43 protein-coding genes, 2 tRNA genes and 1 pseudogene (1 of these 46 running past the window's edge) are annotated in these 57,671 nt (G+C 67.3%); 18 read left to right on the top strand and 28 right to left on the bottom strand.

Annotation, left to right across the window (positions count from 1 at the left end; genetic code table 11):
• From E6J58_05855 to E6J58_05845, 3 genes are all read right to left on the bottom strand, one after another.
• Window positions 1-638: the 5' portion of an acyltransferase family protein gene (locus tag E6J58_05855; protein ID TMB40309.1), read on the bottom strand. The gene continues 181 nt to the left of window position 1, outside the view; only the first 638 of its 819 coding nucleotides appear in the window; it begins with the start codon at window positions 636-638; its stop codon lies off the left edge, out of view.
• Window positions 639-733: 95 nt separating this feature from the next.
• Window positions 734-1,597: a polysaccharide deacetylase gene (locus E6J58_05850; protein ID TMB40296.1), complete on the bottom strand. Its 864-nt coding sequence runs from the start codon at window positions 1,595-1,597 to the stop codon at window positions 734-736.
• Complete coding sequence (locus E6J58_05845) at window positions 1,594-5,085, bottom strand: tetratricopeptide repeat protein (GenBank protein TMB40295.1); 3,492 nt, start codon at window positions 5,083-5,085, stop codon at window positions 1,594-1,596. Before E6J58_05845 ends, E6J58_05850 begins: the two co-directional genes overlap by 4 nt.
• Here E6J58_05845 and E6J58_05840 point away from each other — a divergent pair.
• Together E6J58_05840 and E6J58_05835 are read left to right on the top strand one after the other, a co-directional pair.
• Window positions 4,901-6,364 (top strand): amine oxidase, encoded by a 1,464-nt coding sequence (locus E6J58_05840; protein ID TMB40294.1) that lies wholly within the window; start codon window positions 4,901-4,903, stop codon window positions 6,362-6,364. The genes E6J58_05845 and E6J58_05840 overlap by 185 nt on opposite strands.
• Complete coding sequence (locus E6J58_05835; protein TMB40293.1) at window positions 6,361-7,059, top strand: glycosyltransferase family 2 protein; 699 nt, start codon at window positions 6,361-6,363, stop codon at window positions 7,057-7,059. Before E6J58_05840 ends, E6J58_05835 begins: the two co-directional genes overlap by 4 nt.
• Before the next feature lie 4 nt (window positions 7,060-7,063).
• Here the strand turns inward: E6J58_05835 and E6J58_05830 are convergent, their stop codons facing one another.
• The 3 genes from E6J58_05830 to E6J58_05820 form a co-directional block, all read right to left on the bottom strand.
• The gene (locus E6J58_05830; GenBank protein TMB40292.1) at window positions 7,064-11,659 is read right to left on the bottom strand and encodes a hypothetical protein; all 4,596 of its coding nucleotides are present in this window, start codon (window positions 11,657-11,659) and stop codon (window positions 7,064-7,066) included.
• A gap of 225 nt (window positions 11,660-11,884) precedes the next feature.
• A complete protein-coding gene (locus E6J58_05825; protein ID TMB40291.1) occupies window positions 11,885-13,984 on the bottom strand; it encodes a hypothetical protein in 2,100 nt (699 codons plus the stop codon).
• A 33-nt stretch (window positions 13,985-14,017) separates the two neighbouring features.
• Window positions 14,018-14,803, bottom strand: coding sequence for a hypothetical protein (locus tag E6J58_05820; protein TMB40290.1), 786 nt, complete (start codon window positions 14,801-14,803; stop codon window positions 14,018-14,020).
• A gap of 288 nt (window positions 14,804-15,091) precedes the next feature.
• Between E6J58_05820 and E6J58_05815 the strand changes: the two genes are divergently transcribed.
• Both E6J58_05815 and E6J58_05810 read left to right on the top strand, forming a co-directional pair.
• A complete protein-coding gene (locus E6J58_05815; GenBank protein TMB40289.1) occupies window positions 15,092-16,480 on the top strand; it encodes a DUF814 domain-containing protein in 1,389 nt (462 codons plus the stop codon).
• A gap of 19 nt (window positions 16,481-16,499) precedes the next feature.
• Window positions 16,500-17,645 (top strand): metallophosphoesterase, encoded by a 1,146-nt coding sequence (locus E6J58_05810; GenBank protein TMB40288.1) that lies wholly within the window; start codon window positions 16,500-16,502, stop codon window positions 17,643-17,645.
• A 1-nt stretch (window position 17,646) separates the two neighbouring features.
• Here the strand turns inward: E6J58_05810 and E6J58_05805 are convergent, their stop codons facing one another.
• Together E6J58_05805 and E6J58_05800 are read right to left on the bottom strand one after the other, a co-directional pair.
• The gene (locus E6J58_05805) at window positions 17,647-18,123 is read right to left on the bottom strand and encodes a hypothetical protein (GenBank protein ID TMB40287.1); all 477 of its coding nucleotides are present in this window, start codon (window positions 18,121-18,123) and stop codon (window positions 17,647-17,649) included.
• A gap of 90 nt (window positions 18,124-18,213) precedes the next feature.
• Complete coding sequence (locus E6J58_05800; protein TMB40286.1) at window positions 18,214-19,425, bottom strand: hypothetical protein; 1,212 nt, start codon at window positions 19,423-19,425, stop codon at window positions 18,214-18,216.
• A gap of 223 nt (window positions 19,426-19,648) precedes the next feature.
• Here E6J58_05800 and E6J58_05795 point away from each other — a divergent pair, with 223 nt between their 5' ends.
• The 4 genes from E6J58_05795 (at window position 19,649) to E6J58_05780 (ending at window position 25,177) form a co-directional block, all read left to right on the top strand.
• Window positions 19,649-20,320, top strand: a complete 672-nt coding sequence (locus E6J58_05795) for a TVP38/TMEM64 family protein (protein TMB40285.1) — start codon at window positions 19,649-19,651, stop codon at window positions 20,318-20,320.
• Window positions 20,321-20,530: 210 nt separating this feature from the next.
• Window positions 20,531-22,174: a radical SAM protein gene (locus E6J58_05790; GenBank protein ID TMB40284.1), complete on the top strand. Its 1,644-nt coding sequence runs from the start codon at window positions 20,531-20,533 to the stop codon at window positions 22,172-22,174.
• A 292-nt stretch (window positions 22,175-22,466) separates the two neighbouring features.
• Entirely contained in the window at window positions 22,467-23,597 is a 1,131-nt protein-coding gene (locus tag E6J58_05785; GenBank protein ID TMB40283.1) for a hypothetical protein, read from the top strand.
• Window positions 23,492-25,177, top strand: coding sequence for a sensor histidine kinase (locus E6J58_05780; GenBank protein TMB40282.1), 1,686 nt, complete (start codon window positions 23,492-23,494; stop codon window positions 25,175-25,177). Before E6J58_05785 ends, E6J58_05780 begins: the two co-directional genes overlap by 106 nt.
• On the opposite strand, the gene E6J58_05775 is transcribed toward E6J58_05780, so the two are convergent.
• From E6J58_05775 to E6J58_05745, 7 genes are all read right to left on the bottom strand, one after another.
• Window positions 25,138-26,526 carry a sigma-54-dependent Fis family transcriptional regulator gene (locus E6J58_05775; protein TMB40281.1) on the bottom strand — a complete coding sequence of 463 codons (1,389 nt, stop codon included), beginning with the start codon at window positions 26,524-26,526 and terminating at the stop codon, window positions 25,138-25,140. The genes E6J58_05780 and E6J58_05775 overlap by 40 nt on opposite strands.
• Window position 26,527: 1 nt before the next feature.
• The gene (locus tag E6J58_05770; GenBank protein ID TMB40308.1) at window positions 26,528-27,244 is read right to left on the bottom strand and encodes a sulfoxide reductase heme-binding subunit YedZ; all 717 of its coding nucleotides are present in this window, start codon (window positions 27,242-27,244) and stop codon (window positions 26,528-26,530) included.
• Window positions 27,124-28,050 (bottom strand): protein-methionine-sulfoxide reductase catalytic subunit MsrP, encoded by a 927-nt coding sequence (gene msrP, locus E6J58_05765; protein TMB40280.1) that lies wholly within the window; start codon window positions 28,048-28,050, stop codon window positions 27,124-27,126. The genes E6J58_05770 and msrP overlap by 121 nt, the downstream gene beginning before the upstream one ends.
• Window positions 28,051-28,099: 49 nt before the next feature.
• Window positions 28,100-28,717, bottom strand: a complete 618-nt coding sequence (locus tag E6J58_05760; protein TMB40279.1) for a hypothetical protein — start codon at window positions 28,715-28,717, stop codon at window positions 28,100-28,102.
• Between the two features lie 93 nt (window positions 28,718-28,810).
• A complete protein-coding gene (locus E6J58_05755) occupies window positions 28,811-31,411 on the bottom strand; it encodes an AsmA family protein (GenBank protein TMB40278.1) in 2,601 nt (866 codons plus the stop codon).
• Window positions 31,412-31,445: 34 nt separating this feature from the next.
• Complete coding sequence (locus E6J58_05750) at window positions 31,446-32,483, bottom strand: 23S rRNA (adenine(2503)-C(2))-methyltransferase RlmN (protein TMB40277.1); 1,038 nt, start codon at window positions 32,481-32,483, stop codon at window positions 31,446-31,448.
• An 18-nt stretch (window positions 32,484-32,501) separates the two neighbouring features.
• Complete coding sequence (locus E6J58_05745) at window positions 32,502-33,155, bottom strand: hypothetical protein (protein ID TMB40276.1); 654 nt, start codon at window positions 33,153-33,155, stop codon at window positions 32,502-32,504.
• Here E6J58_05745 and speA point away from each other — a divergent pair.
• Window positions 33,064-35,145 carry a biosynthetic arginine decarboxylase gene (speA, locus tag E6J58_05740; GenBank protein ID TMB40275.1) on the top strand — a complete coding sequence of 694 codons (2,082 nt, stop codon included), beginning with the start codon at window positions 33,064-33,066 and terminating at the stop codon, window positions 35,143-35,145. The genes E6J58_05745 and speA overlap by 92 nt on opposite strands.
• Here the strand turns inward: speA and E6J58_05735 are convergent, their stop codons facing one another.
• Complete coding sequence (locus E6J58_05735; protein TMB40274.1) at window positions 35,146-36,450, bottom strand: FHA domain-containing protein; 1,305 nt, start codon at window positions 36,448-36,450, stop codon at window positions 35,146-35,148. It abuts the gene before it with no gap.
• Window positions 36,451-36,545: 95 nt separating this feature from the next.
• On the opposite strand from E6J58_05735, the gene E6J58_05730 reads away from it, so the two are divergent.
• Entirely contained in the window at window positions 36,546-37,808 is a 1,263-nt protein-coding gene (locus tag E6J58_05730) for an ATP-grasp domain-containing protein (GenBank protein TMB40273.1), read from the top strand.
• Window positions 37,809-37,840: 32 nt separating this feature from the next.
• On the opposite strand, the gene E6J58_05725 is transcribed toward E6J58_05730, so the two are convergent.
• The gene (locus E6J58_05725; protein TMB40272.1) at window positions 37,841-39,148 is read right to left on the bottom strand and encodes a radical SAM protein; all 1,308 of its coding nucleotides are present in this window, start codon (window positions 39,146-39,148) and stop codon (window positions 37,841-37,843) included.
• 3 nt (window positions 39,149-39,151) lie between these two features.
• Complete coding sequence (locus E6J58_05720; protein ID TMB40271.1) at window positions 39,152-39,430, bottom strand: oxidative damage protection protein; 279 nt, start codon at window positions 39,428-39,430, stop codon at window positions 39,152-39,154.
• 124 nt (window positions 39,431-39,554) lie between these two features.
• Here E6J58_05720 and E6J58_05715 point away from each other — a divergent pair, with 124 nt between their 5' ends.
• The 3 genes from E6J58_05715 (at window position 39,555) to pal (ending at window position 41,074) form a co-directional block, all read left to right on the top strand.
• Window positions 39,555-40,088, top strand: a complete 534-nt coding sequence (locus E6J58_05715; GenBank protein ID TMB40270.1) for a phosphatase PAP2 family protein — start codon at window positions 39,555-39,557, stop codon at window positions 40,086-40,088.
• 49 nt (window positions 40,089-40,137) lie between these two features.
• Window positions 40,138-40,416: a GlsB/YeaQ/YmgE family stress response membrane protein gene (locus E6J58_05710; GenBank protein TMB40269.1), complete on the top strand. Its 279-nt coding sequence runs from the start codon at window positions 40,138-40,140 to the stop codon at window positions 40,414-40,416.
• Between the two features lie 124 nt (window positions 40,417-40,540).
• On the top strand, window positions 40,541-41,074 hold the full coding sequence (pal, locus tag E6J58_05705; protein ID TMB40268.1) for a peptidoglycan-associated lipoprotein Pal: 534 nt from the start codon (window positions 40,541-40,543) through the stop codon (window positions 41,072-41,074).
• Here pal and E6J58_05700 read toward each other — a convergent pair.
• The 3 genes from E6J58_05700 to E6J58_05690 are packed head-to-tail and all read right to left on the bottom strand — an operon-like array spanning window position 41,058 to window position 44,180.
• Window positions 41,058-41,852, bottom strand: coding sequence for an inositol monophosphatase (locus E6J58_05700; GenBank protein TMB40267.1), 795 nt, complete (start codon window positions 41,850-41,852; stop codon window positions 41,058-41,060). The genes pal and E6J58_05700 overlap by 17 nt on opposite strands.
• Window positions 41,849-43,255 (bottom strand): UDP-N-acetylmuramate dehydrogenase, encoded by a 1,407-nt coding sequence (locus E6J58_05695; GenBank protein ID TMB40266.1) that lies wholly within the window; start codon window positions 43,253-43,255, stop codon window positions 41,849-41,851. Before E6J58_05695 ends, E6J58_05700 begins: the two co-directional genes overlap by 4 nt.
• A gap of 16 nt (window positions 43,256-43,271) precedes the next feature.
• Entirely contained in the window at window positions 43,272-44,180 is a 909-nt protein-coding gene (locus tag E6J58_05690; protein TMB40265.1) for an LD-carboxypeptidase, read from the bottom strand.
• Window positions 44,181-44,215: 35 nt separating this feature from the next.
• Here E6J58_05690 and E6J58_05685 point away from each other — a divergent pair.
• Window positions 44,216-44,291: transfer RNA gene (locus E6J58_05685), tRNA-Asn, on the top strand.
• On the opposite strand, the gene E6J58_05680 is transcribed toward E6J58_05685, so the two are convergent.
• Together E6J58_05680 and E6J58_05675 are read right to left on the bottom strand one after the other, a co-directional pair.
• The gene (locus tag E6J58_05680) at window positions 44,250-44,564 is read right to left on the bottom strand and encodes a hypothetical protein (protein ID TMB40307.1); all 315 of its coding nucleotides are present in this window, start codon (window positions 44,562-44,564) and stop codon (window positions 44,250-44,252) included. The two genes, E6J58_05685 and E6J58_05680, sit on opposite strands and share 42 nt — an antisense overlap.
• Window positions 44,565-44,573: 9 nt before the next feature.
• The gene (locus tag E6J58_05675) at window positions 44,574-46,568 is read right to left on the bottom strand and encodes a hypothetical protein (GenBank protein TMB40264.1); all 1,995 of its coding nucleotides are present in this window, start codon (window positions 46,566-46,568) and stop codon (window positions 44,574-44,576) included.
• A gap of 733 nt (window positions 46,569-47,301) precedes the next feature.
• Here E6J58_05675 and E6J58_05670 point away from each other — a divergent pair.
• Both E6J58_05670 and E6J58_05665 read left to right on the top strand, forming a co-directional pair.
• The gene (locus E6J58_05670; GenBank protein ID TMB40263.1) at window positions 47,302-48,450 is read left to right on the top strand and encodes a right-handed parallel beta-helix repeat-containing protein; all 1,149 of its coding nucleotides are present in this window, start codon (window positions 47,302-47,304) and stop codon (window positions 48,448-48,450) included.
• Between the two features lie 245 nt (window positions 48,451-48,695).
• Window positions 48,696-49,193, top strand: coding sequence for a deaminase (locus tag E6J58_05665; GenBank protein ID TMB40262.1), 498 nt, complete (start codon window positions 48,696-48,698; stop codon window positions 49,191-49,193).
• Window positions 49,194-50,216: 1,023 nt separating this feature from the next.
• Here the strand turns inward: E6J58_05665 and E6J58_05660 are convergent.
• Window positions 50,217-50,366: a lmo0937 family membrane protein gene (locus E6J58_05660; GenBank protein ID TMB40261.1), complete on the bottom strand. Its 150-nt coding sequence runs from the start codon at window positions 50,364-50,366 to the stop codon at window positions 50,217-50,219.
• A gap of 800 nt (window positions 50,367-51,166) precedes the next feature.
• Window positions 51,167-53,131, bottom strand: coding sequence for a hypothetical protein (locus tag E6J58_05655; GenBank protein TMB40260.1), 1,965 nt, complete (start codon window positions 53,129-53,131; stop codon window positions 51,167-51,169).
• A 918-nt stretch (window positions 53,132-54,049) separates the two neighbouring features.
• On the opposite strand from E6J58_05655, the gene E6J58_05650 reads away from it, so the two are divergent.
• Both E6J58_05650 and E6J58_05645 read left to right on the top strand, forming a co-directional pair.
• Entirely contained in the window at window positions 54,050-54,430 is a 381-nt protein-coding gene (locus E6J58_05650; protein TMB40259.1) for a hypothetical protein, read from the top strand.
• Window positions 54,431-54,625: 195 nt separating this feature from the next.
• Window positions 54,626-54,704 (top strand) — tRNA-Asn (locus tag E6J58_05645).
• Between the two features lie 110 nt (window positions 54,705-54,814).
• On the opposite strand, the pseudogene E6J58_05640 reads toward E6J58_05645, so the two are convergent.
• From E6J58_05640 to E6J58_05630, 3 genes and pseudogenes are all read right to left on the bottom strand, one after another.
• Window positions 54,815-54,919 (bottom strand): annotated as a pseudogene (locus E6J58_05640) (transposase).
• A gap of 752 nt (window positions 54,920-55,671) precedes the next feature.
• Window positions 55,672-56,274, bottom strand: coding sequence for a hypothetical protein (locus E6J58_05635; GenBank protein TMB40258.1), 603 nt, complete (start codon window positions 56,272-56,274; stop codon window positions 55,672-55,674).
• An 812-nt stretch (window positions 56,275-57,086) separates the two neighbouring features.
• Entirely contained in the window at window positions 57,087-57,422 is a 336-nt protein-coding gene (locus E6J58_05630) for a hypothetical protein (protein TMB40257.1), read from the bottom strand.
• Window positions 57,423-57,671 lie beyond the last annotated feature (249 nt).

Here is a 57,671-nt window from a genome sequence, read left to right as displayed (position 1 = left end):
GGGGTGATGGGAAGCGCCGGAAAGCCGATCGCCTTGGCGACCGACTTGAAATCGAAGAACGCGGGCGCCTGCTCTTCGGCGCCTACCACCGCCACGGGAAGGATGGGCGTTCGGGTCTCCAGCGCGATGCGCATGAAGCCCGTGCCGAACTCCTGCAAGCGATAGCGCTTGTCGTACGTCTTGTTCAATCCCCTCGTGCCCTCCGGGAACACCATGATGGTCTCGCCGGCCGCCAGCAGGCGGCGGCAGTTCTCCGGCGTCCCGACGACCTGGCCGATGCGAGCGAAGAACGGCGCCACGAAGGGAAGCGTCGGCGCCCACTTCTCGACCATCGCTCGCACCACCCGCGGGGGCTCCGCCTCCACCAGGAGCGATAGGGCGATCATCGCGGCGTCGAGGGGCAGCTGGCCGGAGTGGTTGGAGATGAGCATCACCCGGTCGGGGGGGACCTGGTCGATGCCATGCGTCTGGACGCGGAAGTAGCTGCGATAGAGCCAGAGCACCGGCGCGATCGCGGCCTTGGTGAAGTCCAGCTCCAGGCCGAACGGGTCGACCCCGTACTCGTTCTGCGGGGCGACCAGCCGCGCGAGCCTCGCCTCCAGCTCCGGCCCACCCTGGGAGAGCGTCCACTTCTCCATCGCCCCCCGCAGCCGCCCGAACAGCCCCCGGGGACGATCCCGATCGAAACGAACGAGCGCGGTGGACACGTAGGCGTGGTAACGCCCCTGCGCGCTCAGGGCAAGAGGCGGATTGCGGCCTCGACGAGCGTGCAGTGCTCGCCCGGGAGCGTTTCGAGCAGCCCGCGCAGCCGCCGCAACTTGTCCGCCGCGGGCATGCGCAGCCCGGGCTGGACGGCGGCGATCCCGGCGGGCACGTCGCTCTCGTCTAGTACATCGATGCCGTGAAATTCCAGGTTCAGGTGCCCGCGCGCGAACGCCCGGTGCGCGAGCCACGGGAAGGGCAGGATGGTGGTGCCGATCACCGGCGCTCGGAGACCGGGCAGCGTCGCGATGGGGAGCTCGCGAACGCCTCGCCTGCGGTGCGCCCTTCGCGGCGCGAAGAGCTGCCGCATCCCACCAAGGATGCTCTGGCTGGTCCGGCCGCGCAGCGCGTAGTAGCCGAGAGCCGCCGCTTTCGCCGCGTAATAGGGAAGGCTGGGCAAGAGCGAGGAGTCATAGGCGTACCCGCGCTCGCGGACGGCGTCGAGCAGTCGCGCCGAGAGCGTGTAGCCCGGAGCGCGAAAGCCTCGCGGTCTTTGCCCGCAAGCATCCTCGATGGCGCGCTCGGCGAGCCCGAGATCCTGCGCGATCTCTTCCCGAGTCCTGCGCGAGAGCGCGTAGTCGTGTCCGTAGGAATGCGAGCCGATCTCGTGTCCCGCCGCAGCCGCGGCCTTCAGCGCCCCAGGTGCGATTGCCGCCTCCCGGCCGATGACGAAGAACGTGGCGCGCACTCCCGCCGCGGCGAACAGCTCGCAGAAGCGCTGGACGCCGACGGCCGGGACGGCGCGCTGCGCCCGCTCGTCGAGGCGCAGCGGCAGACCGTGGATGGCGGCGTAGCAGCCGAGCCCGTCCAGATCGACGGAGACCGACCAGATCACGGCGTGCGCCGCGATTCCTCCTGCAGGTAATAGATGTCGTCCTGCACGGTCGACAGGTCGCCGGCGTCGGGACGGAGATCGAGGTACCGGCGGAACTCCGCGACCGCTTCCCGGCGGCGGCCGTCGTCCTTGAACATGTACCCGAGCTCGTGGTGCGCGAGCGCATCGCCGGGATCGACGCGCGTTGCGCGCTGCAGGGCATCGACGGCCTTCGTCCGGCAGCCCCGGCAGTCCTTGTCCTTGTAGGCGATGCCGAGCTTCGTCCACACCGAAGGCAGGTTCGGATCCTGCGCGAGCGCCCGCTGGAAATCGCGGATGGCGCTGTCGATGTCGCCCGACTGCTGTTCGGCGTCGCCGACCAGCGCCCAGAGGCGCGGGCGCTTCGGATCCAGCTCGGCCGCCTTGCGGAAGGAGTTGACCGCATCGCGGAACCGGTTCTCGATCATGAGATTCACGCCCAGGTGCTCGTAGGTGTCGGCGTTCTTGCTGCCCTTGTCGAGGGCGCGGGTGTAGGCGTCGATCGCGTCGCGGACCTGCAGGCCCCTCTCGTAGATGAGGCCGAGGTGGTAGAGGAACTCCGGGTTGTCTGGCTCGATCTCGACCGCCTTCTTCACCAGATCCTGCGCCTCCCCCAGGTTCTTGCGGCCGGCGAGCGCGCGACCGAGGAAATAGAGCGCTTCGGGGAGGCGGTCGTTCATCGCCACGGCCTGCCGGAGCTGCGCCTCGGCCTCCTCCAGATCGCCTCTCTCGACCAAGATGCCGCCGAGACGCGTGCGATAGAGCGCCTCCTTGGAGTCCAGCTTCACGGCCTTGCGGAACGACTGCAGCGCCCCGTCCGACTGTCCCATGCGGCGGAGCAGCGAGCCGTACTCGTACTGCAGCGCCGCGTCGGTTTCGAGCTGGGTGAGCGCCATCTCCATCTGCTTGCGGGCCGCGGCGAGATCGCCTTGCGCCGCCAAAGCCTTGCCCATGCCCGCATGCGCGATCGGGTCGTTGGGATCCTTCTGCAGCGCACGCGCAAACGCGTCGCGCGCCTTGTCCCGGTGGCCCATCGACAGGGCAAGATCACCGATGGCTTCATCCTCCACCGCCGTCAGCGAATCGGTGGGCACCTTGAGAGCCACGTCGAGCCGTTCCTGCGCGCGGGCCTTGTCGTTGCGTGACACCCACACCAGGCCCTCCGCCGCCAGGGCCTCCACCAGATCGGGCTTGGCCTTCAGCGCGGCCTCGTACTTGCGGTACGCCTCTTCCGCCTTGCCGATGGCGTCGGCAACGCGACCCTGGAGGTAGAGATAGCGGGCATTCCCCGAATCGCGCGTTGCCGCCTCGTTGATGGCCTTGTCGGCCTCGAGCAGCCGGTTCTGCCCGAGGTATGCACGCGCCGCTCCTCCATACGCGACCGCCGAGCCTCCGTTCTGGATGGCTGCCTCGAAGTGTCGCGCCGCCTTGTCCCACTCCAGCCGCTGCAGGCGGAACTCGCCGTATGCCTCGTGGACGCGCGGGGAGTTCGGGTCGAGTGACACCGCTCTTTCGTACGCCGCTTCCGCGCCCCTCAGATCGTGGGAAGCGGTGGCGAGGCTTCCGCGGAGCATGTTCGCGCGTGCCTCTTCCGCGGCGTCGAGCGTCTTGCGGCCGTCGGTGTCGAGGGCCTTGGCCAGCATCTCGCCGGCTCCCTTGGTGTCGTTCTGCCGCAGCCGCACCGAGGCGAGCTCGACCATCGCCCTGGCGTTGTCCGGAGCGGCCTTGAGCGCCCGGTCGTAGAACTCGGCCGCTTCCGGAAGCTGGCCCCGGTCGCGCGCGACCGCTGCGCGCAGCAGCAGCAGGCGGGTCGAGGAGCCGCGCTTGAACGCGTTGTCGATGACCTGCGCCGCGCGACCGAACTCGTTCCCGTTGATCAGCGCGACGGCGTAGAGCCACGTCGATTCCAGGTCGGCGTTCGGCGCGTCGCCGAGGGCGGCGAGAAATTGCTTCGCCTTGGGCAGATCGTTGCTCGCCAGCGCGAACGCGCCGCGGGCGCGATTCTGGATAGGCCGCGTCTTCTTTATCTTCTCCACGATCCGCTTCGCCTGATCCCAGTCGGCTCCGACCTGGCCGTACTCGATCTTCAGCTCGGAGGCGGCCAGCACGAAAAACGCCATCACTTCCTCGTCGTCCGGAACGGCAGCGATGAGCTCGGCCGCCGCGGCGACCGCCTCGCGCGAGCCGGCGAAGTCGCCGCGGTTCAGCTTCGCGAGGCCTTGCTCGATCACCTTGGTTTCCGTCGCGGTCGCCGCCTTCTTGGAGGGAAGGAACTCGTTCACCAAATCCAGGACCGCTGGGTTCTTCCGTTCGCGATACCCGAAGACGCCGGCCGCGCCGAGCCCGGCGACGAGCACGAGCGCGATCAACGGGCCAGGCCGGAAGAGCGAACGCAGCGCGCTCGGTCCGCGCTCCTGCTTGCGCCGCTCGCGCTCCTCCCGATCTCGCGCGGCCTTTTCCTTCCGCTCCCTCCACTTGCGCTCGTTCTCCTCCTTCTTCGAGAGCGGGGGAGCGGCGGCAACCTCCTCTCCAAGACCGAGCGTCGGTTCCTCGGCAGCGTCGGCGGACTTGCCGATCATCGGGGGAGGCGGCCTCTTCTTCGTGTCGGGGTCTTTTGGCGCGTCCTCGACGAAATCGAGCATGTCGGGCGGCGCGCCGGTCTTGGGCGCATTGTCGACGAAGTCGAAGTTCATCGGCTCTTCGTTCGCCTTCGGCGCCGTCTGCAGCGTGCGCGGCTCGACGGCGAACTCGTCCCTGCGCTGCGGCTCGACGGCAAACTCGTCGTCGTCCGGCGGCGGGGCCGCTTCCAGCGGCGGAGCGGGGGGCGCCGGGGTTCCGGCATCGATGGCGGCGAACGGGTCGTCCGGAGGAGGGGGCGGCGGTGGCACGGCCGCGTCGTCGAATCCGGGCAGCGGCACTGCATCGCCGTCGGGCGCAGGATTCGACCGGCGCAGCGGCGGACGGAAATCCATCGCCGTGCGGCCCGATGCTTCTCCTCCCTCGAGGCCCGGAAGGGCAACGGCGCCGGGTGCGACGGGAGGATCCAGATCGGGCAGGCCGGACGACGAGTCCGGCTCCGGCGCATCGCCAAATCCCGGCAGCGGCACCGCTCCGCTGCCTGGCGATTTGCCGCCCATGGCGGGTCGCGGCGGAGTCGCTTTCGGTGTCGCTTTCGGTGCCGCGGGCTTCGCTGCGGGCTGGGGCGCAGCAGGCTTGGCCGCGCTCTTCGGTGCATCGCCTTTCGGGCGGTGCACGGTGAAGGGATTCTTGCACTTCGGGCACTTGATGGAGAGGCCGGCCGGCGGCACGCGCGAATCGTCCAGCTCGTACGCCGCGGCGCAGTTTGGACAGGAGATCTTCACGCGGCGTCGCCCCGAAGTCACGCTAGCATCGGCCTGCTGCGTCGCCAACGAAACGGCGGGACTTTCATGGTACAGGCGGGTGCTTATGCGCCGGGGTGGGAGAGCCATCGTGATCGGCGGCGGCCTCGCCGGCCTCGCGTGCGCGCGGGAGCTCGGCAGCGCGTGCACGCTGCTCGAGGCCGAAGACCGGGTGGGCGGGCTCTGCCGCACCGAAGTGATCGAAGGCTTCTCGTTCGATTGGACCGGCCACTGGCTGCACGCGCGCGATCCGGAGATGCGCGATCTGATCGCCGGGCGCTGGCTGCGCGGAAACCTGCTCGACGTGCAGCGGCGCGCGCGGATCTACAGTGAAGGCGTTTGGACCACGTTTCCTTACCAGTTCCATCTGCACGGTCTGCCGTCGCGGACGATCTCCGACTGCGTGCTCGGTTTCATCGACGCCACGCTCGGCCCCGGCGGCGAGGCGCTCCGTGCGCGCCCTCTGAAGAATGCGGCGGAGTACATCCTCCGGCATCTCGGCGAGGGGTTCGCGCGCCACTTCATGTTTCCCTACAACGAAAAGCTCTACACCGTGCCGTGCGAGGAGCTCTCGCCGGAATGGGGAGGCCGGTTCATCCCCAGGCCGTCGCTCGAGGAGGTGGTGAACGGAGCTGCGGGACCGGCCCCGGAAGACGTGGGATACAACGCCTCGTTCTGGTATCCGCGGCAGGGCGGAATCGAGGCGCTGCCTCGCGCGATCGCCGCGGAGCTGCGCGCGGACGTCCGGCTCGCCGCGCGCGTACAGCAGCTCGATCTGGCCGGGCGCCGCGTGCGGCTCGCCTCCGGCGAGGAGCTCGCGTATGACGCCCTGGTGCTGACGGCGCCCCTGCCCGTCTGCGTCCGCCTGCTCGCCGAAGCGCCACCTCCCGTGCGGGAAGCAGCATCCCGCCTGCGCGCCGTCTCCGTGACGGTGGTGGAGGTCGGCGCGCGCGATTGCGGCGGCGAGCGCTTCCACTGGGCGTACTTTCCCGGGAAGGAATTCGCCTTCTACCGGATCGGCTCGCCCTCGCAGGTCAACCCGGCGCTCGCCCCTGCGGGCTTTCGCAGCTTTGCCGTCGAGTTCGCTCATCGCGGCGCCCCGGACACCGCCCGGCTCATCGAGCAGGCGATCGAAGCGCTCTCGCGCTGCGGACTCGTCCAGCGCGACCAGGTCGTGCTCTCGCGCGCGCGGACGATTCCGACGGCCTACGTGCTCTTCGATCGTCATCACGCGCAGGCGCGCGCTACCGTGCAGGGCCACTTCGAGCAGCACGGCGTCGAGCTGGCAGGCCGTTACGGGAAGTGGGAGTACAGCTCGATGGAGGATGCCCTCCTCTCCGGCCGCGACGCCGCGCGCAATCTCGCATGATTTCGATCGTCATCCCCGTCTACAACGAGGCGAGCATCGTGCGGGAAGCCGCCGCCGAGCTCTGCCGCAAGCTCGACGCGCTCCGCTGGGAGTACGAGCTGATCCTCTCCGAGAACGGCTCGCGCGACGGCACGCTGCAGATCCTCGAGGCGTTGCCGGCGCAGCTTCCGCGGACGCGCTGGCTGCACGAAGACGACGCCAACTACGGGCGTGCGCTGAAGATCGGGATCCTGCAGGCGCGCGGCGAGGTGGTGATCTGCGACGAGATCGATCTCTGCGACGTGGAGTTCTACCAACGCGCGCTCCCGATCCTCGAGCAGGGCGCCGACATGGTCGTCGGGTCCAAGGCGATGAAAGGCGCGAACGACGGTAGACCGCTGGTGCGCCGGCTGGCCACGCGCACCATCACCCTGCTCTTGCGGGTCGTCACCGGATTTCGCGGCACCGATACGCACGGGCTCAAGGCCTTCAAGCGCGAGCGCCTCGTCGACGTGGCGCGGGCCTGCGTCGTCGACCGCGACCTGTTCGCGAGCGAGTTCGTCATTCGCGCGCAGCGGATGGGCCGCGACGTGCGGGAGATCCCCATCGCGCTGCAAGAGAAGCGGCCGCCTTCGACGCATCTCTTGCGGCGGGTGCCGCGCGTGCTGAAGGGACTCTTCAAGCTGGGCTGGACGATTCGCGTCCGCCACCGCTGAGCGATCAGAACTCCTTGGTATACAGCACCGAGAAGTTGCTGGTGCGATCTCCGTACGTGACTTCCGCGGAGACGGCGCGGCTGATCTCGTACTCGAGATGTCCTTCGATGTTGTTCTCGTAAGGGGTCTCGGTGAAGCGCTGCCGGTACCCGATGAAGACGCGGTCGCCGATGTACTTGCCGACGCTGGCGCCCGATACACCCTGCGCGCTGGTATCGATGGTGATCACGTCGACCGGGAGGACATCGGCGAGCTCCTTGCGCACCTGGCCGAAGAGAAGCCCTCCCACCACGCTGGTCGCGGCGCCGGAGAGATCGACGCCGCCGCCCTGTTGCGTGGCGCGGCCCTGGATCCTGCCGGTGGCGAGGAAGAAGGCGATCTGGTCCTGATCCATCGCCGGGTTCGAGCTCATGTCCAGCTGCGGATCCTTGGCGGTGCCGGTGACGGTGATGGTGACCTTTGCCTGCGGGTTGTCGTACAGCGCCTTGATCTCCAGCTCCGGATCCGACAGGTCGCCGCCCGTCTCGATGATCTTCGCGTCGTCGATGATGAAGCGGCGCCCCAGCGCAGTGAACGAGCCCTGGGGCACGTGGATGGTGCCGTCCGCCGTCGGGCCCTCCTGGTGGCGGGCGTCGTAGACGAAGTTCATCTTGCTCTGGACGGGAAACTCGAAGTCCGCCGCCTTCACGTAGAGATGGTCGAGATCGAGATGCGCATTCATGCGGAAGGTGGCCTTGCTGCGCGCTTCCGCCTCCGCCTCGACGTCTTCGGGTTCGCGTCCCGGCGGGTGCGGCCGCTCGCCGGGATGCACGAGGATGACGTCGGGGTTCTCCTTCAACCGCGGCAGCTTCTTGTCGGGTAGCTGTTTGATCACGATCCGGGCATCGGGAATCCGGGCATTCAGGGTGAGGATGTCGTCGGTGTAGTCACCGAAGATGTCCAGCTCGCCGGAGATGTCGGCGCGCTGCTCGCCGGCCTGGCGCACGGGGACCGCTCCTGCGGAGAGCGAACGGTCGGTGCCGGGGACCTTCCGGTCACGTACCGACTCCGAGTCGCCGAGGTGGACCTCGCCGGTGAATTCGATCCGGTCCGCATTCGGGGCAGAAGGCAGCGGACGCCGGGAGGCCACGAGGATCGCGCTGAACGTGCCGGTGCCGACCGTGCCGGTGATCCGATCGACGAGTGCTTCCTTGGGAGAGAACTTGGCGTCGAGCCCCACGTCTTCGTAGACGCCCTGCCCCACGACGTCGAACATGCCGCGCCGCAGGTGGGCGTCGCCCTCGGCGACCGGTTTGGACAGCGTGCCTCCCATCTTCACCACCCCGTCGAGCGTGCCGCCGGCGCGCCGGAGCCTTGGGATGAGGCCGGAGAGGAACGCGAGATCGAGCTGGCGCGAGCTGACGTCGCCCGAGATGCGGCCCTCGAGGGCCGGCGCCGCGCCGCGCGCGAGCAGGGTGCGCCCTCCCAGGTCCGCGTCGAGCTTCACATGGCCGAGGAACCGTCCGCCACCCGGGGGATCGATGCCGACGTGCAGCAGGGCGCCGCCCGAGTTGCCTTCGAGGTAGAGGTCGGCTGCGCCGAGCTTGTTCTGCTGCGCGGTCAGATCGCGCAGCGTGAGCTGACCGTTGACCTGCGGCCGCGCTGGAGTTCCCGAGAGCGCGACGCGCCCCGCGAGCCGCCCTTCGGCGACAGCGCTGCGGCCGGCGAGTTGCGAAGCGCGCGCGATCGGGAGGCCGGGAATCTCCAGATTGAACGAGAGGGCCCGGTCGAGCAGCGGAGCGATGGCCTGGCGATCGTTACGGCGCTCGAGCAGCTCCACCAACTCCGCCCCGGACACGGACGCCGAAGCATCCATCCGCGCAACCACGTCTCCCTGCGACTGCGCGCCGACGGTCGCCTTCAGCTTCTCTCCGATGCCCAGGGTGCCCTGGAAAGCGAGACGATGGAGGCGGCCGACGGTCACGTCCTCGCCAGCCGTGTTCAGCTCGACGATCGGGTCGACGACGGTGCCGGTGAGGCGCGCCGACAGGCTCACGGTTCCGCTGCTGCCCGCCGGGAGCAGGCCGGATCGCGCGAGCCGGTCCAATGGAAGCTTCGTCACCGCCAGATCGCCCTTTACCGGCCGCTGCAGCGCGCCGCGCAGATAGCCACGATCGCGAAGGGCGCGGATCAGATCGAACGGCGCCTGCGCGGTGACCGCGAGCGCCGGATCTCCGCCGAGGAGGACGGCGCCGTCGAGCGCGGCGGTGCCTTTCTCGACCAGAAGGCCCAGGTGCGCGTCCACCTGCTGGATCTTCTCGGTCCCGAAATCGCTCGCTTCGAGGGAAACCGTGGCCCGCGGAGCCGCCAGGGTGCCGACGGCGACGATCCGCGCATCGATGATGCCCCTGACATGCTGGCGCTGGAGGGAATCGATCTTCGCCGTCTCCGCAAGCCGCGCGAGGTCCAGCCTGGCGAGACGGACGTCGAAGCGGACGGGCGCGGTGGCAGGCTGCGTGGCGATGGCCTGCACCGGAAGCTCGCCCTGAAAATCGAGCCGGACGAGGCCGCCTCCTGCCAGCCAGCCCTCCGTCTGCAGCACGCCGGCGCGGACGTGAGCGTGCGTCTGCGCGTCGAGGGACAGATCGCCTGCGGGACGCGCCCCCGCTCCCCGCAGCTCCACGCGCACGTCGACGTCGGGCCGGGCACGCGGTCCCTGGACGACCGCGTTGGCGTCGAGCACGCCGTGCAGCCCGAGGTCCTTCGGCATTGCGAACCGGGGAAGGCGGTCCAGCTCGAACCTGGTGACCACGAGGGCCGCGTCAATCCGTCCCGGCGGCGGCTGCACCTGCGCCTGGAGGCGGATGCTTCCGTGCTCGCCGACGAGCTCGATGGGCTCGAGCACGAGCGCGTCGCGGAAGTGGACGCTCGCGTCGTGCGCGAGGCGCAGCGTGTTTCCCGGATAGGCGACGAGGAAGTTGGAGAGGCTCAAGCCGTCCTTGTCGTCGTCGATCTTCGCGTCCCCGGCGAGCTGGACCGCGCCGTCGGCGACTCCGGCATCGATGCGCACGTGCGCCAGCGGCCATTGCAGCGTCATGTCGACGTGCGGCGCCCCGAGATCGATCGCGCTTGCCGAGAACCTCCGGGCGACGAGTCGCAGCGAGCCGTCCGGCCGCTGGAGCGGCCCGCGCAGGTTGCCGTCGACAGCGAGTCCGTCCGCGTCGATCGTTCCGGCCCACCGCAGCCGCGGCGCGCGCAAACGCACCGTGGCGTCGGGCGAACGCGGCGAACCGGTCACACGCGAGACCAGATGCGCGGAGCCGGCGATCGGGAGCGATGGCTTGCGTAGCGTGGCTCCGATGGCCCGTCCGACGTGCGCCAGATCCGCGGCGCGGATGTCGAGATCGAGCGACAGCTCGTCGTACGCGGCGGCTCCGTGCGCCTTCACCTCGAGCCCGAACGCCGTGGCCGTGAATGCTCGCACGATCGCGTATCGGCGCAGCAGGGTCGCCTTCATGTCCACCACGACCGGACCTACCCGATCCAGCCGGGCGGGGCCGATGTGCAGCGCGCCTTCCAGCTGTCCGACGACCCCGTGCTCGTCGAAGCGCGGCGTTCCTTTTCCATGCAGTGAAAGGCGCCCGGTCACTTCGCCCTTCGGAGCGCGGGCGGACACGGCACCCGGATCGATGCGATCGAGCGACACCTGGACGTCCCAGACCGGGCTCTTCTCGACGGTGGCAGTCAGCTTCAGGTCGATCTTCCCGCCGCCGGCAACGAGCTTCGCTTCCGCGCCGGCCGTCTTGCCGTCGGACTTGAGGTTCGCCTCCCCGCGGATCGCGCCCGCAAGCGGCGCATCCGGGGCGATCGCGTGGACGTCCTGCGGACGCACGGCGATCTCGCGCAAACGGATCTCCCCTGCCTGCTGGCCAAGGTTCCAGGACCCGCTCGCCAAAAAGCCGCTCTCACCGAGCTTCACCCGCAGCGAATTCAGCCCGACCGTCCCCGTCGCCGCGGTGCCGTCAAGCCTTGCGTCGAGGTTCAACGCGACCGGCGCTTCTCCCGGCGCCGATAGCTGCGCCGAAACGTTGAGCACGGCGGCGGCCGCGTCCGCCGAATAGTGCGCGTGCGTCTCTCCGACGTTGAGATCGCGCAGCGCCAACGTGGCGTCGGCGCCAAGCTCGGGGCGTACCGTGATGGAGCCGCCGCGAAGCTCGAGGTTGCCGACGTCGATGGTCCACTCGAACGGGCCGCCGCCCGGCTGCGGTGGCTTGCGTGGCTTGATCGCGCGCTGCAGCGTCGTCTCCGCGCTGCCCGGGGCCTTTGCGATCTCGATCCACGGCCGCTCGAGCTGCGCCTCCGTGAGGACAATCCGATGCGCCTTCAAGGCGAGCGGCTTGATTCGGACGCAAGCGCGGTCGGCGCTGAGTACGCGGTGGCCTTCCGGATCGCGCAGGTCCACGCCGTCCACGCAGATGTGCAGGAAGCCACCGACGTGGATGGCGCCGACGCGCAGATCGCCTTCGATGGCGTTGCGCGCCTCTTCCGTGACGTACCGCCCCAGCTTCTCGGCACCGCTGCCGGTGTGCAGCCAGACGAGCGCTACCACGATCGCCAGCACGAGGACGCCAAGCAGCCCGAGCGCAACATTCCGCAGGATCCAAGGGATCTTGCGTCGCCGCGGAGCGAGGTCGTCCCGGCGCCGCGGCGAAGGCCGCGGAGGTTCGTACGTCGGTTCTGGCAACTGCTCGGATCCCACCGTTCAGGATTCTTGCCACACAAACGTCCGAGCGCACCTGGAACGGCTGTTCCAAGCGTCCTTGCGACAACGCACTCGTCGACGGAGTTAAAAAGCTTCGCCCAGCGTCACGTGAAAGGCGAGCCGCGGCACGTGGATGCACCCCGCTACCGTGCCCCGGCAGTACGCCGACACCAGCGTGTCCGGCATCGTGACTTGCGCGCCCGTCGGATCCGTGGCCGCCCCACCCGTGGCGAAGACGTCTTTCGCGCGCGCCAGATATGCAACGTCGAGCCGGATGGGGCCGAACGGCGTCAGATAGCGGAGCCCAAGCCCGGGAGCGACTTCGAGCCCGCCTGCGAGGGGTCGCTTGGGATCGTCACCGATGCTGCTGGCGTCGACGAACGGAACCACGCTGAGATGGTTGAGGATGAAGTCGGCGTGAATGCGAATCTCCGCCGAAACCAGCGCCGCCGCCTTTCCACCGATGGGGATCGCTTCGGTGGCATACGGCTGCGTGCATCCAGGGGTCCCCATTAGCCGCGGATCGCAAGGAGTGGCGCCGAGCTTCGGACCCTGCTGGAGCGCACTGTAACCGCGCTGCTCGTTCTGGCCGCCGAAGAAGAACCTCTGGGTGAATGGGGTCGTCGCTTGCGTCTCGGTGAACATGCCACCGTACAGGGCGCGGACTGCGAGAACGGCGTAGCGACCGAGGGAAGCGTACCCGCGGACGTCCGGGTTGACTCGGAAGTAGCTGAACGATCCGGGCTTGAGCGTTTGCTGGAGGCTGACGCTTCCGAAGAACCCTTGCGTCGGCTCGATGAGGTTGTCCCTCCCGTCGTAGGTGTATCGCAGCTCGGGGTACGTCAGTGTGCAAGCGCGCGGGCAACCAGCGACGAACTGCGCGCCCGTCTGCGCGAGTGTCGGAAGGTTGGCGCCGCGCAGGTCGACGTTGAAGTAGCGGAGAAAATTCAGCGACAGGCCGACGGTGTGCGGGCCACGGCGGTACAGCAATCCCGCGCGCGCGGCGACGTCGTCGTACGAGAACCCGGCCTGGACCTCGCGTCCGAACTCGCCGCGCACCACCCAGTCGAGACCGGGAACGAACACGTTCGGGTTCGTCACCTGGGCGCTGGTCACCGTGGTGATGCCGGAATGGCTCGGGTCGTACTGGCCCGGAAACGGGTTCGGAACGAAGGCATATCCAATGGTGCTGGCCAACTCCAGCCGCCGCAGGCCGCCAAAGAGCGAACGGTGCGTGTATTCCGCATGGAGGCGCGGAAGCTCCCAGCGCCCTTGTTCCGCGGAGCCGCCGAGGCCGAGCTGCAGCGTGCGAACGGGAGCCTCGCGCACGTTCACCCGCACCGCGGCAACCGGTTTATCGTGCGCCGGCTCTGCGGCGACGCGCACGCCAGAGAAGACGCCCAGGTTGTAGACGTGCTGTTGCGCGAGCGCGATGGCCTGCGGATTGTATTGGTCGCCGCGATCGATCCCGGTGGCGTGCGTGATTGCGTCCGACGGCACGCGTTGGTTCCCGGTCACCTTGACGTCGCCGAAGGTGTAGCGCTGCCCCGGATCGACCTGGAAGACGATGTGGGCGCTGCCTTGCTCGGGGGCCACCTCGACGCGCCCGCGCACCTGCGCGCGCGCGAAGCCCCGGTTGCGGAGCTGCTGGATGAGCACCTCCTTGGCCTTCTCGTAGACGTCCTCGTCGAAGCCGTCACCCGGATGGATGGGAATGGCATCGCCCACGTCGGAGACCTCGTCGTGCGACAGGCTTTCCAGGCCTTCGAAATCCATCTTGCGGACGACGGCGCGGCGACCTTCCTCGATGGTGACCACCACGGTGACGCGACCTTTGTCGTCGCGAAGCTCCTGGACGTCCTTGACCTTAGCCTCGTAGAAGCCTTTCTGGTTGTACCAGCGCTCGACCCGCTTCAGATCGAGGGCGAACAGATCGGCGTCGTAGTAGCGCGCGGTCTTGCTGAAGAACAAAAAGCCGCTCGTCGGCGCGGTCGCGATGTGGTCGAGCAGCTCGCCGCCGGAAATGCTCTGGTTGCCCCGGAACTGGATCGCCGCGAGGACGGGATGCCCCTCGAAGGGTTCGTACGGCGTCGCGCAGGCCGCGAGCACCAAGAGGACGGGGGACGCGCGGACGAAGGCCACGAACCTGGAACGCATCTCCTCACCGGTACAGCCTCGAGCCATAGCCGCAAAGGCGCAGCTCCGCTGCGCCAGCGGCTAGCGTTGCCGCAGCAACAGATGCAGGTGGGCCTTCTCCCAGGCACGCGCGCGCAGATAGCCGGGGAAGCGACGTTCGGCGACGCGGAACTCCGCGCCGTGCACGATGCGGCGCCCGGCGTCGTCCATCGCCGGCGGGTGGACCTGATGGAGCATCTCGTGGAAGACGACCATCTCCACGAAGTAGCGCGGAACGCGCAGGTCGTCGAGCGCCGGGTGGATCCGGATCACCTTCTGATCGTGGAAGTAGACGCCCATCTTGATCGAGCGGCGCCGCCCACCGGGACTGCGCCGGCCCCAGCCGATGCGGGCGCGGACGGACTCCGCGAAATGGCGCTCGTTGAGGGCCACGTAGATCTCGGCGAGATCGTGAACGCGGCCGTGCGCGGAAAGCGGCACCTCCGGGCGCGGCTCCAGCGGCCGGATCAACTCGCGGTTCTGGCGGACGTATTCGTCGATGGCGCGGCCGTGCGTCCGGCGGTTGCGGCCGGTGAAGCCTGCGAGAGCGCGCATCACCGGCTCGTGCGCGGCGGCGAACATGTGATGGAGGCGAAACCGCAGCCGGCCCTCGACACGCCGGTAGCTGACCATGGTCCACGCGTTGTCGGTCAGCTCCACTTCGACGGGCTCGCGCAAGAGAGAAGAGAGGCGCGATGCGAGGACGAGGCTCGCGCCGTGAGGAACGAGATGGATCCCCGGCGGGCGCGGCCCTGCTTCGAGGGCGACGGCAACGCGGGGTTCGGAGCGGGGAGCGGTCTCGCTGAGGAAGAGGGAGAGCTGCCGCATGGCTGCGAAGCACTCTAGCGACCGCAGCCGCCCTGCTTCAAGCCGGTCGGATGTTTGACGCTTCGGATCGGCGTCTGTATCGTGCCGCCCAAGCTCCGCCGGGGAGCGACACATTGGGATGGGAGGAGGACCGATGGCCAGAAAGAAGGGTTCGAAGAAGGGTTCGAAGAAGGGCGCGAAGCGGACGACGAAGCGGAAGAGCTCGCGCAAGAGGTAGCCCGGACGTATCCGGGCGGCCTCCCGTACCCGGCGAGGCCGCCCGCGAATCCCGAAGTTGGAAGTCCTGCAGTGCCCCCCACCATCGACGACGAAGATCGGAAGCGGCTGCTCCTCGAGCTGCGCGCTCTGGTGGGCGCGTCGCTGCAGAGGCTCTGGCTGCCCTCGCCGCGACTCTGCGTCCTGCAGCTCCGCCTCCCCGGCCGCAGCGCCCTCGCCGTGATCGATGCGCGACTGCGATTCGCAGCGCTCGTGCCCGAACGGCCGACGGCGCCGGACAGCGCGCCGCGGTCGCAGGCGACGCTGCGGAACGCGCTGGAAGGCACGCGGCTGTCCGGCGCGGCGCTGGTCGTGCCGCGCGATCGCCGCGTCGCCTCGCCGCGCCTGGAGTTCGGGGAGCGCGTTCTCATCGCCGAGGAGGCCCTCCTTTGCGTCGAGACCGCGAGCGGGAAGATTCTCTGGGCGTCATCGGGCGCCTCGCGCCGGCCGGGAAGCGCATATCCCGGCGCCGACGAGATCCCGCTCGGCGACGCGCAGCCGCTGACCTCGCGCGATCGCAAGGTCCGCGAGGCCCTGGCAGCGGAGGAGCAGGCCGGCGTCGCCGCGCGGCGCAAGGAATTGGTCGCGCGTCTGCGGACCCGTGTCCGGAAGCTGGGCCGCACGGCGGCCGCCGTGGAGGAGGATGCAGCGCGCGCGGCGCGCGCCGGTGAAGAGCGGGCGCGCGCAGAGCTGCTCTTGCCGCTGGCCTCCCGCCTCGCTCGCGGAAGTCGCGAGGCGCGCGTGCCGGACTGGTCGCGGCTCGACGAGGAAGGTCGGCCGATGGAAGTCGTGATCGCCCTCGATCCTTCGCTGAGTCCTGCCGAGAACGCGGCGAGGTGGCTGCGGCGCGCGAAGCGGTACCGAACGGCGGCGGAGCGCATCGCCACGCGCCGCGAGCAAGTGCAGGCAGAGCTTTCGCGCACGCAGGCGCTCCTCGCCCGCGCTGAAACGGCGCAATCCGCGGACGAGCTCGCCGCCGTGGAGGCGGAGCTTCCCGAAGCCCCGCCGCGCTCACTGCGCGGCCGCGCCGCCCCGCGGCTGCCGTACCGGAAGTTCATTTCGCAGGCGGGCGCGCCGATTCTCGTCGGCCGCAGCGCCCGCGACAACGATGCGCTGACCTTTCGCGTCGCGCGAGGGAACGATCTCTGGCTTCACGCGCGAGGCCTGCAAGGCGCGCACGTGGTCGTTCCCGGTGCCGGCGATTCACCAGATGCGCGAACGCTGGGCGATGCGGCGTTGCTCGCGGCACATTTTTCCGCGGGGCGCGGAGAGGACCGGGTCGAGGTCGCCTGGACTCGCTGCAAGCACGTGCGCAAGGCGAAAGGAGCGCCAGCCGGGACCGTGATCGTGATCCAGGAAAAGGCCTTGCGCGTACGGCTCGAAGCGGAGCGGCTGGCAGCTCTCTTGAGCACCGAAACCTGAGATCGGGCATCCTGTTTCCGTGGCGCGCCTGCTTCCCTTCCTCATCTTCCTGCTCGTCGCGCTCACCCTGGCCGGCGGAATGCACTACTACATCTGGGTTCGCCTCGTCCGCGACCCGCATCTCCCGCAGGCGTGGGCGCGCGCGCTCACCGTCGCCATCGTCGCGCTCGGCGTCATGATGCCCGCGACGGTGATCGCGGCGCGGCTGCTCGGATCGTCCATGGTGCGGCCGGCCATCTGGCTCGCATTCATCTGGATGGGGGTCGGGTTCCTGCTGGTCGCCTTTCTCGGGATCGCCGATTTCGGACGCCTGGTGGCGTTCGCGATCGCGCGGGTGCGGTCACCCACTGACGCCGATCCCGCCCGCCGCGTGCTTCTCGCGCGTACGCTGGCGGCGGGAGTGGGCGGTGTGGTGGCTGGCCTTTCCGCGGCGGGACTGCGCAGCGCGCTTGCCGGCGTGGAAATCAAGGAGCTGGACGTGAAGCTGCGGGGACTGCCGCCGGAGCTCGCCGGCTTCCGCATGGTACAGATTTCCGACGTGCACGTCGGCCCCTTGCTCCGCAGGGACTGGGTGGCGCACATCGTCGAGCGGATCCGCGGCCTCGCTCCGGATCTGGTGGCGATCACCGGCGACCTCGTCGATGGGCGGGTCCACGAGCTGCGCGACCACGTCGCTCCGCTGGCGAGGATCGAGGCGCGCCGCGGTGTGTACTTCGTCACCGGCAACCACGAGTACTACTCGGGAGTGGAGGAGTGGTACTCGCACCTGCCGAAGCTCGGCGTCCGCCCCCTGAGGAACGAGCGCGTCGAAGTGGCGCCGGGACTCGAGCTCGCCGGGATCGAGGACCCCACCGGAAATCCCGATCTGTCGACAGCGCTGGAAGGCCGCGATCCCTCCCGCGCGCTGGTGCTGCTCGCGCATCAGCCGCGCCAGTTCGCCGAGGCGGCGAGGCGCGGCGTGCCGCTGACGCTGTCGGGTCATACGCACGGCGGACAGATCTGGCCGTTCTCCTGGCTGGTCGCGCTGGCGCAGCCATATCTCGCGGGACTGCACCGCCGCGGGGATTCGCAGCTCTACGTCAGTCGCGGCACCGGGTTCTGGGGCCCCCCGATGCGCGTCTTCGCGCCCGCGGAGATCACGCTGTTCAGGCTCCAGCCGGCCTGATTCAGCGCGCGGCGGCGAACCAGGGCAACACCTCGCGCGGCAAATGTAGCGATCGGTAGAAGAACTCGGCGCTGCCGATGGCGACCTTGTAGAGCGCGCGTTCGAGCGGACGCTGCAACGTCTCCGCGAACGCGCCGGCGTATCTCAGGGACGCGGCGTAAAGATGGACGATTCCGACGCAGCTCTCGCGTAGCTCGCCGCGGCCTTTCAACATCGGAAGCGAGAAGCGGTGCGCAAGCCAGCGTGTTGCGAGCGGCCGCAGGGCGGCTTCCGCAGGCGGGATCCAGCGGGCGAGAGCGGGCTGCCAGTCTCGCAGGGCGGCCCTCAGCCGGTTCGAGTCGAGCAGCGGCGCGGGATCGATGACGTGGATGAAACGGCGGTATCGCGCGACCGCTTCGCCGAGCAGATCGGGTCCGTGCGCGGCGATGCTGTCGCCGAGGAAGCGCAGGAACGGTTGCGGGTCCTCCGGTTCCACCACCTCGAACGCTGCTTCGTTCCCGACCTCGAGGCGCCGATACGCGTGCGCGAGCGACGCCAGGATTTGCCAGACGGGCCTGAAGGGAAACTTTCATGCCGTCATCTTACCGTCGATCATCACCCATTCGGGCGTAGCGAGAGACTCGGGGGCGAGAGAACGGACGGCGAGAACGCTTGCCCGCGCTCCGACGGCGAGGCTGCCGAGATCGCCAAATCCGAGCAGGGTAGCTGCCGCCGAGGTGGCTGCGGCGAGCGGATCGACGCCGGCTTCGGCAATGAGCGCCATTTCGCCCGCATCGATGCCCGGCGCCGTGTTCTCGTTGCCGAGGTCGGTGCCGTAGGCGATCCGCGTCCCGGCATCCGCCAACGCGCGCAGCCGGGCGGGGTCGACGGCGAAGGCGCGGAGCGTCGAGATCACCCACTTGCCTTGGAGACGCCCGAGAAGGTCCCGTGGCAACGGATCGCGCGGCGTGTGCGCGAGGACGTCCGCGCCCGCGTCCAGAGCGAGCCGCACCGACTCCGTTTCGAGCGCATGCGCGGCGACCCGCAGCCCGAGATGGCGAGCTTCCTCCGCGGCCGCCCGGGCGACTTCCGGGCCGAGCAACGGAAATCGCGGATCGAAAGCAAGCTTGATGAACCTTGCGCCGCGCTGCGAGAGCCGCAGGACCGCCGCCCGCGCGTCGGCGGCGGTCGCGAGCTCCAGGCCTTCGCCGTTCTTCCCCCACGATCGCGTCGGGTACCCGCCGGGCGCCGTCATGAGCGGCCCGGAGAAGCGAACGCGCAGCGGCGGATGATCGAGCGGCAGCGTGCGCTCCGGAGCTCCGAGATCGAGAACGGCCGCTACCCCGCCCTTGACCTGCGCGCGGGCGACGGAGGCCGGCTCTCCCGCGACGCTCAAGTGCACATGAGCATCGATGAGAGCGGGAACCAGGGTAAGCCCGCGCGCGTCGATCGTGTTCGCGCCGCGCGGCGCGCGGGCGGCCCGGGCGCCGATCTTCGTTCCATCGATTCCAAGGGCCGTCGCTTGCGGTCCCGGATCCGCGAGTCTTGCGCCGACGATCCAGAGCACGCGGCCGAGATTAGCAGGTGTATGCTCGTCGGATGCCCGACGAGGCCGATGAGCTGATCCTGAAGATGCAGCACCTCGAGGCACAGGCGCGGGCCCAGCAGGACGCGCGCACGAAGCAGGCTGACGTGGCAGGCCTGCGAACCGCCGCGCAGCGTCTCGCTGCGGAATCGCAGCACGATCTGGCGGCCGCTGAAGCGGCGGAGAAGGCGGCCGCGGAGAAGCAGGAGCGTGCACGCAGCGGAGGGGTTCCGCCGCTTCAGGCCGCGGATCTTCTCGCGCAGGGCAAGAGCGAGGCGAACGAGGCGAGGACGCGCGCGGTCAAGGCGCGTGCCCGCCTCAACTTCGCGCTGGACCGCATGGACGAAGCCGAGCGCCGCGAGTGGGAGGCACTCCAGGCAGAGGCGCGGGCGGAAACGCACGCGCAGCTCGCCGAAGACCCGCTGTTCAAGAAGACCTGATGGCGCTGCGCAAGGCGGCGCGCGTTCTCGCGGCGTTGGCCGTCCTGTTCCTGCTCTACGCGCTCGTCCGCCAGCTTCCGCTGCTCCGCTGGATCGTGGAGGGAGCGAAGTTCGTCCACGCGCTGGGGTGGCCGGGCGCAGTGGCGACCCTCGGCGCGATTTATCTGATGACGCTGTTGCTCTTGCCGATCATCCCGCTCATCGTCGCTTGCGGCTGGCTTTACGGGCCCGCTGGGTCGATCATCTCGCTCACCGCAGCGGTCGCGAGCGCGGCAACGTCGTTCAGTGTTGCCCGCGCCTTGGGCGGCGCGGCGGCCGCGCAGGCGCTGCTCGAGCGGCCGAAAGCGCGGGCGCTGGCGAATCTGGCTGCCGAAGGCGGCTTCCTGACCGTCACCCTGATCCGGCTCTCGCCGCTGTTGCCCTACACGCCCAGCAACGCGGTGATGGGGCTGACGCCCATGCGCCTGCGCGATCTCGTGCTGGGAACGGCGATCGGCATGGCGCCCGGCACGTTCCTCTATTCGTGGGCCGGCTCGCTGTTGCCCAGCGTCGAGGCGCTCGAGCAAGGCGAGGCCGTCCACGGGACGGCGGTATGGATCCTGCTGGCGGTCGCGCTGGTCGCGGCGGCCATCCTCGGAAGCGCGGCAGCGCGGCGACTTCGAAAGGTGTAGTCTCGTCGCCGCGACTACGCGGATCGGCGCGCCATCAAGAGGCCGTCGATCACGTCGCGCAGGACGGCGAGCACCGCTTCGGGATCGGGCCCGTCGAGAATGGGGGTATCCTGGGCGCCGAGCACGGCTCGTCCCGCGACGGAGCCTCCGGCATTCCGGGAGAAGTGAACGGGAATCAAGCGCCCTCCTGCACGGAGGTGGCGCACCGCGATGATCTTTTGCTTTTGCGGAGTCACGAAATCGCGTCGCGAGCAATTCGCGCGCCACCTTCAGGGCCGGGGAACTGGCCGCTCCAGCCAGCACTCTGGCCCCGCGGCGAAGCGCGCACCGATTGAGTTCTTTCGGCGTTGCCGCGCGATCCCGCGCCGCGAAACCGCGCAGGTCGAGGCCCGGTTCCGAGCCCCGAAGCGCGGCCGGAACGCTGGCCGCCGGCCCGGAAACTGGCTCGTCTCCTCTGGGGGAGAGACGCTGAGAGAGCTGGCACCACCGTTGCGTAGGGGTCGCGCAATGCAGCTCTCCCGATTCGTGGTCGCCTACGAGAACGTTCGGCCGGGCGAGCACGTCCTCTACAGCGTGATCGAGGATCGCTACGCCGGCATCGACGAAGCGACGCTCCGCGCCATCGCTCGGTGGTCCGCGGGGAATCAGCCGGCGACGGCGGACGAGCGCGAAGCGCGGGACGCGCTGGTCGAAGACGGATTTCTCGTAAGCAATCGCCTCGAGGACGATGTCAGGGTCCGCGCATACCTGGACAAGGCGAGCGAAGGCGTCCCCGGCACGATGTACGTGACCTTGATGCCAACGCTGCAGTGCAACCTCGCCTGCAACTATTGCTTCCAGAAGGAGCACCCGTCGTTCACCAAGATGTCGGCGCCGACCGAGGATGCAACGCTGGAGTGGCTCCTGCGCCAGGTCGACGAGCGCGGACTGCGCACGCTGCAGGTCCATTACTTCGGCGGCGAGCCCACCACGCGCAAGGACTACTGCCTGCGCACCGCGCAGGTGCTGTCCGCTTCGATGAAGGCCCGAGGCGGCACGTTCCGCTGGGACATGACCACGAACGGCATCCAGCTCGACGTGGAGTTCGCCCGGAAGATGCATTCCTTCGGCCCCGGCGCCTTCAAGGTCACTCTCGACGGCGACAAGGAAACGCACGACCGGATGCGCGTCTATCGCGACGGCCGCGGCACCTTCGACGTGATCTTCGACAACGTCGTTGCGCTCGCCCAGGCCGGGTGCAAGGTGTTCGTCGGGGGGCACTTCTTCCCCGACCAGGCGGCCTCGTTCGAAGCGCTGCTCGATCGGTTCGAGAAGAGCGGCGTCGCGCCGCTCCTTGCCGGAGTGATGTTCCGGCCGATGGTCGACACGCAGCAACGCAGTAAAGGCACTTGCACCGGCTGCAGCGAAAAGCAGGAGACGCAGACGCTGGTGCAGCTCAACGCGTCGATCGAGCGCCGGAAGATGACGCCGACTGCTCATCAGGGCAGGACGCTCGAAGGCCTCCTCGGGCCCTGCGAGCTGCACTGGAAGAACAACTACACCATCGATCCCGAAGGCCGCGTGTACAAATGCCCGGTGGTCGCCGGGCTCCCGGGACTCGAGGTCGCGCACGTTGCGTCCTCGGCACCCGAGAAGGTGGCGCCGCTCGTCGAGCTGAGGCCTTGGGAAAAATGCGGCGATTGCCCGTATCTCCCGGTGTGCGTCGGCGGGTGCCTGGGCGGGAAGTTCCTGAAGACTGGCCGCCGCGACGAAGTCGCCTGCAAGAAGGACATGTTCGAGTCGAGTTTCCGCGAGAGCGTCGTCCACCGCTACCTCACGGAGTTCCCGCAACCGGAGTGGACGGAAACAGCCTGACCAACACTGGAGACACCCATGAAGATCAACCGGTCGAAGAGGAAGTCCGTGCGCGTTCCGACCGTCTGCGGAATGATCGTGATAAGTCCTCCGGTCGCATGACCGCGGCGCCTTTCGCAGCGTTTGACTCCGCAAAGCCGTACTGCGAAAGGTGGCAGGCAGCGTGTATCGGCTATTGCTGTTCAGTATCATCCTGGGCTGCACATCGCCGCCATCACGCGAGGCGTTCGTCGTCAAGCTTGCCATGTGGGGGCCGTTGGGCGAACTGGCCCCCACGGGCAACGAAACCGCCTTGGCTTCCATCGCCCAGCCATGGGTATATGAGAGGCTCGTCACGATCGACGCCGCAGGGGAGCTGAGGCCAAGCCTCGCCGCCAGCGTCGATCGCTTGTCGAACAAGGAGCTGCGCGTCGAGGTCCGACGCGACGCCACCTTCAGCGACGGGACGCCGGTGACGGATGTGGATGTCATCCAATCACTGGAGCCCGCCGGCTTGCGGGCAATCAAGTCGGATGGCGCCCTGCTGATCGAGTCGCGCCAGGAAGGCCTGCCAGCAGACGCGTTGCTCCTGAATGCGCTCATCTTCCGCCGCGTGCAGGACAAGTTCCTCGGAACTGGACCCTTCGCGGTTGCGTCTCAGACGCCGACGGAGCTCCGGTTGGCGCGGCGGATCCCGGCGGCTGGACGGATCAATGACGTGCGCATCATTGCCTACGACACTCCTCGCGATGCTTTCGCGCACACGCTCAAAGGAGACACGAATCTGATCGTCGATGTGGAGTCGCGCTGGCTCGAGTTCTTCAGAGGCGTGCCATCGCTGCAGATCATCCGCGGCACGGGACGAAGTACGGACTCCATTCTCTTCAACCCCGAATTGCCGCGATCCGAACGATTACAGCTCGAACGCATCCTTGGTTCGCAACGCGTGCGAGACCTGGCGTACGACGGCGGGGAGTGCGCCGAGGGGAGCGGCGGCGATGAGCCGGGCCCCCCTGCAGGACGGCCTTTGCGCGTCGTGAGCTGGGGCCCGTTCGAGCGGCTTGCGCTGGCATCGCGACGTGTTCTGGCGGACCGGGCCGGCGAAGTTTCCCAGCTGGTGCCCGAAGAGGCGGTATCGCGGGTGAGGAATCGCGATTTCGATCTGGTGACGGCGCGTCCGCTCCGATGGCCACCGAGCGCGCTCGCTCTCGTATGGCGGACCGGAGCACCGTACAACCTCATCGGATACTCGAATCCCGCGGTCGATCGGGCCGTCGATGCCGGTGACTGGAGGGCGGCTCATGCCGCTCTTCGCGAGGATCCCCCCGGTGCTTTCGTATGCACCCGCGAACAGATCGCGGTCGTCGACGTCAGGATCGTGAATCCGAGGCTCGGGCCGTACGAGGCACTCGAAACACTGCCCGAATGGGAGATCGTGCGGTGACGCGGCGCCGCATCGCCTTGCTGCTCACTGCGCTGATCGCCGCGAGCGGCGTCATCCCGGTCCTCCTTCTGGCCATCTTTGGCCTGCGGATCCTCGGTGACCGCGGCGAGCGCGCGTCGCAGGAGGCCCTCGAGGCAATCGCCGCTCAGGCCGCGGCACGCATCGCCACGTACATCGCGCAACAGCGCGAAATGCTGCGAGCGATCGGCACTGCCGTCGCGGACGAGTCAGACGCCGTACGGCGTCTCGCCGACATAGCCCTCGATGCGCCGAGCCTGGGCAAGCTACGTCTCCTCTCCGCGGATACGCCGCAGCGCGAGGTGCCACGGATGCTCGATCGCGACCGGATCGCCGCGGCGCTGCGGGGCACCGAAGTCGCCTCCGAGACGTACATCGCGGAGCTATCGCCGGCGATGGATGTCTGCGTTCCATCCGGCAAGCCCGGCCGCGCCGTCTGCGCCACGCTGGATCTGCTCGAGTTGCAGCGTCAGGTCCAGCGCATCCGCGTCGGCGAGCAGGGATATGCGCTCGCGTTCGATCGCAGCGGCCACCTCGTCGCGGCAGGCTCCGGTTCGATGCGGGCCGCGGTCCTCAGCGGCGAGCCCGTGGCGGAATCTCCGTTTGCTTCCGCCCTGGTGAAGGGGACGCCCGCCCCCGCGCGGCTACGCAACGGTGAAGGCCGCGACTTGATCGCGGGATGGGCTTCACTCCCCGATCTCGGCTGGAGCATCGCCGTCGAGCAGCCCGCGGACGAGGCGCTGCGAGGAGCTCGCACGGCGCTGCACTTCCTCGCCTTCGGAGCCGCCCTCACGTTGCTCATCTCCATCGCGGTCGGGTACATGCTCGCCCGGCGGATGCTGACGGCGCTCGAGTTGGAAGAGCGGTTCAAGACCGCGGGCCGGATCGCCGTCGGCGTCACTCATGATCTCGGGCATCGCCTCATCGTCCTGCAGCAGATCGAGCAGCTCGCCGCCATGAACGACGCCGACTACCTGCCCCGCATCCGCGAATCGATTGGCGCGGAAGTCGGAACGCTTCGCCGTTTCGTCTCCGACTTCTCGGATCTGACGCGCGAAGCGAAGCCGGCGGAATTCCTTCCCATCGAGCTGAACGCCTTCGCCGAGAGCGTCCGCGCCGGAGGGCAGGGATACGCAAAAGAGGCAAACATCGGGATCGACGTGCAGCGCGCGCCTTCCGATCTGTGGGTGCGCGGGGACCGCTACCTGTTGGAACGGGCAGCCCTGAACCTGATGCGCAACGCGATCGAGGCCTCAGAACCCGGCTCGGCGGTGCGGCTACGCGTGGGGCGCGCCGAGCACGACGCGCTGTTTACGGTGGAGGATCAGGGAGGAGGAATCGCTCCCGAGCGGATTGCCACCCTCTTCGACTCCTTCTCGTCGACGAAGCGGACTGGCGCGCACGTGGGAATGGGCCTTCCGAACGTGCGTCGGATCGTGGCGGCCCATGGCGGCCGCATCACGGTGAAGAGCATCCCCGGAAACGGGAGCACGTTCACTCTGTCCCTGCCGCTCAGCGGCGATCAGTCGTCGTCGCCTTCGGCGCCCGCCACGATGCCATAAGACTTGAGCTTCGCCTTGAGCGTCGAGTAGCCGATCTGCAGGTGCTCGGCGGTGCGCTTGCGGTTCCACTGGTTCCGCTTCAAAGCCTTGCGCAAGAAGCTCCTCTCGAAGGCGAGGATCGCCGCCTCCAGGCTCTGGCCCGCCTCCGCTTCCGGAGTGGCCGCCGCCGTGAGCGCGAAGTCGTACGGAAGGTCCGACTCCTCGATCACCTGCGAGTCGCAGACCACGGTCATCCGGGCCATGATGTTCTCCAGCTCGCGGATGTTGCCCGGCCACCGATACCGCTCCAGGAGCTGGAGGGCGCCATCGGAGAGCGTCTGCGGGAGGCGGCCGTGCTCGGCGGCGTTCCGGGCGAGGAAGTGCTGTGCCAGATCGCGGATGTCCTCGCGCCGTTCACGCAGGGGCGGCAGCTCGATGGGGACCACCTTCAGACGCCAGAAGAGATCCTCGCGAAACCTTCCTTCCTGGACGAGCTTCGCGAGCTCGCGGTTGGTGGCGCAGATCACGCGCAGGTCGAGCAGGATGGGCTTCTCTCCACCGACCCGCTCGATCTCGTGCTCTTGCAGCGCGCGGAGGATCTTCGCCTGGAGGTCCAGCGCCAGATCGCCGATCTCGTCGAGGAACAACGTCCCGCCGTTCGCCAGCTCGAACTTGCCCAGCTTCTGCCTGTCGGCGCCAGTGAAGGAGCCGCGCTCGTGTCCGAACAGCTCGCTCTCCACCAGGTTGGCGGGAATGGCTGGGAGGTTCACGGCGACGAACGGACTGGTCCTCCGGTCGCTCCGGGCGTGGATGTAGCGCGCCAGCACTTCCTTGCCGGTGCCGCTCTCACCGGTCACCAGCACGGTGACGGGCTTGGCGGCGATCTTCTCCGCCACCTGCACCACCGCGCGCATCCGCGGCGAGGTCCCCAGCACCATGGGCCGGCCGACGTGGGTGGCCTCGACGTCGTGCAGCCGCTCCAGCTCGCGGCCCGCGCGGAGCTGGGCCAGCGTCTTTCGTATCCGGGCGATCAGTTCGGGCGGGGAGAAGTCCTTGGTGACGTAATCGAGCGCTCCGGTATGCATCGCCTCCACCGCGACGGCGATGTCCTTGAGCACCGAGCACATGATCACGCCGACGTCCGGGTGCCGCTCCCGCATGATGCGCAGCGCTTCCAGGCCACCCATGCCCGGCATCTGCACGTCGAGCAGCACCAGATCGAACGCGGTGGTGCGCATCCGCTGCAGGGCCTCTTCACCGGAAGAAGCCATCGACGACTTCATCCCGCCCTTCTCGAGGATGAAATGGATGTTCTGGCGAAGATTCGCGTCGTCGTCGACGATCAGGATGCTGGCGGCGCGAGAGGACATCTCATGGCGACTCTACCACCCTCGCCCTCCGCCGCGCCGCTTCCACCGCGCGCACCAGCAGAAGCGCGCCGATCACTCCCATCCAGGCCACCGTCTCGAGCCGCGGCGTCTTGAACCGGAGCAGGAAATGGAAGCTCGCCAGCCCACCGGCCAGGTACACCAGCCGGTGGAGGCGCTTCCAGCGGCGGAAACCGAGGCGCCTTTGCCAGCCCTGCGTGGACGTGATGGCGAGCGGCAGCAGCAAGAGCCACGTCCCCATCCCGAGAAAGATGAACTTGTGCTTGAGGACGTCCTTGGCGATGGCGTGAATGTCGAACCCCTGATCGATCACCGTGTAGGTGAGCAGATGCAGGCAGGCGTAGAAGAAGCAGAAGTCGCCGAGGAGCTTGCGGATCCGGATCGGCCAGTTCCAACCGAGCAGGATCTGCGCCGGGGTACAGGCGAGCGTGAGCGCGAGCAGCACGAACGTGATGTACCCGAGGTCGTTGAGGAGCGCCTCGATGGGGTTGGCCCCCAGGCCCGAGGTGACGAGCTGGACGGCGAGCCAGAGCGCGGGCACGCAGCACGCGGCGAACGCTCCGGGGACCAGCGCCTTCTTCAATAGAACTTCCTCAGGTCCATCCCGGCGTACAGCGAGGCCACTTCCGGGTAGCCGTTGAACATCAGCGTCTTGCGCCGCGCGAACTCGCCGATGCGCCGCTCTTTTGCCTGCGACCAGCGCGGGTGATCCACGTCCGGGTTCACGTTGGCGTAGAAACCGTACTCGACACCGCCCCCATACTGGTTCCAGGTCGTGGCCGGCTGCGTCTCCTGCAGCTTGATCCGGACGATGCTCTTCGCCGACTTGAAACCGTACTTCCAGGGAACGATCAGCCGGATGGGTGCGCCGTCCGGGTTGGGAAGCGCCTCGCCATAGAGACCGACGACCAGCAGCGCGAGCGGGTGCGTCGCCTCGTCGATGCGCAGGCCTTCGAGGTAGGGAAAGGGGATTCCCGCATATCCCTTCACTCCGGGCATCTGTGGCTGCACCGCACTCTCGAAGGCGACGTACTTCGCCCGGCTGGTCGGATCGTGCTTCTTGAGAAAGTCGGCCAGCGGAAACCCGTCCCAGGGGATCACCATCGACCACGCTTCCACGCAGCGCAGCCGGTAGACGCGCTCCTCGATGGGGAAGGACTTGAGGATCTCCTCGATGTCCCACTTCCGCGGCTTGCCCACTTCGCCTTCGACGCTCACCGTCCACGGGCGCGTCTGCAGCTTGCTGGCGTTCTCGCTCGGGTCCGACTTGTCGGTCCCCAGCTCGTAGAAATTGTTGTAGGTGGTGATGTCCTCGTAGGCGTTCTTCTTCTCCTCCGCCAACGCGTACTTCGGATTCGCGGTCACGCCGGCGAGCTTCGCTCCGTGCTCCACCTTGGCCTTTGCGAAGGCGGGAAGCGACAGCGCGAGCGCGCTGCCAGCGCCGAGCTTCAGGAACTCGCGACGACGGACGTAGAGCTGCTTCGGCGTGATTTCAGACGAGGACATGCGTGACCTCCACGCCCTTCTGTACGCCGTTTCGACCCCGCCGGTTACGTCAGGCTTCGGCGGATTCGGCCTTGCGCACGATCGGCGGCACGGGCGCCGGCAACGGCTTCGGCTGCTCCGGCGCGGCGACGGCATTGCCGCCCTTCTGCCGGGCGTTCCACCGCTCGCGCGCGGCGCGCTGTTCATCGGCGCTCAACTCGGCGCGGTGCTGATCGCAGATGAACCCGGCGCGCGGGCCGCGGGACCGGTTGGGGCACCCTTCCACGCGGCAGCTCATGTCGAGGGGCCGGCGCGGCCGCGGAGACTTGGCGGGAAGCCGCACGATGCGCTGCGCGGGCACCGCCGTGGGAAGCTTGCCTTCCGCCTCCAGTCTGCGGTTGCGCTCGAGGATGCTGCGCTGCTCGGCCGCGGAAAGCTTGCTCGCGTGCTCCTTGCAGAACCACCGGTTGCGCGGTCCGGCCCCCGGCTTCCCGCAGCCGGGCACCGGGCAGAGCCTCCCCGAACGCCTGCCGTCGAGCCGCATCCGCCCGGTTGCGCCGCCGATCTGCATGCGCGAAAGCGCGGCGGATACCTGCTCCTCCACTTGCCGGGCAATGACCGCGGTCAGCTCGCGCGTGAACCGATCGATCACCGAGCGAAAAGACGCATCCTTCGTCTGATTTGCCATTGATTGTTCCGTGTGGATAACGCCACCCGCAAGCGGCGTCGAGCGGGTCCTTGTATCCCGGGCCGGCCCGCGGCGCGAGCGAAAAAGTATCCACTACTTTCCGAACAGGCCTTTCAGCCGGTTTTTCGCCTCCTCTTCGACTTTTTTCTTCTGCGCAGCGGCTTCCGCCTCCGCGCGCTTTTGTGCTTCATCCTGGACCTTCTGCGCCTTCTGCTCCGCCGCCTGTTGGGCCTTCGACGAATCGACGCCGAAGGCGCGACCGACGAGCGCGGCGCCGCCCTGCTTCACGATCTCGTTCACCGCGGGCTTGAGATCGAGATCGGCGACGCTCGGGCTCCACGCGGGTCCCACCAGCTTGAGCGTGACCGGAATCGCGCTCGCGGGCTTCACCTTCCCGCCGGTGATGGCGGAGATCGTTTCCGGCGAGAGCGAAACGGTGCCGGGTAGATCGAGCGTCCCGTCCATGCGCATTCCGCCCGAGAACGACATCTCCGCCTCGGGGCGGGAGATCGTGATCGGATTCTTCAGCTTCGCGACTCCCTTGTCGATCGTGACTCCGAACGGCAGCTTCTGGCCGAGGTTGGTGATCCCGCCTTGGGTCGTCTTCCCGGCGAGACCGGAAGGAAGCGCCTTCGACAGAGGTCCCGTCACCGAGCCGAGGATGTCCTTGCCGTAGAAGACGCCGTCGAGCACGTTGCCGTCGAGCACTCCGGCCAGCGTCTTCTCCAGGTCGCCCGCGCCGCGCAGGTCGATGGTGCCATTGAACTTGCCGGCGACCAGCTTGTGGCTGGAACCCAGCGCGACGAGGTTCTCGAGCCCGACGTTGTCGAGCTTCGTCACCAGGTGGAAGGGATCGTCCGGGTGCGCGAGGCGCATCTCCGTGCCGCCGGCGTTCACCGTCCCGCCGAAGGCCTTCAGCTGCGCCGTGTTCACCTTGACGTGGTCCTCCTGGACGACGACGTCGGCGACGATGTCCGTGACGGTCTGCTTCTTCATCGTCAGGCGCGCGATCTGCACCTTCGCGTGTCCGGAGAGGCCCTTGAAAGTGGCGGGATCGAGCGGCTTGCTCTCCTTCTTCTTCGTCGAGGGCATGAGCATCCGGTCGAGATCGAGATGCGAGGAGGCGAGATCGAGATCGAACTGCTTCGTCGCCTTTGCTCCCGCGCCCTTCATCTCGACCCAACCTTTGCCCTGAAGCTCGTCGTCGAGCACGTGCGCCTTCACGTCGGCGAGCTCGATGCGTTGTTCCGGGTCGGTGCTCGACTTGTTCGTCTTCCGCGTCCCTTCGACGGAGAGGTCGAGGCGACCACCGGGCTTCTTGTCCAATGACTGCCCGGGTCGCAGATCCACTCCGGCGAGATCGAGCTTCGCATCGAATCGGATCGGCCCGTTGTTTGCGGCCGCGCCCTTGGCGTGAGCGACGAGAGTCATCGGCGCGCCGGCTGCCTTCGCCATCTGCTCCGGAACGGTCACTCTCACGGGTGTCAAGTCGACGCGCAGCTCCAGCGCCTGGGCTGCCTGCGTGCCGCTGGCGCGGACCGTCAGGCCGATGGGGCCCGCGAACATGTCGCCCAACGACTTGCGGAGCGGCGGGTAGTACGCGGCGAGACGCGCGGGATCGAGGTCGTGCGAGACGATCTCCAGTCCCTCGATCCTCGGCGAAGGCGACGTCAGCCCCTTGGCGGTGCCGTGGCCGGTGATTCCGGCAGGCCCGAGATCGAGGCGGAGCTTGTCGATCCGCATGTCTCCGGCGGCGGCGTCGCCCTTCAAGTCGGTATCCAGCACCACGTCGAGCTTCTTGCCGCCCTCCGCCCCCGCGAAGCGGAGTCCCGCGAGCTTGATGACACCCTTCACGGCAGTCGGGCCGGAGCCGCCGGGGACCGCTGCGCCGAGCTGCGCATCGAAGTCGGCGTCGAGCGTTCCCGACTCCAGGCCGATGTCCTTGCCGGCGAACGGCCCCAGGGGCCCGATGTCGATGGGTGGATTGACGTGGAGGGCGACGCTGGTCGGCATCGGCGTGAGCGTGACCGGCAGCGGCGCCGTCTTCACCCGGACCTCGAGGTTCTGCTTGTCGGCGAGAACGGCGGCCTTGAGCAACACCTCCAGGGGCTTTCCCGAGCGGAGGTCGTTGACCTCGACGTCGAGATGCTGGACAGCGAGCTCCTTTGCCCCGCGCGTCGCCTTGTCGATGAACGCGACCTTTCCTTCGCGCAGCGCCGCGTGGTCGACGCGGAGGAACGAGAGGTCGGACTGCTTCTCGTCCTTCGCCTTCTTTTCGGAGCTCTCGGCGAGCTTGTCCTGGAAGCGCTGCAGATTCGTCGTGCCATCGGACAGGCGCTCGACGTTGACCGTCAAGCCCTGCACTTCCGCCGAATGGACCTGTACGCTCTTGCCGCCGGAGAAGAGCGCGCGCAGCAGCGCCACGCGCACTTCGACGCGCTCTAGGGCCACGAGCGGCACGTCCTCGCCCGAGGCCGCGCCGATCTGGACGTCGGACACGCGTACGCCGAGCCCGGTGAGGAGCTTCGTGGCCACGCCGCCGATCTGCACCGGCCGTCCCCACTCCTGCGACAGTTCCTGGGCCTGTTCCCTGGCCTTGGAGGTAAGGATCCCGTCGAGGACGAAGGAGAGGATGATGACCAGGACGACGACGACCGCAACGACGATTGCGACGGCCTTTTGCCAGCGCTTCATAGGGCGGCAAACCTAGGACACGGGCGACAAGGTGTCAGCCCGCAGCCGGCGCGTTGCCCATCGCACGACGCGCGCCAGCGAGTTGCCCGCAAGCGCCGCCGATTTGCTGCCCGTGGGGCATGCGCAGGAGCGCACGCACGCCGTGTCCCGACAGACGTCTCTGAAACGCGCGGCAGCGATCCATCGGCGGCGCCACCTGCCCCGCCACGGGGCCCGGATTGAGCGGGATCAGGTTCACGCGGACGTCGAGGCCTTCGCAGAATCGCGCCAACGTGTCGGCGTCGGAATCGGCGTCGTTGACACCCGCGATCAGCGTCCACTGCAGCAGGACCGAGCGGGGCGCGCGGGCGATGCACTCGCGCAAATGCGTCAAGCTCCATTTTCTCGCTACCGGCAACAGAGCGCGGCGCTGCTCCGGGTGGATGGCATGCAACGAAACGGCCACCTGCGCCTTGGTCCGCGAGAACAGCTCGTCCATCCGCGGGACGATCCCCACCGTGCTCACCGTGATGCGCCGCTCTGGCACGGCGAACCCGCCCGGCTCGCGGAGGACGGCAATCGCCCGCAGGACCTCCTCCAGATTGTCCAGCGGCTCCCCCATCCCCATGAAGACGACGTTCGCGGGTCGCGCCCCGAGATGCCGGGCGGCGAGCGCATACTGGACGACGATCTCCGCGGCGCTCAGATTGCGCACGAGCCCGAGGCGGCCCGTTTCACAAAAGACGCAGCCGCGAGCGCATCCGACCTGCGACGAGAGACACACCGTCCACCGCTCCCTGCGGCGCAGCTCGGAAGCGGGCTGGTGGATGAGGACGGTCTCCACGAGCTCGCCATCCCCGAGCCGGACCGCGAAGCGGACGGTGCCGTCGCTCGACTTCGCCGCGTCGGCGTGCGGACGGACCGGAGCGTCGCTGAACGCTGCCAGAAGGTCGCGCGCAGGCGATCCGGCGGTGGGACGCCCCGCTGCTTGTGCGAGAAGAAAGCGCGCCAGGGTCCGCGCCGCGCCTGCGGTGGCGCCGCGCTCGCGCGCCCACTCGAAGAGCGCGTCGCCCGTCATGCCGTAGAGATCCACGTGCTCCTTCTAACTCCGCTACGGCCTTCCTGCCCGGTTGCGACCTTCGACCAGCGTTCGATAGACGCCGCTTGCGAGCCAGGTCGGAACCGCCGCCGGCCGCTGGTCCCAGTAGTTGGCGACGAGCGTGACGCGGAGACGTCCGGCCGGCCCGGGTACGCGTCGGCCCGGGGCCCTCCCGCGCGCATCGAGGACACCGTGGAGCAGGTTGCCGGCGAAGACCGCGTAGCGGTTGCGATGCGGCGCGACGGTTTCCAGGCGAGTCGCGGTCGATCGGCCCGGGACCTGGTCTGTCACCGCGAGCTGGCCACCGCGCACGGCATTGAAAAAGAAGACGCTGGAGACGAGGGGGTGGCAGCGCCTCCGGCCTTTGACGTCCTGGTCGAAATGGAAGTCGACGGGGATTGACGTCGTGTGCGCGCGTCCGATCCACCATTCCGCTCCGAGGGCGGAGCGTGCCCGCGCGAGAGGCCACAGGGCCAGCACGGCCTCCTCTAGCGGATGCGCCGGCGTCGCGCCGCGCGGCAGCCAGAACGTCGTGAAGTAGCTCTGCCGCAAGCGCTCGCCTCCAAGGCGCGAGATGGCGGCGCGGGCGCGGCGGACCAGCGGCTCCGGCAGCGCATCGTCGATCACGCGCACGAGCGCTTGTGATCGCCCGCCGCGCTGTGGCACATCCGTCGGATCAATGTCGAATCCCGACTGGTCCATCGAGAGGTCGCTGCAGCTGTACAACATTCCTGGCTGGGGCGCGGGGTACTTCAGCATCAATCCGAAGGGTCATCTCGCCGTCCACCCCTTCGGCCAGCCCGGCCCGGCGATCGATCTGATGGACGTCGTGGACGACATCCGCGAGCGCAAGCTGGGATTTCCCTGCGTGGTGCGCTTCCAGGACCTGCTGCGCAGCCGGGTGAAGCAGCTCAATGACGTCTTCCGCAACGCCATCGCCCAGCATGGATACCGGGGCCAGTACTTCGGCGTGTACCCCACCAAGGTGAACCAGATGCGCGAGGTGGTGGAGGAGATCCTCGACGCCGGCGCTCCGTACCACTTCGGCCTCGAGGCGGGCAGCAAGGGCGAGCTCCTGATCGTGCTCGCGCTCAACACGGATCCCGAGGCGCTCACGATCTGCAACGGCTACAAGGACGAGGAGTACCTGCGGCTCGCGCTGATGGGCCGCAAGCTGGGACGAAAGATCCTCGTCGTCATCGAGAAGCTCTCCGAGCTTCCGCACCTGCTCCGCCTTGCGGAGGAGATGAACGTCCAGCCGATGATCGGTCTGCGCAGCAAGTTGTCCACCAAGGGCACCGGGAAATGGGAGTCCTCCTCGGGAGATTTCGCCAAGTTCGGCCTCACCACCCCCGAGCTGATCCGCGCGGTGGAGATCCTGCGCTCCGCCGGAAAGGTGGACGCGGCGAAACTGTTCCACTTCCACGTGGGCTCGCAGCTCACCGACATCCGCACCGTCAAGGACGTGGTCAACGAGGGCGCGCGCTTCTACGCCAAGCTGCGGAAGATGGGGCTCGCAGCGCTGGAGTACTTCGACGTGGGAGGCGGCCTGGGCGTCGATTACGTCGGCGCACGCAGCACTTCTTACGTCTCGTCGCTGAACTATTCGATGGAGGAGTACGCGGCCGACGTCGTCTACACGGTCCAGCAGATCTGCAGCAACGAAGGCGTTCCCGAGCCGAACCTGGTGTCGGAGAGTGGCCGCGCGCTGACCGCGCACCACTCCTGCCTGTTGATGAACGTCTTCGGACACATCGAGTTCGGAGAGAACGGCGCGGTGCACGAGGAGCCGTCGGCGAGCCCCGGGCCGAACGCGCCGCCCGATGCGGTTGCGCCCGTTCCGGACGGGACGGCGCAGTCGCCCATCGTCCGGGAGATGCGCGAGATCATCTCGGGAATGACGCCGAAGAACTCCGGCGAGGCCTACAACGACGCCGTGGCGAAGAAGGAGCAGGCGCTGACGATGTTCAAGCTCGGCATCCTCGGCCTGGAGGAGCGCGCCGCCGTCGAGGGGCTGTTCTGGCGCCTCTGCCGCCGCCTGGTGGAGATCAACAAGAAGCGCAAACGCGTGCCCGGACCTACCCGCGGCCTCGACGACCGGCTCGCCGATCAGTACATGGCGAATTTCTCGCTCTTCCAGAGCGCGCCCGACCACTGGGCGATCAACCAGCTCTTTCCCATCGCCCCGCTGCACCGGCACACCGAGCAGCCGACGCGCGATTCCACCATCGTGGACATCACCTGCGATTCCGACGGGAAGATCGACACCTTCATCGAAGGCGAGACCGTCGACGAGACCATCGCGCTGCACCCGCTCCGCCCCGGCGACCCGTACTATCTGGGCATGTTCCTGACCGGCGCCTACCAGGACATCATGGGAGACATGCACAACCTCTTCGGGCGCGTGCACGAGGTGCACGTCTTCGTCGACGACGACGACCCCGAGGACTACTACATCGAGGAAGTGATCCCGGGCGACACCATGGAGCGCGTGCTGGCGCGGGTGCAGTACGAGCCGAGCGATCTGGCGAAGCGGGTAAAGCAGGCGCTGGACGGGAAGGTCCGCGAAGGCCAGGTGAAGCCGAAGGAGAGCGTCCAGCTCACCGACTTCTACGAGCAGGCGATGCGCGGGTACACCTACCTCGGGACGGAGTGATCATCCGCGCAGCCGGAGCGCGTCCAGCTTGCGCAGCAGGCTCGAGCGGGCGATGCCCAGCTCCGCGGAGATCGCCCGGCGGTTTCCGCCATGGCGCGCCAAAGCGGCGCGGATGGCCAGCTCCTCCAGCTCGTAGAGAGTACGGCCGCGCAGCTCGACAGTGGACTCGGCTGGAGCCGTTGCGCCCGGTTCGCACACGCGCGGCGCCCAGGCACGCGGCGGCGAGTCGTCGAATCGAAGCGCATACGCCCGGATCACCTGCGCTTCCGAGAGGAGGGATGCGAGCTGGACGACGTGCCTGAGTTCCCGGACGTTGCCCGGCCAGGGATGGGCGAGGAGCGCTGCCCGGGCGTCGGGCGCGAAGGACCGGTCCGGAGGCAGGAAGTGCTCGGCCAGCGGAAGGATGTCGCGAGGACGCGCGCGCAAAGGCGGCAGCTCCAGGGTCACGCCGCGGAGGCGATAGAAGAGGTCCTCGCGAAAGGCGCCTTCGCGGATGCGCAACCGCAGATCCTGGTGCGTGGCGCACACGACGCGCACGTCGATGCAGCGGGGTTTCGGCGCGCCGACGGGCTTCACCTCGCCGGCCTCGAGGGCGCGCAAGAGCGTTACCTGTAGTCTCGAGGGCAGGTCGGCGATCTCGTCGAGAAAGAGCGTTCCGCCGTCGGCGGCGCCGAACGCGCCCGGCGCGCTGGTGATGGCGCCGGTGAACGCGCCTTTTTCATGTCCGAACAGCTCCGCCTCGGCCAGCTCGCGGGAGATGGCGCCGCAGTTCAACGGCACGAACGGACCTCCGCTCCTGTCGGAGAGCTCGTGGAGGGCCCGCGCCGCCACCTCCTTGCCGGTGCCGCTCTCGCCCAGGATGGTCACCGGCAGGGACGACGGAGCGGCCCGGCGGAGCAGTTCCAGCACGGGAGCGAGCGCCGGATCGCGCGCGACGAGGCCGGGAAGCGTGGCCTGCAGCCGCGGTGCCGTCTCCTCGATGCGCAGCTCCGCCGACCCGACGCGGATTCTCGCGCCGGCGTCGACGTCGGCCTCCGCGATGCGGGCGCCGTCCAGGAATGTGCCGTTGGTCGAGGCCAGGTCCTTGAGGAGCCAGCGTCCGCCGTGCGGCAACAGCCGGCAATGGAAGCGCGAGACGTAGCGGTCCTCGAGCACCACCTGGTTGGTGGTGTCGGCTCCGACCGATACGGTGCTCTGCAGTCCGATCACTCCCCCAGGGAAGTGCAAGGCGAGCGGCTGGGGTGCTGGCGCTTCGCGCGGAGAGTCTGCCGTCACGCGGTCCGCGAGCGCAAGGATCGCTTCCATGTCGTCTCCGCTTCAGGTCGCGATCACCTTAGCGAACCCACGGATCGCAGAACATCCGATCGCTGACCGAGATCGCGGTTATGATTCCCGGCGCCATGCCTCCCGCCGTAGTCCTGGTCCTACCCAAGTCGGGCTACCGCAACGACGATTTTCTCGCGGCGGCGAAGCGGCTCGGCGCGGAGGTGATCGTAGCGAGCGACGTCTGCCACCAGCTCGCGGACGAGTGGGCGGCGGCTCCGGTGGCGCTGCGATTCCGCGATGCGCAGGCAGCAGCCGACGAGCTCGCGCGCGCCGTACGGGAGCGCAAACCGGTGGCCGTGATCGGGGTGGACGATCTGACTGCTCTCGTCGCGACCCTCACCTCGGCGAGGCTGCGGCTTCCGCACAATCCGGCGGAAGCGGTCGCGGCGGCGCGAAGCAAGGCGCTGAGCCGGGCGAAGATGCGCGACGCCGACGTCGCGGTGCCGCGCTTCGAAGTGGCGTCCCGGGACATCGGCGGGGACGACCTGGAGGCGCTGTTGCAAAGAGCGCCCTACCCCTGCGTGGTGAAGCCGCTCGTTCTCTCGGGCAGCCGCGGCGTGATCCGCGCCGACGATCCGCAAGCGCTACGCGCTGCCCTGAAACGGGTTGCGGCGCTGCTGAGCTCGCCGGACGTCGCGCAACGGCGCGATGCCGACCTGGAGCGCGTGCTGATCGAGGAGTTCGTCCCGGGACCCGAGGTGGCGCTGGAAGGCCTCCTGATGCGCGGCCACCTGCATGCCCTCGCGATCTTCGACAAGCCGGACCCACTGGACGGTCCGTACTTCGAGGAGACGATCTACGTCACCCCTTCCCGGCACCCGGCGCCTTTGCAGGACGCGATCGCGCGCGAGGTCTCCCGCGGCTGCGCCGCGCTCGGGCTCGCCGAGGGGCCGGTCCACGCCGAGCTGCGCCTTTCGCCGTCGGGTCCGCGGATCCTGGAGATCGCGGCCCGCAGCATTGGCGGCCTCTGCGGCCGCGCGCTGCGGTTCGGCGTCGGCGTGACGCTGGAGGAGCTGATCCTCCGGCATGCGCTGGGCATGACCGGCGACCCCCCTCCCCGCGAGAAACGTGCTTCCGGCGTGGTGATGCTGCCCATCCGGCGGCGCGGCGTGCTGGAGGAGGTGCGCGGCGTCGAGGAGGCGCGGCATGTGCCTCTCGTCGAGGACGTCGCCATCACCGCGCATCTGCGCGAAGAGCTCGTTCCCTTGCCCGAGGGAGCGTCGTATCTCGGCTTCGCCTTCGCGCGCGGCGACACGCCCGAGCAGGTCGAACAGGCGCTGCGCCAGGCAGCCGCGCGCATCGAGGCGGTGGTGACGCCCAGGCTCTCCGTGACTTAGATCCGGCCGAACTGGCCGGCGGTGGGCTCTGCTCAACAGAACCAGGGTTCCGTCAGGCGCGGCACGCTCCTGCGGCGCCGCGGCGCGCGCGCTGCGGTCTGCCGCCGGGAGGCGTGGTTGGCGACCGCGCGGAGCTCGTCGAATCCGGCGCCTTTGCGCGCCAGCTCGGCCGACTCGCGCCAGAGAGCGTCGACGTTCGGGTCTTCATGTTCCCAACGCCACGTGAAGGCGTCCGCGTCGAAGCCGCGCAGCCACGGCCCCGAGTCGTCCAGAAGCAGAGACCCTGGGGGAAGCAGCAGACGCAGGGTGTACTGGACGGGATCGATGGCGTCGACGAGGTCGTGCTCGACCGCGAAGTCGAAGAGCGCCGGCAAATCCTCGAGAGCGGTCCAGGGCGTATATGGCAAGAGCGTCGGCCGCAGCTCTGCTCCAGCCTCGCGCACGGCCCTGAGAGCCTCGGGAACGTCTGCGGCGACATGACCTTTGTGCAGCGCCGCGAGCACCCGGTCGTTGAGCGATTCGACCGCGCTGGTGACGAAGATCATCCCGCACTGCGCGAGATCCGCGAGCAGCGCCCGGTGCTGGAGCAAGTGCTCGATCTTGATCGTCGCGTCGAACGAGACCTCGGGCCATCGCGCGTGCAGCTCGCGCACGATCCGCAGCGCATGCGTCGGGCCGTTGAGGAAGTCCGGATCCCCGAAGCTGACGTGCCGTGCCCCCACGGCGATCTGCTGTGCGACGTCGGCCAGCACGGTTTCTCGCGGCACGGCGACGAAGCGGCCGCGATACACGGGAACGATGGGGCAGTGCCGGCAGAGATGCTTGCATCCCTGCGAGGCATCGACGGAGGCGACCAGCCGCTCCTCGCCGTTCCAGGAGAGCTTCGCGTACCGGTCGAGCAGCGGGAGCGACGCGCGGGACGGGACCGCCACGTCGCGCTTGCGAAGTGCGACGGGCGCCGGTTCCCGCCCGGCCTCCATCGCGCGCGCCAGCTCGACGAGCTCGTCGGGGTTCTCTCCGGCGACGAAATCGCCGTGCCGCTCGCGCAGGTGCTCCGCGTTGAGCGTCGCGTAGAGGCCGAACAGCGCCACGCACCCGCCCACCTCGCGCGCCTTGGCGGCGACGCGAACGCCGAGCTGCAACGCGGTGTGCATGGGGACGCTGATGAGCACGAGGCGCGCCCTGGCCAGCGCTTCGATGGAAAGCTTCTCGACCGAGATGTCCTGGGCTGCCGGCGAGAAGCCCGCGCGTTCGAGAGCCGCGATCGCCGCGGCTGCCGCCACCGGCTGCCGGCCGAGCTCGTAACAGGAAACGACGAGGATCTCGCCCGGCCCGCGCACTCCTCAGCCCTTCGCTGCGGGCGGCTTGTAGTCCGGCGGAAGTTGCGCGCCTTCGCCGAAGAAGAACTTCTCGGCCTGATCGAAGAGCACTTGGTTTGCCTGCTCCGACCCGCCCGCCAGCCGATACTCGTTCATGACCATCTTGAAGTGCTCGAGCCACATCTTCCATGCGTCCTGGGAGATGGTCTCGTAGATGCGCTGCCCCAGCTCGTTGTTCCAGGGCTTGAAGTCGAGGCCCGGGAGCTCCTTCCCGAGCTTTGCACACTTCACCATCCGCGGCATGCGAACTCCCGTGTGGGCGACCTGTATAACCCAACCCCGTGCGCCGGCGTGCCTGCGGGCGGGCAGGCTGTGAAGCGGTCGATCGCCTTCCTGCCAGCGCCCGGTAAGTGCTACGGTTTTCAGGTTGGTCGCGCCCCCCGTCATCGACCTGCAGCTGCTTTCGCTGCTGAACCGCCCCGGCGTGGGGTGGCTCGACGCCGTGATGGGGGCGGCGTCGAATCGCGGAGTTCTTCTTGCCGTGGCGGCGCTTGCGGCCATTTACCTCTGGATCAAGTCGCCCCACCGCGCGCTCGCCGCCATCCTCCTCTGGGCGGCGATTGGCGTCGCCGACCTTCTCAGCGTCCGGGTGGTGAAGCCAGAGTTCGGCCGGGTCCGTCCCTGCAACGCGGATCCCGCGCGGGTGCCGCACCCGCTCGGCTGTGGTGCGGGGCAATCGTTTCCCTCGACGCACGCGAGCGACACCGCTGCTGCGGCGGTGGTCTTGTCCTGGGCGGCTCCGCGGCTCTCGCCGATCGGCATCGGGTTGGCGCTGCTCGTCGGTGTCTCCCGCGTCTATCTCGGCGTGCACTGGCCCACCGACGTGATCGCCGGCTGGGCGCTCGGCGCCGCAGTAGGGGCGGCCCTGATCTCGCTCGCCCGCTTACGCTACCTTCGCTGAGCTGACGTGCTTACGGTTGTTTTCAATCCTCTAAGACAGGAAACGACCTATGCACATCATCGGCTTCATCATTTTCGGACTCGTGATCGGCCTGTTGGCTAGAGCGATCTATCCCGGCCGGCAGGCCATGGGTTGGCTCGCGACGGCCATCCTTGGAATGATCGGGTCGCTCGTCGGCGGCCTCATCGGGCACGCGCTGTTTGGGGGCGCCTCCCAGGCGGACGGCTCATGGGGTTTCACTCCTGGCGGATGGATCTCGTCGATCGTCGGCGCGGTCGTCGTGCTTTGGGCGTACATGGCGCTCGCAGGACGGCGAAAGACGGTCTAGCCCGCTGCGATAATTCGTTTGACCTCCAACGAAGTTCGGACAAAAGATTCGCTTGCGCGAAGGAGGGCGAGCGGGCATACGCCGGGCGCGCCCGCTGTTCTCGTCCAAACTCTGGAGGTACTGCATGAAGCTATCGGAGATCACCGGACATCTCGTCACTGTCGGCCTCGCCGGCCTCGTCGCCTGCTCCACCAACCAACCCACGCCGGACAACACCCTGGCGCAAGTGCAGCCGAAGCAGGAGGCGACGGCCGACACCAAGCCTACGCCGGCGGACCAGTACCGGGCGCAGGGACAGGCGGACCTGGACAAGGCGCTCGAGCAGCTCCGCAACGTCAGCGTCTTCTTCGAGTTCGACTCGGCGACGCTGACCAAGGACGCGCAGGAGAAGCTGACCGCCGTTGCCAACGTACTGACGGCGCATCCCGACCTGAAGGTCCGCATCGAGGGGAACTGCGACGAGCGCGGCTCCGGACAGTACAATCTCGCGCTCGGTCAGCGCCGCGCGGACGCCGCGAAGAAGTATCTCGCTACACTCGGTGTTCAGTCGCCCCAGATCACTGCCATCAGCTTCGGAGCAGAGAAGCCGAAGGCGACGGGTCACGACGAAGACGCCTGGAAACAGAACCGGCGCGACGACGTCACGGCACAGCGGTAGCCAACACCTCCAGCATCTTCGCGTGCAGCGCGGGCGGCGCGGCGACAATCTCGCCCCCCGCAAGCTGGTGTGACGAGCCGTCGAAGCGCGTGACGCGGCCGCCGGCTTCCTCCACCAGGAGCTGACCGGCGGCGACGTCCCAGGGCCGGAGGCCCATCTCCCAGAACCCGTCGAGCCGTCCGGCCGCGACCCAGGCCAGATCGATGGCCGCGCTGCCCAGCCGGCGCGAGCCGCGCGCCAGCTCGGTGAACTTGCCGAAGGCCGCGATCATCTGCGGAAGCTTGTCGCGGTCGCCGTACGGAAAGCCGGTGCAGACGACGGCCTCGACCAGCTCGCGGGCAGCGGAGACGCGCAAAGGGTGTGAACCGCGCGCCCTTCGGAGCTCCGCCCCGCCGCCGCGAAGGGCGGTGAAGAGCTCCTCTCGCATCGGATCCACGGTGCAGCCGGCGGCCACGCGGCCGTTTTCTTCCGCCGCGACGGTGCAGCAGAAGATCGGGATGCCGTGCGCGTAGTTGGTGGTGCCGTCGAGCGGATCGACGATGAAGCACACCTCGTTTCCGCCGTGCGCGCCGCTCTCTTCGGCGAGGATGCGCGTTCCGGGCGCTCGCTCGCGCAGGATGCGCAACACCGTCTCTTCGGAGGCCTTGTCGGCGTCGGTGACGAGGTCGGTGCGGCCCTTGAACCGGACGTCGCGCGGGCCTTCGTACAGATCGCGCAGCACGCGGGCGCCCGCCTCCGCCGCGGCGACGCAGATGTCCCGCAGCTCCACCGCGTTCATGCGCGCGTGCCCAGCGCCTCGAGCAGCTTGTCGTGCAGGCCGCCGAAGCCGCCGTTGGACATCGCCAACACGACGTCGCCCGAGCGCGTCTCCTTGGCCAGCGCCAGGACGATGGCATCGGGCGACTCCATCCAGCGTGCCCGGGTGCCGGCATCGGCGATGTCCTGCGCCATGCGCTTCGCGTCGATGCGCTCGTTCTCCGGCACCTTGGCGATGGCGGTCGGCTGGCTGATGATCGTCTCGTCCGCCCCGCGGAAGGCGTGCGCGTACTCCTCCTGATGGATCTTGCGCATGGCGGTGTTGCTGCGCGGCTCGAACACAGCGACGAGACGCCGCCCGGGATACTGCGCGAGCACGGCGGCGATGGTCTCCCGCACGGCGGTCGGGTGGTGCGCGAAGTCGTCGATCACCGCGACGCCCTTCACTTCGCCGCGCAGCTCCTGTCGTCGCTTGACTCCCCGGAAGCTGCGAAAGCCGGCCGCGATCTCGTCGGGCTTCAGCCCCAGCGCGCGGCAGGCAGCGTAGACGCCGAGCGCGTTCTCGACGTTGTGCCGGCCGGCGGCCGGCAGCGTCACGCGGATTTCGCTGTTGCCCTTGTAGTCCACTTCGAACGCGGCGCCGGCGGGTCCGAGGCTCACCCAGCGCGAGTGCCAGTCGGCGTCGATCGTTTCCTGCGCGCAGTAGCTCTCGACCTTGCACTTCGCGAACGAGGCGAGGCGCTTCCAGTTGGGAAAAGCGCTGCAGGCAGCGAGGTAGCCCTCCTGCGGCAAGAGCGGAAAGAACTTCTCGAATGCGCTCTCGTAGTGAGCCGTGTCCCGGTAGATGTCGGCGTGATCGAACTCGGCGCCGGTGAAGATCGCGGTGCGCGGCCGGTAATGGAGGAACTTGGGTCCCTTGTCGAAGTAAGCGGTGTCGTACTCGTCGCCCTCGATGACGAAGTGCTCGCCGCCTCCGAGGCGAAACCCTTCGTTGAAGTTCAAGGGAACTCCGCCGACGAGCATGCTCGGATCGCGGCCCGCATGCGTCAGCACCTGGGCGCAGATGGCGGTCGTGGTGGTCTTCCCATGGGTGCCGACGATGACCACCGGATGCTGCTTCGTCAGGAAGAGCTCCTCGAGCGCCTCGGGGAAACTCATGTGCGGAATGCCGACCCGCCGGACCGCCTTCGCCTCGACGTTGTCCGCCCGCAACACGTTGCCGACCACCGCCAGATTGATCTCCGCCCTTTTCAAGTTGTCCGCGGAGTACGGCGTGAAGACGCGGATCTTCCACTCCGCGAGCTTGTCGCTCATCGGCGGGTAGACGTTCTCGTCCGAGCCGGAAACTTCATGGCCGGCCTTCCTGAGAAGCCCGGCGAACGACCCCATTCCGGTGCCGGCGATGCCGAGCAGGTAGACGCGCATGCGGCGGCGGAGGGTATCAGCTTTGCGCGGCGGCAATCGGCGATTCCAGCGGAGTGAGCTGGCCCGCGCCGGCGTCCAGCGCGTGTGCGCAGCCGAAGGCGACAGGCTGGTTCCGGCCGGCGTGGCCGAAGGGCGCTCCGAAGACTACCGGGACCGCGAGGGAAGCGAGGCGCTCGGCTACGACTTCCTCGCGGCCAGCCGGGTCTTCCCCCGGCGCGAAGAGATCGCCGATGACAAAACCCTTCGCGCCCTCGAACGCGCCGCTGAGCAGGAGCTGCGTGAGCAGGCGGTCGAGCCGGTATGGAGGCTCGTTCAGATCCTCGAGAAGCACGAGGCAGCCTTTGAGTTGCGGCTGCAGCGGCGTGCCGCACATCGATGCGAGGCTCGCGAGATTGCCTCCACCCAGCGGTCCTTCGGCGCGGCCTTCGCGCGCGGCGCGCGCGTTCCACGAGAGCGGCCGCGTTGGCTCGCCGAAGAGAAGCTGCCGGAGCCGTTCCAGCGCGGTCGCATCCTCGCCGAGCTGCGTGCACATCGGCCCGTGGATCGACGGCACGCTCCTGCGGCGCCAGAGCTCGTGCAGGACCGTCGCGTCGCTGTAGCCGATGACGAGCTTGCGCGGAAACTTGCGCAGCTCGGTTGCGAAGCGGAGGAGGCCGTAGCCGCCGCGAGCGAGGATCAGCGCCTTGGCATCGCTGCGGAACGCCTCGTCGAGCTCGCGCTTGCGCCGCGCATCGTCTCCCGCGAGATGGCCCGTCCGGGAAAAGATCTCCTCCCGGAAGCGGGGCTGGAGGCCGATGCCGCGCAGCGCCTGGACGCCGCGCTCGAAGCGCTCGCGATCGAACCCGCTCGAGGGGGCGACGACGTCGATCGGGTCCCCTGGACGGAGCGCTTCCACGCCCGCAGTGTACCTTGACAGTGCTGGCACGTGCGGCTACAAACGCCGGCCTTCGCCGGCCCTGTTCCCCGATAGCTCAGCTGGCAGAGCAACGGACTGTTAATCCGTGGGTCGCTGGTTCGAACCCAGCTCGGGGAGCCAATTCTCCAGAGGCGAAGACCGAGACCTCCCGCGCTCACGCCGGACGATGCGCAGGCAAAACGAGTGAAAGGTGCTGACCGTGACCGCCTGCGCCGCCTCGCCGGCGAGCTTGCGCACGCGCTCCTTCATCTCCAGAGCGGCCTTGTTGGTGAACGTGACGGCGAGGATGGCGCGCGTCACTTGTCGCGACCGGACTCGCCGAGCTCGATATCGACGCGACCCTGAACGCAGCGGACGCCACGCTGCCGTTCCGGGTCGCAAAAACCGTCGAATTTCAGCGTATTACGGGCAGCTGACGATGTTGAGGGAGTCGTTCTTGTCGGGCGTGATGCGGCAGTGTGACGCCTGCTCGTACGCGTAGGCGAAGCCAATCAGTTTCGGCTCACTGAATGCCGGGCCTGAGAACGTCGCTCCAAACGGCGACCGCTTCGGGTGGAAGTTCGGATCGCCTGCGTCGATCGCGGTTTTATTCAGGTTGGGGAAGCGGCCGGCCGGCACGATCACGCTCGGGTACCCCGCGCGCGCTGGCGGGTTGGCGCCGAAGTTGGCGGGGAAGAGCACCGCGTCGTGCGGGTGGCTGGTGCAGCTCGCGAGCGGCTGCGTGATGACGTCCGTGCACGCTGCAGGGATCTGCCCGCTGGGAACGCCGTTGTAGAGAATATCGAGTCCACAGGTCCTGGTCAGGTGCAGATCGCGCGCGCGGTCGGCGTCGTAGTCGGGCTGGTCGACGCTCGGGCTGTTGTATGCATCGGAGCCGAGCGCGATGGCCTGGCCATACTTCAGCGCGACGTCGGCGTGGTCGGAGTTGAACTGGACGACGTCGTGAAGTGTGTTGATCGTGCGCACCGGGATGCTGGAGCTCGATGCGCTCACGCCCGGCCCGAAGCTCGGGTTCGCGAGGTACGCGTTGAGATCCCGCTTGAAGCCGAAGCCGAGTACGGACGTGCACGGCGCCGTTCCGGTCGGCCCTGCCGCCTCGCGGGCGGCCGTGTCGTCCGTAGTGAGGCAGCTGCTGAACGCGCTGAGGGCATCCTGGTCGGGAAGATTGCAGTCTTCGTCGAACGTCGCGCCCAGGTCAGTCATCCTGGCGATCGCCTGATTCATCAGTGCTCTGCGGGCCGGGCCGAGGATGTCGATCTGGTTCCCCTTGGAATCCAGGACGTACCAGTACCCCTTCTGCGGTACCGCGATGTGAGCGCCGGTGAGCGCGTTTTTGTCGAGGAACGGCGTGTAGTCGCTGAGGCACTTCCCGGGCGTCAGGCAGGCCTGGGTGGCGGAGTCGTTCGCGTCGAAGCCGGCGAGGACGCCGAGCAGCTTCGCGGCGTCGGTCACCGTCCGCGCCATCGGGCCGGCAGTGTCCTGGCCGGCGGTGATCGGCACGATGCCGTAGCGGCTGATGAGCCCGAGCGTGGGCTTGATGCCGACGATCATGTTCTGGCCGGACGGGCTGAGGATCGATCCCGACGTCTCGGTTCCGACGCCGACCGTCGCCAGGTTGTCGCCGACGGCGATGCCGGGACCGGAGCTCGATCCGCCGGTCTGCAGGACCGGACGGCCGTCGTTGAACGGCGCCGTCGTGCGCGGATCGATGCGCGGATCGTAGGAGTTGAATCCGTACCCGACCTTGGCGAGGTCTCCGCCCTGCTGGAAGAGCTGGAAGCGAAGCTGCGAGCTGAAGCCGGTGGGCATTCCGATGGCGATGAAGTTGGCGAACTCGGTCAGCGTGCCCTTGCCGAGGATGATCGCCCCGGCCGCGCGCAGTTTGCGAGCCACCGTCGAGTCGCTGGCCGGCTTCGATCCGCCCAGCGCGACCGAGCCCGCGGTCGTAGGCATGTCGAAAGTGGCCATGTTGTCCTTGATGATGACGGGGATGCCGAAGAGCGGCCCGACATTAGGGTTGAGCCTGCCCGCGTCGAGCAGAGCGTGCGGGTTGACGCGCATGTATGAGTTGAGCGGCTGGTCGCCCTGGCCGCCGTTGATCGGCTGCGGGCTGTTGGTGCGGTCGAACTGGCCGATCCGTATGAGGTACGCCCGGACCACGTCCTGCGGCGTGGCGGTACCAGCCTGATAGGCAGCCTCGATGTCGGCGATGGTCGTTTCGGCCACCGGGAACGAGTCGGCGCGAGCGCCGGCCGTCGCGAGGGCGGCCGCGGACGCGATCCACAAGTAGTCACGTCTCATGTGAGATGCTCCTCTGCGAGTGCCGGTGGGCGCAGTGACCACCGGCCGGGGCACCCTCGTTTCTGGCCGTGGGCGAGTCAAGACCCGAAGCGTCATCTGAAGAAACCGGGCGGAGACGAGGCTGCGTACGCTGCTGTGTCTGGTAACGGTGAGCGCCGCTATCGCTGAAGTTCTGGGTGAATCTCCAAGTTCGAGGTCCGCCCACTATGGGGAGCCAATTTTCCAGTCAGCCGCGTTGCGCGTTGTGCACTCGAGAACCAGGTTGCGTCGTGAGGGCATTCCCATGCGGGTATCGGTGTGTGTCGTCGTGGCCGCAGTCGTCATTTCCTGCGGTGGCACGTCGGGCGGTGGATCGCAGGACGCCGGCATTCCGATGGTGGCGGTCACGATTACGGTCGCCGGTCCCGGATCTGTAAAGGTTCCTGGAATCGATTGTCGATCGAGCTGCAGGACGACACTGCCGCAGGGAACGTCTTTGCACATCGAGGCTGCGCCGGATCCGGGCGCTCGCTTCTCCGGCTGGTCCGGTGCCTGCAGCGGCGTCGGCGCTTGCGATGTCGTCGTGGCCCAGGACGTGACAGTGAGTGCCGCGTTTGCCGCAATTTCGCCCCCTCAGCGCGTCACACTGTCCGTCACCGTCTCGGGCTCCGGCCATGTGACGTCCGCGCCGGCAGGTATCGCCTGTCCCGCCAATTGCTCCGCGGCGTTCGATGTCGGCAGCGGGGTGCAACTCACAGCCACTGCTGACAGTAGCTTCGCCTTCGCCGGCTGGAGCGGCGCCTGCGCTGGTCAGGGAACGTGTGCCGTCACGATGACAGCGGATCAGACTGTGGGCGCTTCATTCGCCGTCACGAGCGTAATCACGAGCTGCAGGCCGATTACCGCCCCCGGCACTTACGCCGTCACTGGCCAGATCTCCTCGTCGGACACTTGCCTCGACATCCACGACACCCACGGCGTGACCATCGATTGCGGCGGACAGACCGTCGGCGGATCACCGGCGCTGGTCATGACCAACGTCGACGGATTCTCCATCAAGAACTGCCACTTCGTCCCCACGGCCAGCTTCTACCTGGCGAACCTGCTCCATGTCAGCAACGGAACCTTCCAGCACGACACGTTTGGCAGCGCGCCCGTAAACGTCGTGCATGCGGCCGATGTCCGCATCGACCAGAACACGTTCAATGCGTCGTACTGGCAATCCTATTCACATCGGGTGGTGCTCTCGTCCAACACGCTCGTCAGCTCGGCGCGCGGGTCGGCATTCGCCGGGGCGATGATCGGCAGCACTTTCGGGAGCGACAATCAGTTCGTCGGCAACGTGATGGACGGAAAATGGGCCGGCTCGGGCCAGACGGAGACCGACGACGGCGTCGTGATCGGCGATGAAAGCGGCGACGTCGTGTCGGGAAACACCATATCCAACGTCTTCGATTGCGGCATCGAGACCACCGGAGTGATCGCGAACGCGACGATCAGCAACAACAACATCACCCGGACGGGCTTCTGCGGAATCGGCGGGTGGTACTGGAACAGTCTCAAGGCGAGCACCATCTCGGGCAACGTCGCCACGGGCGTCCCGCGCCTCTTTCACTTTTTCCGCATCTTCGGATTGCGGCCGGCCAGATTCGACTCCCTGCACGAGATGCCCGCGGACGCTGCCGTGTATTTCAACGACAACGTCTTCGACGGCAATCGCCTCGTCAATCCGTCGACGCAGGCCACCTCGTCATCGATCATCCGCGTGTACGACCAGCTTGACTACAGCGGCTCGGTCAGCAGCGTCATCCCCGGCGAGCGGGCCCCCGGGTCATCGGACTTCATCCTCTCCAACAACATCTTCCGCAACAACGACTTCGGCCACACGCTCCTCGCTCCGGACTTTGGAGCGCCTGTCGTCCCGGGATTGGTCATCGATGGCGGCGGCAACATCTGCAACGTTAGCGGCGGCGTCCCGTATCCGCTCGCTTGTCAGTGATTGCGGTTACGCCGCGGGCGGCTTGCCGACGCGATCTTCTAGCGAGCGCTCAGCTCGCGAAAGCTGCGCACGCGGGCCTTCCGGACCGCGACGCCGCCCGGGCGCATCAGGAAACGTGGACCGGCATGCTCGAGCGGGCTTGCGCCCGGGTCAGTCATTCCAGGAGCTGCGATTCGGGAGTACTTTCCGCCTAGCTCCGATACTCGATCAACGTCACCCTCGACGGCTGCTGCGATCACCGGGTGATGATCGCGGACGAAGAGTTGCATCGCCATGCCGTCGCCAACCTGGAGCGAGCCGATGCCCTGCTCTTTGGCCGGGTGACCTACGAGATGATGGAGGCGGCGTGGCGGCCGTCGGCGCGGACGGGAGCGCGGCCTGATTGGATGGTCCCCTTCGCCCAGAAGATCGCCGGGGCAAAGAAGTACGTCGTGTCGGGCACCCTGGACCGGGTCGATTGGAACGCTGAGCTCGTGCGGGGGGACCTGGGGAAAGCCGTTGAGCAGCTCAAGCGGGAGCCGGGCAAAGGGCTGTTCGTGGGAGGCCTGAAGCTCCCGCTGGCCTTGGCGGATCTGGGATTGATCGATGAGTACGAGTTTGTCGTCCAGCCCATCCTGGCGGGCCACGGGCCGACGTTGTTCGCCGGCTTGAGCGAGCGGCTCGATCTGAGGCTGGTGGGCCGCCATGAGTTCCGGTCGGGGGCGGTGGTTCTGCGTTACCAGCCCACTCGAGTCACAGCTTGAAGATTTCGGTTTCCTGCGTGAACACCGCTTTCCACTCTCCGTCCCCTGCGCAGCGGAGGGTAGTGCCCTCCCGGCGCGCTCTGCTGGGCTTGGTGCCGAGGAAGGCAGGCGGAGGGCGAGGCGACAGAAGTTCGCTATCCGTCCTTTCGCCTTCGTCCCTCATGGCTGCGGGCAATTGAGCAGTGGCCGCAGGCGAGAGGCCGAACTCACGCCGTGTGATCGCGCAAGTACTCAATGCTACCCGGCAGGTCGCGGATCATCCGAAGCAAAATGTCCATCGCCGCAGTCTGAACGTTCCTCCCTGATTCCCACCGGGACACTGTGTTCGCACCCAGCCGGAGCAGGTGCAGAGGCGGCTGTCGCGCGAGCACCTTCGCCAACTGCTCGGCACGATCCCCGAAGGCCACGCCAATCGCGTCGCCTTCATGCTCGCGACTTCAGCCAAATGGGCCGCTCGGAGCGGGCGCAGCGCTCCGACGTGTCCGACGACCGGAAGTTCGTCCTCGTGCCCGGGACCGAGCCGCCGAGCCGCTGGCGCACCGTCCCGATCGTCAGCGGGGATCAGGGTCGCGTCGGATGTTCTGCCACGCCTCGAAGAGCGCACCGGCCGCCGATGCTTTCGCGTGCTGCAGGGCATACTCGAGCAGCGTTGCCTGCGCGAGGCATGCCGCAGGGTGGGTATGGCTAGTGTGCTCTTCGTCGGTTTGGGTTCACGTTCTAGGACGTCCAGTGGCCCACGAGAGAGACGTAGCAGTACTCGGACACGGAAGCGTTGGCGAAGTCGCGGAAAAATTCCACGGTGACGAGACGTTCCAAGGGTATGCCTGAGCAATCGCCGCGCCACTGAGTTCCCACTGCAAGCTCCAGCAGAAGTAGGCATCGGAATGCACGTCACAGTGGCGCCGCAGCGCCCCGCATCGCAGCGACGGCCACGCTGCAGGCATTGCGTCGCGCGGCCCCAGCTAGCGGTCATACGAAAGCTCCTGAATCGAAGAGGGTCGACTGCGGCAGCGGAACCTACAGTCAGACGCCGCGGCGACTCTGAACTAGCCGGATGACGAGGACGACCAACGCCAGGACCAGCAGGATGTGAAGCAATCCACCCATCGTATGGGAAGTGAACAATCCCACTACCCACAACACCAAGAGAAGCACCGCCAGGGTCCACAACATTGCGCCACCTCGCTTTCTCGACGAGACACGCTCCCGTGCCGCAGAATCGCCGCCCCCGATTGGGCATTCGACGGCAGCGGCGTCACGACTGTGCTGAACAGCGCCTATCTGTCACTACTCTCTTTTGTTCCAACTTTCTTCTTGACCGCGAGGGTCTCGCGCAGCATTGGCAGGATCGGTCCTTGGGACGGCCGCGCCTTGTTTTGAGCGGATCTTCCTGTGTGATAGCTGCGCCCATCTTGGGAAGATCAGGACGAGGGGAACGGCGCCACGAACCTCCAGGTTCGAGCGCCGCCCGCTACGGGGAGCCAATTTCAAGGGGTTGGGTCGTCGATGACACCCGGACCGTCAGTCCGTGGGTCGCCACCAGCAATCGAGCTTCGGAGAGCAAATCTCGCTGACTTACGCGCGGCGTAGTGTCCACCGCGTTTCACGGAAGGTCGACGCTCCGGTGCCCGTCTGCTGAGATCCTGGTGAAGTGCTCAGTCGCTTTCGATGCGCTGGGAGACCGCATGCCAGCCCAGCCGGCCATACACGGGCTCGACCATCCTTGGTCTTGGGCGAGTCCGATCCGGAGATCCCGATCAAGGGAAGTGAGCTCGACCTGTTCCTTCGTTGTCGAGTCGAAGTGATCGTTACGTTCAAAGCGATGCGTCACTTCGTTCGTGCGAATTCCGCGGTCAGCGGACCGGGGCTGTCCATACCCCCAGTGTACCGTCCCTACTTCGAACGGATGCATCACGATTGCACCAGTGCATGCGCGGCAGCCTCCGCTTCCCAGTGAGCGTTTGACTATCGGCTCAGCGTAGCTGAGCCACTCGGTATGTCGCCACGTTGTGGCCCCAGGCGATCCAGCCCAGACCCGACGGCGATTCGTACACGGTAGGCAAGATCGCGGATCCGGCCTGGAGCCCCGGCGGCTGGATGCGCTGCCAGGTGCCTCCGTCCCAGCGCGCCGCCATGCCATACGCCGTCGCGACAGGACGACCCCGCTGGAAGACGCGAAGCGACCGAACGTCACTGAATGGGCTCCGGATTGAGCTCCAAGACGTTGCGTCCCAATGCATCATGACGTCGCCGCCCCCAGCGACCCAGACGTCGTCTGGCGCAGTGCCGGCCACGTAACGCAGGATGTCGAGATAGTAGTCGGTGCGCGGCTTCCAGCCTGTTTCCACTTCGTTCCATGATGCTCCGTCGTAGTGAAGCAAGGCGGAGCGCTCCTGGGAGGGGTAGAAACGGACGACCCACGCGTCCTGCGAACTGCTGGCCCAGATGGACATCGCGCCGCCGGCGAGCATCGTTCGCCACGCCGAGCCGTCGTAGTGCCAGACGTCTCCGCAGGCGACGGCCCAGACGTCGTCGGACCGGGTGGCGACCACCCCTGTTCCCGGTGCGTTCCCCGGGGCACACGGAAGGATTTCTCGCAGCATCCAGGTGCCGTTCCAATGGAACAGTCCGGTCAAGGTCGTCTGCGCTCCCACCGCCCAAGCGTCGTCAGAACTGATGGCGCCGATCGCGCCTAGCCATCCGGCGAAATCCATGCGTTGCCAGCGCCCAGCCGCCCGGCGCAAGACCGTGTTCGCCGTCGACGCCCACAAGCCGTCCGGCGAGCCGTCGCTGGTCAGGTCGGAAACGTAGAATGGACGGACGACCACGTCCTGGCCAGCGGCGGCCCGGGAGAGATCGAGGTCCGGCTGCAACAGGTTGTGAGTGACCCGTTCGAATCCGGTCGCGGTGCGCCGCGCGATGGCGCCGTCGATGCCGAAGGCCCACAAATCGTTGCCGGACGAAAGCCCGAGCATGTCGACGGCGCTGATCTCGGGGACGAAGCCCAGCGCGTCGTCCCAGCGCGTGATGGCGGGACCGAGCAGGCCGAAGCTCATGATCCATGAAGACCCGTCCGCGAAGACCCTGGGGAGATCGCTCATCCATTGTCCATTCGCCGTGGTCAGAGACACCGGCGACCAACCGTCGCTCATCCGCCGCGAGAGGTGCGCAACGTTCCCGTCTTCCCAGCGGATGGACCACAAATCATTGGCTGGCTCCGTTCCGGCGGTCTGCCATTGTGAGGCATCGGTCCACGAGGACGTCGGAGCGCCCAGTTGGAAGGAGCCGGTGAACGGCCCGTGTTCGTAATACATCCACTGGTACGAGCCAGAGAGCGCGACGTGGCTCTCGTCGACCCAGAGGTACATCCGGGTGACGTCGGTCCCTTCGTACTGCTTGAAGCCGGTCGATTCGGTCCAGGCCTGGCCGTCCCATCGCAGGACGAACGGGATCAAACGGTAGCCGTCCTTCAGGCGCGCGCCCGCGGCCCAGACGTGGCCGTCGGCGCTGCCGGCGAGCGCGAGGACCTTGGCGCCCGCCTCCGACCACGCGACCGTCCACTCGTGGCCGTCGTAGCGCAACAAGGCCGAATGGACGTCCCAATCCCCATGCGCGAAGTCGCGCAGCGGGCCGAGTTGCTGCACGGCAAACCAGCCGTTCTCCACCGAGATGCCCCAGGCGACGGCGTGGATCGCGACGCCCCACGTCGCGAGCGGCGCCGTCACGGCTTCGAAGCCGGAAGGAGTGCGATGGAGCAACCGGACGGCATCTCCGACGGGGACCGCCGGAATGAACCACGCCTCGTCCGCCGATGGAGACCACGCCGCCGCGATCTCGAATCCCCAGGGAAGCGGGTTCTCCCAGGTAAACCCATCGATCGTCAGGCCCGATGGAGCATCAGGTGAATCGCACAGGACGGAAAGGCGCGCTTGCGGCATGCCTCCATCGGCAGGGTTGGCGGTGGTACCTGCGTCGGCAGACGGGCTCGTGTCGGGAGTCGAGGCATCGACCGGTGCGCGCGGCGTCTGGTCACCGGAGACTGGAGCCTGCGGCGGCGTAACGCGGCCAGGTCCGCAGGCGACACCGAACGCGACTGCAGTCAATAGAAAGCGCGACCCCCCCATGGGCGAGTACGATGGTCATCCGGAGCGACCCTGGCAGCCGACGCCCGAGGATCGCGCGCCTCGATCATGTGAAATCGAACACATGTCGGCGTGTATCCGCAGCCGTCCAGAACGTGGGCCGAACGAGCTCGATTCAGCCCTTGCGTTGCTCGTCGCGAGACGTGAAGTCGGCGATTTCCCGCGAGCACCGACTGAGGTGTAGACAGCGCACCGGACCAGAACGCGTTCCACCCGCTGAAGCGTCATCTTCGATGCTTGCGTCGCGGCGGTAGACGATCTATATTGATCGTTCCGATGGTGCGAAAGCGGCAGAAACCGGCGGGAACCCGGCAGCGGGCGCTGAGCGGCGGGCGGAAGCGCGTCCTCGTGGTTCTGTTCGTCCCGAGCGTCGAGCGGGACGGGGCGACGCCAATCGACCAGGCGCGCTGGGTAGATGCGGCGCTCGAGATGCTCGGCCGTGTGTTCGGCGGCGCCACCGCTTACCCCAAGGCGAAGGGGGTTGGCGGGACGACGAGCGAGGCGACGTCCTGGTCAAGGACGAGCCGGTCGTGGTCCACTGCTATACGACGCCCGCCGACATCCATGACGACCGCAATCTGGCCGATCTCGGAAGCTTCTGCCGCAAGATGGGACGCGAGGCTCGCCAGGGAGAAATTGGCCTCGTGATCGGTGACGAATACTTCGCCATCCGCGACTTCGGAGAGGAGTAGGACGATGAAGATGCAGCTCAACATGGACAAGATCGCCAGCGGGCTGGGCGCCGAGCGACAGGGCAGGGTTGCTGCCACCGGCGGCTATTTCGGCGCGATGCAGCTTCTGGCCGACATCGAAGCCCGTTTCCGCGTGCCGCCCGGCGGGGGGAGGCCTACGGACCCCGCCTGGACTGAGCGCCGTCTCGTGCCGCTCGCGCCGCGGACCCTGAAGAAGCTCGAAGAGATCGCGGCGAAGGTCCGCAAGCACGGCGGTGCCAACCTCGAACCGATGCAGCTCGCGGCCCTCTTGATCGAGAAGACGACCGAGAGCTCAGCGAGGAGGCCGCCGAAAACCTCGTGCGTCCAAAGCGACGCGCGAGGCGCTGAGCGAGGTCCGCTCGAGTTGCGAACGATACGCTAAGAGAACGTTCGCCATTTGGACCAAAGGGTAGCGAAGACCGTACCGAAGGAGTCCTTGCGCGAGCCAGCTTCGTCCCGCTCAGGCCGTCGAAGGTCCGGCTTCACGCGGACCGCCTCCGCAACTGTGGTGAAGCTCGCCCTTACTCACTGCTGAGAATGTGCTGAGGTGTGTTGTCTCAGATGCCGCATTCGGTTGTCGTCTCGCGGAGTTGGCCACCCTTCGCCGCGTACTGTTAATCCGTGGGTCGCTGGTTCGAACCCAGCTCGGGGAGCCACTCCTCTGGTCCAGTAGAACATCTGCTGCGCGCGCTTAACACAGGCGCGTGGACGCGCTTCCTGCCCAAGCGGCTCGTTTGAGCTTGCCCCGATTTGGTGGACAGGTTGATTACGCTGCTGCCTGCTCCATCCCTGCTGCCCTCTCGAACTCGCCTGGGCTCATGTACCCCAGCGTCGAGTGCCTGCGCTCCTGGTTGTAGAATACCTCGACGTAGTGGCCAACTGGACTCGGGGTCGCGTTGGGATAATACGTCTCACGCGAATTAATATACCGACCAGACCCGATATGGCCTAATTTGGTACCCATTCGGTACTGAACCGGGCCCTATTGGTACCTTTACGCAAGACTTCGGGCCTTCACGTTGCAACCGAGGCGCAGCCGGATACGAGCGAAATCCGTGTTACATGGGCGGATATCGCGGAATCACGTCGGTTGCGACCTCGCCAAAAACCCCGGGATCCGCGTCGCACAAGTAACTGCGGGCACCCGCTGTTACTCCTGCTCCCACAACGGCGTCATCTCCATGGTGCTTCAAGTACCAGGCTCGCGCGATCGCTGCGACGAAGAAGCCCAAGAAGCGAGAACTCCGGGTTAAGTCCCAATACACTACGTAACCGAATCTGCAACGCCGGTTGAGGCACTACGACTTCCGGCAGCCCACCCACGTTGTTGCCTACGCGCTCGGCCGCACGGAACATGACGCCAGTACTGTCTTGGAGTTCACCAACACTGAGGAATCGTCCAGCGTTCGCGTCTGGAAGGCCAGCCAAATTTCTGTACCCAATTACGTTCCTAGGATCAACAGTCGTCCACGACCTGCCCCACGGCCCGGCACCTTTCTTCGACCGCCTCGACTGACTGTTCGCCGGGTTCGAGATGATCGGATCGACACTCAGGAATCTGCCGAGCCGATAGTCGTACACACGGCCGTTCATGTGGATGAGATACGTTTATACATGGCGCCCCTACTTCCTTACGTATCCCGAGTAGAGAACTGCGACAGTTGTGTGAACCTTGTCCCGCTTCTCTACCTGTAGTGAAACGGCGTCATCAGAACCAACCCAAAGCGAGATAGCGCCGTCAGACCGCCGCGGTTTTCCATACCTCTTCGTAAAGAACCGCCGCAGAATTCCGACAATTTTGGCAGCCTCGGGGTTGAACGGCGGAGGAACGTCGAGCGTTCTTAGGTTGACGGCAGACCCGCGTCTCGGAAACAACTCCGACACCGCAAACAAGCGGCCTTCGTCCACAAACGAAAAGACGACGACAGTTCTTAGCCCAGCAACTCTGCCCGCGATCACATAGGTTACTCCGCCCTCAGGGGTGCCTTCGGCGATTTCACCGTCGGGATATAGTTGCTGAACCTGGGTAAGGGGCATTCCCCACTGTGTAGTAGCATATCCAGCTCGCGACGCAGGAGGGAGTGTCACGGCGATGAGAAGCACCACCAAGGCTTTTCGATTGCCCTGGTCGAGCAAAAGCAAGTGCACGATTTCGCCTCCGCGTCGTCGTCGAATCATCGTCGCCAAATTCTCCCATCTGCGGGCGTTCGCCGCACCGCTACCCATTTACCGTCCTCTACTCGCCACACGCAAACGGCACGTTCGCCGAAAATCGCCGCGACTGTGGTGCACCGTCAACTCGAGCCGCGATCGTCAACCGCTTACACATGCTTGGGTAGACGATGATCGGAACTGAAATGTTATGCTTCTTCGAAAAGAAATTTTTGAGTGGCACTCTGTGCTGACTGACGGACCGCGTGTCCTCTCGTATTTCGACAGCGAGAACAAGTGAGTCAGGAGGACGTGTGAAATTCGGCCCTTCGAGCTCTACGACGACGAGCACGGAACTGGAGGGCCCCATCTCGTCACTTGTGCCAATGACAGTGTTCCATAAATCGACCGTGCCAGAGGCAATGTCGCGTTCGCCGAACGATCTCTTGTCCTGGTAATACAAGTATGCTCGGATGGCGCGTACGTTATACGACAATTGCGGGTCCTCTCGGCCGGTTTCTTTGCCGGCGGCATCCGGTTTGCCAGCCCCAATTGCGAGTAGCGCCGCTAGAGCGAACACGGTCAACACAACTGGTCGAGATCTTGTCTCTCCAACCACGTTCGGCCCCCGTTCACTTTCCGGTATACACGTCTTTTCCTGCCCACGTGGACGAGTACCGGGAGACCGTCGAGCCCGTCGCGGCGTATAGGACGAAGTGCGTGCTCGAATCGCTAACCCCGACGACATCCGTAAGCCCACCTTGTGGCGAACCCGGAATCAGAACAAGCGTTGAAGGGTTGGGTGATCAAATTTGCGCGCATACCACTCCTCGCGGGCTCGCCCCATCGTTGCAACCACGTTGCGCTGCAACGTGGCTGTAAGGCGGCTACATCACCGATGATATGAGCGGATGCAACACATTGCGACCCCGCTGAAAACCCCGGGATCCGCGTCGCACAAGTAACTGCGGGCACCGGCCGTTACATCGCGAAGATCCCTGCGCGGCGCCATGGTCACCTCCGCTTGGGAAACCCATAAAATTCGGGATTCGCGAACAACGCATCAGGGGTCTCAAGGGCCTCGTCGGGACTTCAACTTTCTGGAGGAGATTCAACACGGCTTCCTTATCCCACCTCATAACGGCCGCATCAAAGTCGTCGAGAAGGCCTGCTGCGAAGAGACGCTCGTTGACAGTCATGCCACTGTAGTTCTGGTCAGGCATCGGACCAGCTTACAATCCTTCGGGTCTGCAGAGAAGAGGCCGTCGTCATGTCACGGCGCAGCTCCATAAAAAGAGCGGCAGACCTTACTCAATCGACCCTCGAGATGACCACAGCACGAGTGACGCTGATAAGGAGCTGAAGCTCAGAACGTTCGTACTCCACAAAGGGCAGCACCTGCCCGCCTTCGGGTTTGTCCGCGCGGGACCACACTCAACGCTTGTAGTAGATCCGTTTGCACTGCTCGGTCG

The sequence above is a fragment of the Deltaproteobacteria bacterium genome (genome assembly GCA_005879535.1).
In the GTDB taxonomy this organism is placed as follows: domain Bacteria; phylum Myxococcota; class Myxococcia; order Myxococcales; family 40CM-4-68-19; genus 40CM-4-68-19.
The sequence above is the reverse complement of the archived record's forward strand: the minus strand, read 5'-3'. Positions and strand labels throughout refer to the sequence as shown.

Excerpts from the sequence above, each read along its gene's own strand:
- E6J58_05635 (TMB40258.1), bottom strand. The coding sequence starts at position 56,274 with ATGGGTAGCGGTGCGGCGAACGCCCGCAGATGGGAGAATTTGGCGACG.
- E6J58_05825 (TMB40291.1), bottom strand. The coding sequence starts at position 13,984 with ATGGCTCGAGGCTGTACCGGTGAGGAGATGCGTTCCAGGTTCGTGGCC.
- E6J58_05675 (TMB40264.1), bottom strand. The coding sequence starts at position 46,568 with ATGACGCTTCGGGTCTTGACTCGCCCACGGCCAGAAACGAGGGTGCCC.
- msrP (TMB40280.1), bottom strand. The coding sequence starts at position 28,050 with ATGTCCTCGTCTGAAATCACGCCGAAGCAGCTCTACGTCCGTCGTCGC.
- E6J58_05755 (TMB40278.1), bottom strand. The coding sequence starts at position 31,411 with ATGAAGCGCTGGCAAAAGGCCGTCGCAATCGTCGTTGCGGTCGTCGTC.
- speA (TMB40275.1), top strand. The coding sequence starts at position 33,064 with ATGGCGGCGCGGGCGCGGCGGACCAGCGGCTCCGGCAGCGCATCGTCG.
- E6J58_05775 (TMB40281.1), bottom strand. The coding sequence starts at position 26,526 with ATGTCCTCTCGCGCCGCCAGCATCCTGATCGTCGACGACGACGCGAAT.
- E6J58_05795 (TMB40285.1), top strand. The coding sequence starts at position 19,649 with ATGGCGCTGCGCAAGGCGGCGCGCGTTCTCGCGGCGTTGGCCGTCCTG.
- E6J58_05720 (TMB40271.1), bottom strand. The coding sequence starts at position 39,430 with ATGCCGCGGATGGTGAAGTGTGCAAAGCTCGGGAAGGAGCTCCCGGGC.
- pal (TMB40268.1), top strand. The coding sequence starts at position 40,541 with ATGAAGCTATCGGAGATCACCGGACATCTCGTCACTGTCGGCCTCGCC.
- E6J58_05760 (TMB40279.1), bottom strand. The coding sequence starts at position 28,717 with ATGGCAAATCAGACGAAGGATGCGTCTTTTCGCTCGGTGATCGATCGG.
- E6J58_05700 (TMB40267.1), bottom strand. The coding sequence starts at position 41,852 with ATGAACGCGGTGGAGCTGCGGGACATCTGCGTCGCCGCGGCGGAGGCG.
- E6J58_05655 (TMB40260.1), bottom strand. The coding sequence starts at position 53,131 with ATGCCGCAAGCGCGCCTTTCCGTCCTGTGCGATTCACCTGATGCTCCA.
- E6J58_05780 (TMB40282.1), top strand. The coding sequence starts at position 23,492 with ATGCACCCGCGAACAGATCGCGGTCGTCGACGTCAGGATCGTGAATCC.
- E6J58_05630 (TMB40257.1), bottom strand. The coding sequence starts at position 57,422 with ATGCCTGACCAGAACTACAGTGGCATGACTGTCAACGAGCGTCTCTTC.
- E6J58_05835 (TMB40293.1), top strand. The coding sequence starts at position 6,361 with ATGATTTCGATCGTCATCCCCGTCTACAACGAGGCGAGCATCGTGCGG.
- E6J58_05790 (TMB40284.1), top strand. The coding sequence starts at position 20,531 with ATGATCTTTTGCTTTTGCGGAGTCACGAAATCGCGTCGCGAGCAATTC.
- E6J58_05665 (TMB40262.1), top strand. The coding sequence starts at position 48,696 with ATGATCGCGGACGAAGAGTTGCATCGCCATGCCGTCGCCAACCTGGAG.
- E6J58_05650 (TMB40259.1), top strand. The coding sequence starts at position 54,050 with ATGGACAAGATCGCCAGCGGGCTGGGCGCCGAGCGACAGGGCAGGGTT.
- E6J58_05730 (TMB40273.1), top strand. The coding sequence starts at position 36,546 with ATGCCTCCCGCCGTAGTCCTGGTCCTACCCAAGTCGGGCTACCGCAAC.
- E6J58_05695 (TMB40266.1), bottom strand. The coding sequence starts at position 43,255 with ATGCGCGTCTACCTGCTCGGCATCGCCGGCACCGGAATGGGGTCGTTC.
- E6J58_05820 (TMB40290.1), bottom strand. The coding sequence starts at position 14,803 with ATGCGGCAGCTCTCCCTCTTCCTCAGCGAGACCGCTCCCCGCTCCGAA.
- E6J58_05735 (TMB40274.1), bottom strand. The coding sequence starts at position 36,450 with ATGGAAGCGATCCTTGCGCTCGCGGACCGCGTGACGGCAGACTCTCCG.
- E6J58_05660 (TMB40261.1), bottom strand. The coding sequence starts at position 50,366 with ATGTTGTGGACCCTGGCGGTGCTTCTCTTGGTGTTGTGGGTAGTGGGA.
- E6J58_05845 (TMB40295.1), bottom strand. The coding sequence starts at position 5,085 with ATGGCTCTCCCACCCCGGCGCATAAGCACCCGCCTGTACCATGAAAGT.
- E6J58_05840 (TMB40294.1), top strand. The coding sequence starts at position 4,901 with ATGGAGAGGCCGGCCGGCGGCACGCGCGAATCGTCCAGCTCGTACGCC.
- E6J58_05710 (TMB40269.1), top strand. The coding sequence starts at position 40,138 with ATGCACATCATCGGCTTCATCATTTTCGGACTCGTGATCGGCCTGTTG.